Source organism: Propionimicrobium sp. PCR01-08-3 (assembly GCF_030286045.1).
GTDB lineage: Bacteria > Actinomycetota > Actinomycetes > Propionibacteriales > Propionibacteriaceae > Brooklawnia.
This window is the reverse complement of sequence record NZ_CP127390.1, coordinates 1321081-1376645: the sequence shown is the minus strand read 5'-3', so window position 1 is coordinate 1376645 and position 55565 is coordinate 1321081. Positions and strand designations below refer to the sequence as shown.

At 64.8% G+C, this 55565-nt stretch carries 56 protein-coding genes, 1 tRNA gene and 2 pseudogenes (2 of these 59 only partly in view); 20 read left to right on the top strand and 39 right to left on the bottom strand.

Annotation, left to right across the window (positions count from 1 at the left end; all coding sequences use genetic code 11):
• A protein-coding gene (locus QQ658_RS06320; RefSeq protein ID WP_286026803.1) for a TetR/AcrR family transcriptional regulator crosses the window boundary here: on the bottom strand, nt 1-449 show its 5' portion. Its footprint begins 118 nt before the window's first position; only the first 449 of its 567 coding nucleotides appear in the window; the start codon lies at nt 447-449; its stop codon lies beyond the left edge, outside the window.
• 168 nt (nt 450-617) lie between these two features.
• Here QQ658_RS06320 and QQ658_RS06315 point away from each other — a divergent pair, with 168 nt between their 5' ends.
• Entirely contained in the window at nt 618-1061 is a 444-nt protein-coding gene (locus QQ658_RS06315) for a DUF6069 family protein (protein ID WP_286026802.1), read from the top strand.
• 61 nt (nt 1062-1122) lie between these two features.
• Here QQ658_RS06315 and QQ658_RS06310 read toward each other — a convergent pair whose 3' ends face one another.
• The gene (locus tag QQ658_RS06310) at nt 1123-1668 is read right to left on the bottom strand and encodes a hypothetical protein (protein WP_286026801.1); all 546 of its coding nucleotides are present in this window, start codon (nt 1666-1668) and stop codon (nt 1123-1125) included.
• Nucleotides 1669-1699: 31 nt separating this feature from the next.
• On the bottom strand, nt 1700-2224 hold the full coding sequence (locus QQ658_RS06305; RefSeq protein ID WP_286026800.1) for a dihydrofolate reductase family protein: 525 nt from the start codon (nt 2222-2224) through the stop codon (nt 1700-1702).
• Between the two features lie 274 nt (nt 2225-2498).
• Here QQ658_RS06305 and QQ658_RS06300 point away from each other — a divergent pair, with 274 nt between their 5' ends.
• Together QQ658_RS06300 and QQ658_RS06295 are read left to right on the top strand one after the other, a co-directional pair.
• A complete protein-coding gene (locus QQ658_RS06300; RefSeq protein ID WP_286026799.1) occupies nt 2499-3215 on the top strand; it encodes a DUF1345 domain-containing protein in 717 nt (238 codons plus the stop codon).
• 369 nt (nt 3216-3584) lie between these two features.
• Nucleotides 3585-3857: pseudogene (locus QQ658_RS06295) on the top strand (transposase); the annotation flags it as partial.
• 39 nt (nt 3858-3896) lie between these two features.
• Here the strand turns inward: QQ658_RS06295 and QQ658_RS06290 are convergent.
• A complete protein-coding gene (locus QQ658_RS06290; protein ID WP_286024996.1) occupies nt 3897-4943 on the bottom strand; it encodes an IS110 family RNA-guided transposase in 1047 nt (348 codons plus the stop codon).
• A 251-nt stretch (nt 4944-5194) separates the two neighbouring features.
• Here QQ658_RS06290 and QQ658_RS06285 point away from each other — a divergent pair.
• Nucleotides 5195-6103 (top strand): annotated as a pseudogene (locus QQ658_RS06285) (IS3 family transposase); the annotation flags it as partial.
• Here the strand turns inward: QQ658_RS06285 and QQ658_RS06280 are convergent.
• Nucleotides 6100-6462 carry a hypothetical protein gene (locus tag QQ658_RS06280; protein WP_286026798.1) on the bottom strand — a complete coding sequence of 121 codons (363 nt, stop codon included), beginning with the start codon at nt 6460-6462 and terminating at the stop codon, nt 6100-6102. The pseudogene QQ658_RS06285 and the gene QQ658_RS06280 sit on opposite strands and share 4 nt — an antisense overlap.
• Before the next feature lie 202 nt (nt 6463-6664).
• The gene (locus QQ658_RS06275) at nt 6665-7921 is read right to left on the bottom strand and encodes a site-specific integrase (RefSeq protein ID WP_286026797.1); all 1257 of its coding nucleotides are present in this window, start codon (nt 7919-7921) and stop codon (nt 6665-6667) included.
• A 347-nt stretch (nt 7922-8268) separates the two neighbouring features.
• Between QQ658_RS06275 and QQ658_RS06270 the strand changes: the two genes are divergently transcribed.
• From QQ658_RS06270 to QQ658_RS06245, 6 genes are all read left to right on the top strand, one after another.
• Entirely contained in the window at nt 8269-8496 is a 228-nt protein-coding gene (locus tag QQ658_RS06270; protein WP_286026796.1) for a helix-turn-helix domain-containing protein, read from the top strand.
• The gene (locus QQ658_RS06265) at nt 8493-10067 is read left to right on the top strand and encodes a DNA primase family protein (RefSeq protein ID WP_286026795.1); all 1575 of its coding nucleotides are present in this window, start codon (nt 8493-8495) and stop codon (nt 10065-10067) included. Before QQ658_RS06270 ends, QQ658_RS06265 begins: the two co-directional genes overlap by 4 nt.
• Before the next feature lie 11 nt (nt 10068-10078).
• Nucleotides 10079-10291, top strand: coding sequence for a hypothetical protein (locus QQ658_RS06260; RefSeq protein WP_286026794.1), 213 nt, complete (start codon nt 10079-10081; stop codon nt 10289-10291).
• Between the two features lie 19 nt (nt 10292-10310).
• Nucleotides 10311-10673, top strand: coding sequence for a hypothetical protein (locus QQ658_RS06255; protein ID WP_286026793.1), 363 nt, complete (start codon nt 10311-10313; stop codon nt 10671-10673).
• 245 nt (nt 10674-10918) lie between these two features.
• A complete protein-coding gene (locus QQ658_RS06250) occupies nt 10919-11329 on the top strand; it encodes a MobC family plasmid mobilization relaxosome protein (protein ID WP_286026792.1) in 411 nt (136 codons plus the stop codon).
• Nucleotides 11326-12942 carry a relaxase/mobilization nuclease domain-containing protein gene (locus tag QQ658_RS06245; protein WP_286026791.1) on the top strand — a complete coding sequence of 539 codons (1617 nt, stop codon included), beginning with the start codon at nt 11326-11328 and terminating at the stop codon, nt 12940-12942. Before QQ658_RS06250 ends, QQ658_RS06245 begins: the two co-directional genes overlap by 4 nt.
• A gap of 44 nt (nt 12943-12986) precedes the next feature.
• Here QQ658_RS06245 and QQ658_RS06240 read toward each other — a convergent pair whose 3' ends face one another.
• Both QQ658_RS06240 and QQ658_RS06235 read right to left on the bottom strand, forming a co-directional pair.
• On the bottom strand, nt 12987-13544 hold the full coding sequence (locus QQ658_RS06240) for an antirestriction protein ArdA (RefSeq protein ID WP_286026790.1): 558 nt from the start codon (nt 13542-13544) through the stop codon (nt 12987-12989).
• Complete coding sequence (locus tag QQ658_RS06235; protein ID WP_286026789.1) at nt 13541-13867, bottom strand: hypothetical protein; 327 nt, start codon at nt 13865-13867, stop codon at nt 13541-13543. The genes QQ658_RS06240 and QQ658_RS06235 overlap by 4 nt, the downstream gene beginning before the upstream one ends.
• A gap of 188 nt (nt 13868-14055) precedes the next feature.
• On the opposite strand from QQ658_RS06235, the gene QQ658_RS06230 reads away from it, so the two are divergent.
• On the top strand, nt 14056-14283 hold the full coding sequence (locus QQ658_RS06230) for a DUF2188 domain-containing protein (RefSeq protein ID WP_286026788.1): 228 nt from the start codon (nt 14056-14058) through the stop codon (nt 14281-14283).
• A 135-nt stretch (nt 14284-14418) separates the two neighbouring features.
• On the opposite strand, the gene QQ658_RS06225 is transcribed toward QQ658_RS06230, so the two are convergent.
• The 6 genes from QQ658_RS06225 to QQ658_RS06200 all read right to left on the bottom strand — a co-directional run bounded on the left by QQ658_RS06225 (nt 14419) and on the right by QQ658_RS06200 (nt 19463).
• Complete coding sequence (locus QQ658_RS06225) at nt 14419-15597, bottom strand: HNH endonuclease family protein (protein ID WP_286026787.1); 1179 nt, start codon at nt 15595-15597, stop codon at nt 14419-14421.
• 3 nt (nt 15598-15600) lie between these two features.
• Nucleotides 15601-16797: an adenine-specific methyltransferase EcoRI family protein gene (locus QQ658_RS06220; RefSeq protein WP_286026786.1), complete on the bottom strand. Its 1197-nt coding sequence runs from the start codon at nt 16795-16797 to the stop codon at nt 15601-15603.
• A gap of 71 nt (nt 16798-16868) precedes the next feature.
• Nucleotides 16869-17171, bottom strand: coding sequence for a hypothetical protein (locus QQ658_RS06215; protein ID WP_286026785.1), 303 nt, complete (start codon nt 17169-17171; stop codon nt 16869-16871).
• On the bottom strand, nt 17171-18151 hold the full coding sequence (locus tag QQ658_RS06210) for a caspase family protein (protein WP_286026784.1): 981 nt from the start codon (nt 18149-18151) through the stop codon (nt 17171-17173). Before QQ658_RS06210 ends, QQ658_RS06215 begins: the two co-directional genes overlap by 1 nt.
• Before the next feature lie 8 nt (nt 18152-18159).
• Nucleotides 18160-18573 (bottom strand): TIR domain-containing protein, encoded by a 414-nt coding sequence (locus tag QQ658_RS06205; protein ID WP_286026783.1) that lies wholly within the window; start codon nt 18571-18573, stop codon nt 18160-18162.
• Nucleotides 18574-19389: 816 nt separating this feature from the next.
• Nucleotides 19390-19463, bottom strand: a tRNA-Pro gene (locus tag QQ658_RS06200).
• A 157-nt stretch (nt 19464-19620) separates the two neighbouring features.
• Here QQ658_RS06200 and QQ658_RS06195 point away from each other — a divergent pair.
• On the top strand, nt 19621-19953 hold the full coding sequence (locus tag QQ658_RS06195; RefSeq protein ID WP_286026782.1) for a PadR family transcriptional regulator: 333 nt from the start codon (nt 19621-19623) through the stop codon (nt 19951-19953).
• On the top strand, nt 19950-20771 hold the full coding sequence (locus QQ658_RS06190) for a DUF5808 domain-containing protein (RefSeq protein WP_286026781.1): 822 nt from the start codon (nt 19950-19952) through the stop codon (nt 20769-20771). The genes QQ658_RS06195 and QQ658_RS06190 overlap by 4 nt, the downstream gene beginning before the upstream one ends.
• Nucleotides 20772-20925: 154 nt before the next feature.
• On the opposite strand, the gene QQ658_RS06185 is transcribed toward QQ658_RS06190, so the two are convergent.
• The 9 genes from QQ658_RS06185 to prcB form a co-directional block, all read right to left on the bottom strand.
• On the bottom strand, nt 20926-21882 hold the full coding sequence (locus tag QQ658_RS06185; protein ID WP_286026780.1) for an NUDIX hydrolase: 957 nt from the start codon (nt 21880-21882) through the stop codon (nt 20926-20928).
• Nucleotides 21883-22332: 450 nt separating this feature from the next.
• Nucleotides 22333-22758 carry an OsmC family peroxiredoxin gene (locus QQ658_RS06180; protein WP_286026779.1) on the bottom strand — a complete coding sequence of 142 codons (426 nt, stop codon included), beginning with the start codon at nt 22756-22758 and terminating at the stop codon, nt 22333-22335.
• A gap of 141 nt (nt 22759-22899) precedes the next feature.
• On the bottom strand, nt 22900-23502 hold the full coding sequence (locus QQ658_RS06175) for a hypothetical protein (protein ID WP_286026778.1): 603 nt from the start codon (nt 23500-23502) through the stop codon (nt 22900-22902).
• A gap of 35 nt (nt 23503-23537) precedes the next feature.
• A complete protein-coding gene (gene helR, locus QQ658_RS06170) occupies nt 23538-25784 on the bottom strand; it encodes an RNA polymerase recycling motor ATPase HelR (RefSeq protein ID WP_286026777.1) in 2247 nt (748 codons plus the stop codon).
• A gap of 254 nt (nt 25785-26038) precedes the next feature.
• Nucleotides 26039-27388, bottom strand: coding sequence for a ribosome biogenesis GTPase Der (gene der / locus QQ658_RS06165; RefSeq protein ID WP_286026776.1), 1350 nt, complete (start codon nt 27386-27388; stop codon nt 26039-26041).
• Nucleotides 27389-27637: 249 nt separating this feature from the next.
• Nucleotides 27638-28342: a (d)CMP kinase gene (gene cmk, locus QQ658_RS06160; RefSeq protein ID WP_502928939.1), complete on the bottom strand. Its 705-nt coding sequence runs from the start codon at nt 28340-28342 to the stop codon at nt 27638-27640.
• Between the two features lie 311 nt (nt 28343-28653).
• The gene (locus tag QQ658_RS06155) at nt 28654-29757 is read right to left on the bottom strand and encodes a prephenate dehydrogenase (protein WP_286026775.1); all 1104 of its coding nucleotides are present in this window, start codon (nt 29755-29757) and stop codon (nt 28654-28656) included.
• The gene (prcA, locus tag QQ658_RS06150) at nt 29723-30394 is read right to left on the bottom strand and encodes a proteasome subunit alpha (RefSeq protein WP_286026774.1); all 672 of its coding nucleotides are present in this window, start codon (nt 30392-30394) and stop codon (nt 29723-29725) included. Before prcA ends, QQ658_RS06155 begins: the two co-directional genes overlap by 35 nt.
• On the bottom strand, nt 30391-31155 hold the full coding sequence (gene prcB, locus QQ658_RS06145) for a proteasome subunit beta (RefSeq protein ID WP_286026773.1): 765 nt from the start codon (nt 31153-31155) through the stop codon (nt 30391-30393). Before prcB ends, prcA begins: the two co-directional genes overlap by 4 nt.
• Before the next feature lie 171 nt (nt 31156-31326).
• Between prcB and QQ658_RS06140 the strand changes: the two genes are divergently transcribed.
• Nucleotides 31327-32259, top strand: coding sequence for an SMP-30/gluconolactonase/LRE family protein (locus tag QQ658_RS06140; protein ID WP_286026772.1), 933 nt, complete (start codon nt 31327-31329; stop codon nt 32257-32259).
• Between the two features lie 53 nt (nt 32260-32312).
• Here the strand turns inward: QQ658_RS06140 and QQ658_RS06135 are convergent, their stop codons facing one another.
• The 3 genes from QQ658_RS06135 to metH are packed head-to-tail and all read right to left on the bottom strand — an operon-like array spanning nt 32313 to nt 37492.
• Nucleotides 32313-33263, bottom strand: coding sequence for a tRNA (adenine-N1)-methyltransferase (locus QQ658_RS06135; RefSeq protein ID WP_286026771.1), 951 nt, complete (start codon nt 33261-33263; stop codon nt 32313-32315).
• Nucleotides 33256-34005 (bottom strand): HAD family hydrolase, encoded by a 750-nt coding sequence (locus QQ658_RS06130; protein WP_286026770.1) that lies wholly within the window; start codon nt 34003-34005, stop codon nt 33256-33258. Before QQ658_RS06130 ends, QQ658_RS06135 begins: the two co-directional genes overlap by 8 nt.
• Before the next feature lie 4 nt (nt 34006-34009).
• Entirely contained in the window at nt 34010-37492 is a 3483-nt protein-coding gene (gene metH / locus QQ658_RS06125; RefSeq protein WP_286026769.1) for a methionine synthase, read from the bottom strand.
• Between the two features lie 101 nt (nt 37493-37593).
• On the opposite strand from metH, the gene QQ658_RS06120 reads away from it, so the two are divergent.
• Nucleotides 37594-38439: a PAC2 family protein gene (locus QQ658_RS06120; RefSeq protein WP_286026768.1), complete on the top strand. Its 846-nt coding sequence runs from the start codon at nt 37594-37596 to the stop codon at nt 38437-38439.
• Here QQ658_RS06120 and QQ658_RS06115 read toward each other — a convergent pair.
• Nucleotides 38420-38941, bottom strand: a complete 522-nt coding sequence (locus QQ658_RS06115) for a hypothetical protein (protein ID WP_286026767.1) — start codon at nt 38939-38941, stop codon at nt 38420-38422. The two genes, QQ658_RS06120 and QQ658_RS06115, sit on opposite strands and share 20 nt — an antisense overlap.
• Nucleotides 38942-38993: 52 nt before the next feature.
• On the opposite strand from QQ658_RS06115, the gene QQ658_RS06110 reads away from it, so the two are divergent.
• The 4 genes from QQ658_RS06110 to QQ658_RS06095 all read left to right on the top strand — a co-directional run bounded on the left by QQ658_RS06110 (nt 38994) and on the right by QQ658_RS06095 (nt 42030).
• Nucleotides 38994-39845, top strand: a complete 852-nt coding sequence (locus QQ658_RS06110) for an LssY C-terminal domain-containing protein (protein ID WP_286026766.1) — start codon at nt 38994-38996, stop codon at nt 39843-39845.
• Nucleotides 39842-40387, top strand: a complete 546-nt coding sequence (locus QQ658_RS06105) for a hypothetical protein (protein WP_286026765.1) — start codon at nt 39842-39844, stop codon at nt 40385-40387. Before QQ658_RS06110 ends, QQ658_RS06105 begins: the two co-directional genes overlap by 4 nt.
• Nucleotides 40388-40654: 267 nt before the next feature.
• Entirely contained in the window at nt 40655-40795 is a 141-nt protein-coding gene (locus tag QQ658_RS06100; RefSeq protein WP_286026764.1) for a hypothetical protein, read from the top strand.
• Nucleotides 40796-40797: 2 nt separating this feature from the next.
• Nucleotides 40798-42030: a hypothetical protein gene (locus QQ658_RS06095; protein WP_286026763.1), complete on the top strand. Its 1233-nt coding sequence runs from the start codon at nt 40798-40800 to the stop codon at nt 42028-42030.
• A gap of 185 nt (nt 42031-42215) precedes the next feature.
• On the opposite strand, the gene QQ658_RS06090 is transcribed toward QQ658_RS06095, so the two are convergent.
• Nucleotides 42216-43106, bottom strand: a complete 891-nt coding sequence (locus tag QQ658_RS06090; protein WP_286026762.1) for a hypothetical protein — start codon at nt 43104-43106, stop codon at nt 42216-42218.
• A 75-nt stretch (nt 43107-43181) separates the two neighbouring features.
• The gene (rpe, locus tag QQ658_RS06085; protein WP_286026761.1) at nt 43182-43847 is read right to left on the bottom strand and encodes a ribulose-phosphate 3-epimerase; all 666 of its coding nucleotides are present in this window, start codon (nt 43845-43847) and stop codon (nt 43182-43184) included.
• 195 nt (nt 43848-44042) lie between these two features.
• On the opposite strand from rpe, the gene QQ658_RS06080 reads away from it, so the two are divergent.
• Nucleotides 44043-46358 (top strand): heavy metal translocating P-type ATPase, encoded by a 2316-nt coding sequence (locus QQ658_RS06080; RefSeq protein WP_286026760.1) that lies wholly within the window; start codon nt 44043-44045, stop codon nt 46356-46358.
• A 52-nt stretch (nt 46359-46410) separates the two neighbouring features.
• On the opposite strand, the gene QQ658_RS06075 is transcribed toward QQ658_RS06080, so the two are convergent.
• From QQ658_RS06075 to QQ658_RS06030, 10 genes are all read right to left on the bottom strand, one after another.
• Complete coding sequence (locus tag QQ658_RS06075; protein WP_286026759.1) at nt 46411-47766, bottom strand: RsmB/NOP family class I SAM-dependent RNA methyltransferase; 1356 nt, start codon at nt 47764-47766, stop codon at nt 46411-46413.
• The gene (gene fmt, locus QQ658_RS06070; protein ID WP_286026758.1) at nt 47759-48688 is read right to left on the bottom strand and encodes a methionyl-tRNA formyltransferase; all 930 of its coding nucleotides are present in this window, start codon (nt 48686-48688) and stop codon (nt 47759-47761) included. The genes QQ658_RS06075 and fmt overlap by 8 nt, the downstream gene beginning before the upstream one ends.
• A 263-nt stretch (nt 48689-48951) precedes the next feature.
• Entirely contained in the window at nt 48952-50928 is a 1977-nt protein-coding gene (locus tag QQ658_RS06065; RefSeq protein WP_286026757.1) for a primosomal protein N', read from the bottom strand.
• Between the two features lie 314 nt (nt 50929-51242).
• Nucleotides 51243-51986, bottom strand: coding sequence for a M50 family metallopeptidase (locus tag QQ658_RS06060; RefSeq protein WP_286026756.1), 744 nt, complete (start codon nt 51984-51986; stop codon nt 51243-51245).
• Nucleotides 51987-52144: 158 nt separating this feature from the next.
• A complete protein-coding gene (gene metK, locus QQ658_RS06055; RefSeq protein ID WP_286026755.1) occupies nt 52145-53338 on the bottom strand; it encodes a methionine adenosyltransferase in 1194 nt (397 codons plus the stop codon).
• A 3-nt stretch (nt 53339-53341) separates the two neighbouring features.
• Nucleotides 53342-53683 (bottom strand): DNA-directed RNA polymerase subunit omega, encoded by a 342-nt coding sequence (rpoZ, locus tag QQ658_RS06050; RefSeq protein ID WP_286026754.1) that lies wholly within the window; start codon nt 53681-53683, stop codon nt 53342-53344.
• Nucleotides 53684-53714: 31 nt separating this feature from the next.
• Entirely contained in the window at nt 53715-54272 is a 558-nt protein-coding gene (gene gmk / locus QQ658_RS06045; RefSeq protein WP_286026753.1) for a guanylate kinase, read from the bottom strand.
• 4 nt (nt 54273-54276) lie between these two features.
• On the bottom strand, nt 54277-54639 hold the full coding sequence (gene mihF, locus QQ658_RS06040; RefSeq protein ID WP_286026752.1) for an integration host factor, actinobacterial type: 363 nt from the start codon (nt 54637-54639) through the stop codon (nt 54277-54279).
• Between the two features lie 37 nt (nt 54640-54676).
• Nucleotides 54677-55498, bottom strand: a complete 822-nt coding sequence (gene pyrF, locus QQ658_RS06035; RefSeq protein WP_286026751.1) for an orotidine-5'-phosphate decarboxylase — start codon at nt 55496-55498, stop codon at nt 54677-54679.
• Nucleotides 55495-55565: the 3' end of a quinone-dependent dihydroorotate dehydrogenase gene (locus QQ658_RS06030; RefSeq protein WP_286026750.1), read on the bottom strand. The gene runs 1030 nt beyond the window's last position; the window shows 71 of its 1101 coding nt (coding positions 1031-1101); its start codon lies off the right edge, out of view; it ends in the stop codon at nt 55495-55497. The genes pyrF and QQ658_RS06030 overlap by 4 nt, the downstream gene beginning before the upstream one ends.

The following is a 55565-nucleotide window of genomic DNA, read 5'->3' as shown; positions in this document are numbered from 1 at the left end:
ATGAAGTCGACGGCTCGCCGATCGGGCTCAGGAACACCCAACGAAGTCAGCATCCGCTCGGTCTCGGTGAGCAATTTCGTCCGCACCGGCGAGTCGGTCGTGAGTAGCCGGTGCAACTCGTCGTCCTGTAAATAGTCGATTGACAAGGCCATCCGCGCACGGGTGTCGACGCCACGCTCAATGGTCGCGTCCAGCGCCGGCACCAATTGATCAACCGCCTCGGCCACCGTGGTCGGTAACGCGCGCTGGTCACCACCGCGGATGTCGGCCAGAGCTGCGATCTCGTCAACCACCATGCGCACCAGCGCCCGCCGGGTCTTGGCGTAGTTGGACGTCGTCCCTTGCGGCAGGCCGAGTCGGCGGTCAATCTTGCGGTGAGTCAGGGCGTGGCTTCCGCCCTCGGCCACCAGCTCTATCGCTGCCGAGGCAATGTCTTGCCGCCTGCTCATTCGTCACCATCCATGTCTGCATCCTGCAATTCACGACCATCGTAGTTGTTCTCGCGGTTTCACCGCGACGCACGCAAAGGCTTGGGTAGCCACTCGAGGACACTTAATACTACGACCGTCGTGATAGCCTACTACGTAAGTAGTGGTTACGTGAGATTGGAGGATGTCATGACTAGCGCAGCAAATTTGTCCCACCCGCGACTAACGGTGAGTCCGCCATTGTGGATCGATCTGGTGATCGTAGGTGCCGCTACCATCTGTGCCTTGGTCGCCTGGCTGACGACACGGCTGTCCGGCGTGGATCTCACCGTCCAAGTCGGTGGGGGCTTACAACACGTCACGGGCCTTTCTGTAGCGATTACCGCCATCGTGGCTTCCGCCCTCGGCCTCGTGACTTTGCGAATAATGGAACGCCTGATGCAGCGGCCTCTGAAATGGTGGACGATCCTAGTCGTCGCGGTAACGCTGGTGTCGGCCATGGGCCCGCTCGGAGCCACGAATCTGGCAGCCATGGGTGCGCTTATCGGTCTGCACGCCGTGGTCGCAGCGGTCGTCCTCGTGGCAGCCTGGCGGTCACACCGAGCATGGACGCCAAAGGCTCGCGCCCAGTGATTCCTGACTTGAACAGCTGCAGTGATCGGTACGGTTATCCGCTTTGTGGACGAGAATCGTTTCAGAGCGGATAACCGTACCGGCTCACGAGGATAACCCCGGACACGAGGGCGAAGAGAAGAAATGTGATGGCAACCCACGGGCATGCCCATCGACTGGTCGCATATTCGCCTCGTCGCAGTGACGGGAACATCGTCATCAGGACTGCCACCTGCACTGCCGTGAGCGCAAGGTAGGACCAGTCGCCGAATACCCACGCCAGTGGAATGAAGTGCAAGGCGACGCATAATCCGATCCACCAGCCGAACCAGCGCGATTGGCCGCGTCGCGCGAGCACGATACAACCCACGGCAATGAGGATGGCCTCAGCGACGACGATCATGCCGAATACCCAGTAGCGGCCGTCGAGCGCTGTCGGAGTCTGCCAGTTGCGCCACACGAGCATCCCGAAGCCGAGTGAGAGCATGATCCCGAGAACAGATCCGGCTCCCAGCAGACCGCGAAGTCTCGGCTTGGGGTCTTCCTGCGCCCATCCGAACCACGCGGACGCCATCAGGGCAAGCCACGCAACGGCAAACGCCTGATCGCGCAAGAAGTCAGTGAGCATGATTCTCCTGAGGCTCGGCCCTCGACGCCGTTCAGAGCAGTAGGAACGACAAGATCCTCACGTATTTCCTTGACCGTACCAGGACGAGGCGGATGAGTTGCCGAGGACGCGGTACTGCAGATGCGTGGCGATCGGGGGTGACGTGTGCGCCGGTTCGTTCCAGCGGAATCGCCGCGTCCAGAGTTCCGAAGAGCGGAGTTCCACCGCCGAGGAGAATCGGCATGACGTGCAGGTGAAGCTCGTCAACGAGGCCGAACCGAAGCGCCTGCTGCATGACAGTGGCGCCGAACAGATGGACGTCCCTGCCCTTCGCAGCCTGCTGGGCTCGTTGAATGGCGTCGGCCACCCCTTCAGAGACGAAGCTGAACACGTCAGGGTAAGGCTGCGTCGGCGGACGATGCGTGAGAACGAACACGGGGATATCGCCCATCGGGCCGGCGTCGCCCCACCCACCGTCGCCTTCGTTCTTATCGAACGACCTGCGCCCCATGACAATCGCGCCAACGCTGCCGATCACCGCGTCCAACACCGCGCGGTCACCGTCGAGCCGAGCCATGCGTGCAGGCCTTCGGCACCATCGCCGAACGGGTTCTCTCGGCTGTCGTTGCGGCCGGTGACATACCCATCGAGCGAAACGGACATATCGCAGATTGTGAGTCTCATGATGCCCCTCGTCAGCGCACGGATTCTGGTCCTGCAGATTCAGACTACGGCGTGACCGGATGCGTTTGGCGTGTGTGCTCGGCGCGAACTCCGACCTATTTTGAAGACGGCAACGACCTCGCAGCAGAGCATCGGCCTTCGCCTGCAGACTGTGTAGCCTGGTTCACATGTCAAGCCGCCCCTCGCGCTCAGTTCCACTGCAGTACGACGACGGCTTCCGCGGCTTGATCGCCCTGGTGATATCCGTACCGCCGTTACTGCTCGGTGTGTTTGAGGCCTGGCCGCGCACAGAGTCGGACGATCCCGACCTGTCTTCCCTATTCATCGCATTGTGCGGCTCATTTATTCTCTTCTTCCTCGTCTACCTGGTTTGGACGCAACGTCTGTTCTCGAGAACGCCGCCGCGCGAAATGCTGCGGGTCGCCGAGGCACAGCACAGGCGGGGTTCGAGCATGCTCTCGTGGATCATCGGTCTGCGTTCGGCCGCAGATTGGGGCGTCTCGGCTGCCGTAATCGCTCTTGGCGTATCGGGGGCGGCGGCCGTGCTCGGAACCGGTGCCGGCAGTCTGTGGCTGCCATTCGTCGTGCTGCTCACCGTCTCCTTCGCGTGGGCCTCAATCGTCTACGCCTTCGCATTGCGCTACCTTCGCCTTCATGCCGCAGGCGAAACCATTTCCTTCGACATCGATGACGAGCCGGAGTTCTCGGAGTTCCTGTCGATGTCGGTGATGGTCTCGTCGGTCGCAGCAATGTCTGCCGGCACTCCCCGTACTCGTGCGGGACTCACGGCTGTGCGTACGCACACGCTCGTCTCCTTCACATTCAATACGCTCGTGCTCGCGTTGACGGTCGCGCTCATCGCTGGCGTTATCGCTTCGTCCTGAACGATTTCGTCCCTGCAGTAGCAGGGTGGCATCGCCGCTCCTATGGGCTCAGACGGGCAGGATCCTTGACAAAACCAAACCGCATTGAGGTCCGAGTTCCCTGACCGGCCCCCCAAGCAGTCGCAACACTGAGCGTGCGAGACACTACGCCGAAACAAAACGAAAGCGTGAAGTCCGCCAAATGCGGGTTCACCCTATTCCGATGTGCCGCGACGTCACATGGTCGGGCTGACAGTGTCTGGTTGCAGGACATCGTTCATTGGTGTCCCGTGTCATCGTTCACTTAGTGTTTCAGGACATGGGTCTGATGCAGGAACAGGTGACATTGAACATGGCTAGTCAAGAGCGCTGGCCTGGAAGGATGTCATCATGCCCAAGCCGTTCCCCAAGGAGTTCCGTGACGACGTGGTCCGTGTCGCGGAGAATCGTGATCCAGAAGTCACTCTCGCGCAGATCGCGAAAGACTTCGGCGTCCATGTCGGCACTCTCGACAAGTGGATGCGACAAGCCCGCATCGAGGCCGGTGATCAGCCGGGCGAGACGAAGCAGGAGTCCGTGGAGGTACGTGAGCTGCGTAAGCGAAACCGGCTCCTCGAGCAGGAGAACGAGGTGCTGCGTCGCGCGGCCGCGTATTTCGCGCAGGCGCATCTGCCGGGAAAAGGACGCTTCTATGCCTCCGTGTCAAGCCATCCGAGTCCGAAGTTCTCGGAACAGAGACCTGCAGACGTATCGCTTGAGGCACCGTCGAATCTCGCGCTTGGAGAGCCCTTCGGCACGCCGGCGCTCAACGTATTCGCAGGTGACGGGGTCGTAGCTCATCCGCGTGCGGACGACGACATCGACGGCACGGTTGAGTTGCCGGTCGCCCGAGCGGGAGAGTCGGTGGCGACTGGTGTTGCCCGAGGAGGCCGGCAATGGAGCTATACCGCCGAGAGCGGCGAAAGCCGCTTCAGAGCGCACCCGCCCGTGATGCGAGTACGAGGCCACCAGGATCGCTCCTGTGACCGCGCCGACCCCCGGGATGCTCTGGAGGCCCGGGGCAAGAGTCTCGGTCAGCACGGACAGCGCCTGGTGGTTCTGCTGAAGTGACCTGGTCTGCTCGATGATCGACTTGGCCAGCCTTCTTCCCTCTTCCCGGAAGACTCGTTTCGATGGCTGATCTCGCCCGGTTCGCCAGGTCGCGATGGTGGCGATTTGCGCGTCTGTGAGCGGTTTGCGCGCATCTATTCCGACGTCGGTGGTGCGCAGGAGTGCTGTGAGCGCGTTCTTGTTGGCCGTGCGCTGCTGATCGATCAGTGACCGGCTCGCCAGCAGCACGCGGAGCGCCGCGCGGTCACCGAAGCGACGTGGCTGAGCAAGTTTCTCGACGTCCGTGGAAAGCGCCGTTCGAGCGGCTGCTTCTGCATCCAGCGGGTCCGACTTGCCTGTTTGTGCTCGGGAACGGCGGTAGAGAGGTCGGATCTCGGCCACCTCGATCCCCTCTGTCAGAAGGGCGGTGGTGATGCCGGCACCGTACGAGGAAGTACCCTCCACGGCGGCGAGCACCGGCTTCCCGTGAGTCCTTCGTCGGATCCAGGTGACTGCACGCTGCATCCCGGGGGCAGTAGTCGGGAACGATCTCGTATCGACCACCGCTCCCGTCCGGGATTCGATGATGCAATACGTGTGAGTACGCGCGTGGGTATCGATCCCTACGACGTGCTCGTAGCGTTCAGTAACGGTGGTCATGGTGAGTTCCTCCAGTCGTCAGCACATCAGCGGACTGGCCCGGGTCGCTCAGAGTCACATCTGTAATGAGTCACGCCCCTGGGGACGGACAGGCTTCTGATCAAGGCATCTGCGCGGAGAGACCGAGCCGTAGCTCAGCCGAGGACACGTCCTTTTGAAGACATCGCGAACTATTCACGAGTCGGTTCTACCCGGAGTCACTCGGCCGAGCTACGGCTCAGCATCCCAGCCGGCCGCGGGCCCGCCAGAGGCCATTACAGCTCTACCCGCTCGTGAGTGAGCTCGCCGTGGACGGGATCCCCGTCGTGGTGTCGTGCCGGGTCTTGAAGCTTGCTCGCCAGCCCTACTACCGCTGGTTGCGTCGTCCCGTCTCCCGGCGGGAGCTGGACGAGGTGTATCGCGCGAACGCGTTGTTCGACGCGCATCGCGATGACCCGGAGTTCGGGTATCGGCTCCTCGCCGACGAAGCCCGCCAGGAGGGCGAGTCGATGTCGGATCGAACGGCGTGGCGGATCACGTTGTCGAATGGGTGGTGGAGCGTGTTCGGGAAGAAGCGTGGCAAGAACGGCAAGAAGCCCGGCCCTGCCGTTCACGACGACCGCTGCGTCGTCATCGACGAGGACGGGCGTGAGCGTCACCAGTTCAGTGCCTCTCGGGTGAATGAACTGTGGCTGACCGATATCACCGAGCACAAGACCGCCGAGGGCAAGCTGTATCTCTGCGCCGTCAAAGACGCATTCAGCGGCCGGATCGTGGGCTACTCCATCGACTCGAGAATGAAAGCGTCACTCGCGGTCCGCGCCGTCCGAAACGCCGTCCGGATGCGCGGCAACGTTGCGGGCTGCATCGTCCATTCGGACCGAGGATCCCAATTCCGAAGCCGGAAGCTGCGCCGTGAACTCGCTGCGCACAAACTTGTCGGTTCGATGGGCAGAGTCGCGTCCTGCGGTGACAACGCGGCGATGGAATCGTTCTTCAGCCTGTTGCAGAAGAACGTGCTGAACCGGCGCTCCTGGGCCACGCGTGAGGAGCTTCGCATCGCGATTGTCACGTGGATCGAGCGAACCTATCATCGCCGTCGCCGGCAGGCCCGCCTGGGTCGTTTGACGCCGATCGAATTCGAGACCATCATGAACGAAGAACTGGCCCTCGCGGCCTAACCAGAACTGTCACCTGTTCCTGCATCAGACCCGTCTGGCGAGTCCGCTACGACCTCGTCGACAAAGGAGGAACCATCACCATCCGATACGCCGGAAAACTCCGACACCTCGCCATCGGCAGACCCCACGCCAACACGCGAGTCCTCCTCCTCACACACGGCCCCCACACCATGACCATCAACCGCGCCACCGGCGAAATCATCGCCGAACACACCATCGACCCAACCCGCAACTACCAAAAGAAAAAATGAACGATGACCCGACACACCAAGTGAACGATGACCCGCAACACCCACCCCAAACCATGCACGATGACCCGCAACATACCCGCGCCAAAAACACGAAAAATCCCGCAACATCACTGAACGATGTCGCGGGACTTCACATGGTCGGGCTGACAGGATTTGAACCTGCGACCCCTTGACTCTCCTGTCACAATCTAGGGATTGAGCGGGGATTACCGGGTTTTACGCGTTCTGACTGGGCATTTCGTCACCGCTAGGATCCCTGTGGTTCCCGATAGTACCCCCGAAATCCTTGATCTAGCGGTCACTCTTGCGGTCACTTTTCCGGGTCGCCGCGGAGGACCGCGGCAGCCTGCACGACGCTCTTGGTGTCGGTCACGGCGGTGTAGAACTGGCGGTTGACCGCCTCGGTGTGGCCGAGCAGCCGGATGCGTGCCGCCTCCGGGATGCGGTCGAACAACAGGGTGTTGAGGGTGGCCCTCCAAACGTGGCCGCGCTCGTACTCCAGGAGGGGGATCTCCAGTTCCTCGGCGAGGTGCTGGTACATCGGGGCGAGCTTGCGGTCGCGGGCGCGGGGGTCCCACGGCATCTCGGGGTTGGTGGGCGACGGGAACAGCGGATGCTCCTTGTCGCTGATGACGCCCAGGCGGGCGACTAGGCGCGCGCTGACGCGAGGGTCCAGGACCGGCACCTTGCGGCCGGAGCGCGTCTTGGTGGCCTCGGGCGAGAGGTTGAAGACCACGGTGCCGTCCTTGTCGACCTCGACGTCACCCTTGGTGCGCTGGCACAGCTCGGAGGTGCGCATGCCGGTGGTCGCCTGGGTGAGGATCACGTCGATGACCTGGCCGCGCTGGCGCACGAGCTGCTCGACGGTCCAGCGACCTTGCCGAGCCTTGGTGATCGCGGTGGGGTCGGCCGCCAGCAGGTGGTCGATGACGCGGCGGTACTCATCCATGGTGAGGGCGTGGCCTCCCCGGTCCACGGTGGGCCGCTTCGCGTCGGAGAGGTCGAGGTCGAGGTCGATCAGCGGGTTGTACTCGATGATCTCGTCGATCTTCAGCGGGGCGGCAAGATAGCGCTTGGCAACGGTCTTGGCGTGTTTGGCGTTGACCCGGCCGTGGAGCTGGGCGATCTCTTCTAGGCAGGCCTTGAGGTTGCGCGAGCGCATGGCGTCGTGGAGCGAGAGGCCGGCCAGGGAGTGCTTGTGCTTGCACTTGGAGGTCCTACACTCCCCGCGCAGTAGCCGCAGCGCCAGCGCGTAGCGGCGGGTGGTGCTGTCGGAGAGCCGGTCGGTCTGGATCGCAGGCGCGGTGACCTTCTCCATGTAGTCGAGCACCGGGCTGGTGGGCGACCAGGCGGTGTTGCCGGGCGCGGCGAGCAGCTTTGCGGCCGTCGCCTTGGCCCGGCTGCGCACGGCGCCCTTGGTGGGCCCCTGGGTGAGCTTCTCGACGAGCTTGCCGCTGGGCAGGCGCAGCCGCCACTTCAGGGCCCAGCCGTCGCGGTAGGCGAACGGGGTGGCACGGTCGATGGAGTGCTGGCCGGGTTCGAGGCGGGTGGTGGCTGCGCGTGCCATGGTCAGGTCACTTTCTCGCGGGTTCAAGTCGGGTCGACCATACGGTCACTTTCTCGCAGGTGCAAGAACGGTCAGGATAGGGCCGAGCAGGGTGGGTTTGATCGGGATTGACAGGGCTGCTAGGCTCGTGAGCAATACCAATGACGAGCCCGAGAGGATGTTGTTGGGCCGCCCCGTGGCCGACTGGGCGGTAACCACTGTGGTCTGTCCCCCCGTTCGGCGAGAGGGGGCTGGGGTGTCGCATCGACCCCCCACGTCGCGCTTCCGAAGGTGCGGCGCATGAGCTGTCTTGGATCGGCATTCGGTGAGGCCGACGGTCACCCGTCGTTTCTCCCGAAGGACCACAGATGTCTGTCACCCATATTGCCGCCGACAGCGGCCACTCTCCGGCCCCCGCGGCACTCACCCTCGACGAGGCCAGCCGCTACATCGGCATCAACCGGAAGACCCTCGCCAACTGGAGGACCTTGGGCCGGGGTCCGGCCTACGTGAAGTCCGGTGGCGTCGTCGTCTACCGGATCGTCGACCTGGACGCCTGGCTCGCCGCGAACAGTGTGGGTGGTGGTGCGCGATGACGGCACGAGAAAGCCGCCCCACCCTGGTGGATGAAGCGGCTTCCGAAGCGTTTGGCGGCGCTGACATCAAGGATACCACCGGGGCTCTCGGTGCTGAAGACCTCGACGCCGCCGTCGAGCGGCTCCGCCGAGACGAAGCGGTGCACCGCAAGCACATCCGGGTGGCGCACGCCTTCGCGGCCGGGCAGATCCGCAAGTTCATCCACGTGACCGGCCTCGGCTGGTTCCGTTGGGACGGACGCCGCTGGGCGGAGGACCTCGGGGACAAGAGGGCGTCGGCCGCGGTGATGGATGTGATCCGTGAGATGTGGCTGAAGGGTGGCGCCCGTGACCTCAGCTCCGACCTGGGGACCTGCTCGACGGCTTCGGGCGTGAAGGGCGTGCTCGCCCTCGCGGCTGCGCTGCCGGGCATCACGGTGGCTCCCGACGAGATGGATGCCGACCCCTACCTGCTGAACGTGGCGAACGGGACGCTGGACCTGCACACCCTGCAGCTGCGCCCGCACGACCCGCGTGACCGGATCTCGAAGGTGGCGCGGGCGTCCTACAACCCCGGTGCCACGTCGGAGGTGTGGACGGCGTTCCTGGAGCGTGTGCTCCCCGACGAGGAGGTCCGCGACTACCTGGGCCGGTTCTTCGGCCTGGGGTTGGTTGGCAAGACGCTGGAACACATCTTCACGATCGCGACGGGCTCGGGCCGCAACGGCAAGGGTGTCTGTTACGGCGCGGTGATGCACGCCCTGGGCGACTACGCCGGGGTGGCAGATCCGGCGCTGATGGAGGTCGTGAAGTCCAACCCGAACTCGCCGAGCCCGGCGTTCTTCGACCTGCGCGGCCGTCGCCTGGTGGTGCTGTCGGAGACCGACACGAAGATCCGGCTGTCGGCCTCGGTGCTGAAGCGTCTGACCGGCGGTGACGCGATCAAGGCGAGGGCGCTGCACAAGGACCCGATCCAGTTCAACCCCAGCCACCAGTTCCTGATGGTGACCAACCACCTGCCCGAGCTGCCGAGCAAGGAGGCCGACCCGGCGGTGTGGGCGAGGATCAGGGTGGTCCCGTTCGATGAGGTGATCCCCAAGCACGAGCAGGACCCGAGGCTGCCGGAGAAGCTGGAGCTGGCCGCCGACGCAATCCTGACGTGGATGGTCGCCGGTCTGGGTGACTACTGGGAGCAGGGCCTGAATGAGCCGGATGCCGTCTCGTCGCGTACCGACGAGTACGCCCAGGCCCAGGACGACGTGCGCCGCTGGGTCGAGGAGGAGTGCACCGAGGTCGACGACTACGGTCTCGGCGACACGACCAAGAGGCTGCACGACGCCTACCAGGAGTGGTGCGCGGCCGAGGGCATGTACAAGCGCGACATCCTGGGGCGCGGCATGTTCGGCCAGGCCCTCGACGCCATGGGATTTGAGGCGACCAAGCAGCGCCGTGGCATGGTCCGGCTCCTGGCCCTTCAGGTCGAGGGTGCTCCTCCTCCTGGACAGATGGACGAGGCTGCCGCGAAGGTCATTTCTCAGGAGCCTGTCGCGGCTGCAGCCGCCGAGGCCTCGAACCCCGGGATCGTGCTGTGAGGGGCCCGGAGATGAGCGGCGTGGACGCCTACCCTGTCGAGGAGCTGAGCGCTGCGAGGCGGGCGCTCGTGGACGCCACGGAGGGCCGCATCGCGGCCATCCGGGCGGCACGGGCCGACGGGGTGACGTGTCGCAAGATCGCGGCCGCCCTGGGCATTACCGAGCGGGCCACGATCAAGCTGATCCGGACCCGTGACATCGACAAGACCGACGACGAGAACTGAACGAGAACGGAGCAAGTACATGAGCAACTGGAACGAGAAGGTCAAGAAGATGGAGGTCGAGCTGGCCAAGAAGCGCGCAGAGCTGCGCAAGGCCAGGGCCGAGGCCAGGAAGGAGGCGGCGCAGGCTGCTGCCGAGGCCCGCGAGGCCGCGAGGTCGGCCATCGCCGACGCGGTCGTCGCCCGTCTCGGCGACACGACTCTCGCCAACGTGGACCTCGTCGTCGAGCTGATCGGCGGACCCGAGTTCGACCAGGTCGACCGCCGGTTCGCCGTCGCCACGGCGACCGACGACGGCACCATGGGCGAGCTGCCCGACGATGACGACGAGGAGGACCAGGAGGACGAGTCTGTCTCGTCGGCGGGGATCGGCTACGGCCAGTAGGCGGCCGATTCTGGCACAGGGACGGAGGGTCCGGCGCGGATGCGCCGGACCCTTTGCCGTGCCCCAGCGGGGTTGGGGGTCCAGGGGGAGGGGCGCAGCCCCACCCCCTGGCGAGCAGCACGCGGAGGACCAGGAGCGGAGCGAGTGTTGTCCGACAGCGTGCCTGCTTGCCGCGCACGTATGGACGGGTCTCCGGAGGGGTAGACTGGTCACAGTTCCACCCCGACGAGATGGGAGCCCCGTCCATGCGTGATACGGCCCGGCAGCAGGCACCGCGCCCGCTTCGCCACCGGATCGACACGCGGTTCCTCGAAGAGGAAGTGCGTCGTATCCGGAAGGTGGCGAAGTGGCGCGGCATCGCGCCGTCGACATTCGTCCGCGCAGCGGCGATGGCGGCGGTTCATGCTGCGGAGGGCCACCCCGTCGAGGACTCGGTGACGGTGCCGTCTGCGGCGGCGTCGTCCTCGACGTCGAGTGCCGCGCTGCGGCACGAGGACCGCGTCGCGCTGGGTCGGATCGGCACCAACCTGAACCAGCTGACGCGGCTCGCCAACCGGGGCGAGATCGACCTGGAGGAGTTGGCCCCGGTGATCGAGGAGCTGCGCTCGCAGTTGGCTGAGGCGGTCACGCTGCTGGGTGGGTCGGGTAGCCCGTGAGCACCACCCACATCGCGCCGGTCTACGACCTCGGGACGCGGGCCGACTACCTCGAAATGGGGGTCGGTGCCAAGAAGAGGGATCATGCGAAGGCGGGCACGAATCGCATCGCCCCGGGGTTCCACTGTGACGCCGGTTCCATCGACGAGTTCATCGAGCTGGGCAACCGGCTCGCGGCAGGCCACAAGCGCCGGGTCAAGGCCCACGGGATGTTGGTCAACTTCCACCCCGACGAGTTGGATGTGCGCAACCCCGACGACCTCCAGCGAGGTGGTGACCTGGCCCTGGAACTGGCCCGGCGGGCGTTCCCGAACTCACCGACGATGGTCGTGGTACACGACGACGCCGATGGTGGTCACGTCCACGCCCATGTGGTCATTTTGAACCATGACCTGGTCTCGGGCCTCGCGCCGAAGAAGAACAGGACGCACGCTGCGATCAAGCGGCTCAACGACACGCTCATGCGCGAGGAAGGTATGCGCGTCGTCGACGATCAGTACGTCGCCGCGCGCGAGAAGTGGACCGACCGGCGTGCCGATCTCCAGGCCTTCGAGCAGTCGATCGGTGACCGGGTGGCCGAGGCGAAGGAGGTCGCTCTCAAGGGTGATCTCGCTGCGTTCAACGAGGTCTTCGAGGCCGAGTGCAAGACCCGTGGTGTGGACGTGGTCCGCACCGAGCACGTCGTGGATACCGATGCCCGCGAGGGTCGCCGGAAGGGCGACGTCGAGGTTGGGATCACGTACGTGGCACGTGACGAGGTGACCCCTGGGAAGAGGCCTCGTCGTCGTCGCAAGGCGGCCTCGAAGCTGAGCTCGGAGTTCACCGATGCGGGTCTCCAGCAGGCCGTCGAGGCTGAGCGCCAGCGCCGTGCGGCCGAGGCCCAGCGGCAGGCTGCCGAGGTGCAGCGCCAGCAGCGGGTGGCTGCGACGGCGGCAGCGCCGCCCAGGTCGCGTGAGGAGCTCCGCGCCGAGTTCCTGAAGCGGACCCGTGATGACGAGGTGGAGGCCGACACCGGGCCGCTCGCTCCGCTCTCGCCAGCGGAGGAACAGGGCGAGCCGCAGGACGACGCCGTCGAGGCTGAGGTCGAGCCGCTCGCTCCGCTCCCGGCGGACCCGGCGGCAGTCGCTCCGCTCCCGCCGACGGACGAGGCGGTGGAGGAGACCGAGACCCCAGCGCTCGCTACCGCTCGTGCCGGGCACGTCGGGGCACTCGCTCCGCTCACGCCCGCGACGAACGAGCGGTACCGCTCCCCCATCCGTGACCAGCAGCCCAAGCGTGACCGGGACCAGGCCTACCTCGACAGGATTGCTGCTGTGGACGAGCACGTGGTGGAGCGCACGGAGGCCCGGAAGCTGATCGACGCCGCGGTGCTGAAGAACGTCGGGCGGCGTGACATCAGCTCGTTCCGCGCTGTGATGCACGCTGCCACGGTGGAGACGCTGGAGGCCCGCGAGACGATGAAGGCGGCCGCCAGCCGCGCCTACGAGGAGGGGAACCTCGCCAGGGTGAAGGCGTTGCGCACGGCGATGGCCGAGGGTCGGTTCTACGTTGTCGAGCGCGAGGACGAGGAGCCTGTGGTGCAGCCCGGTGGGGAGCGGCAGTACGGCGACTGAAAGGGAAGACCCCGCCACCCTGATCGGGCAGCGGGGTCATCGCGTCAGAGGTTTCGGAAGATGAAGACGCCATAGCCCTGGTCGGCCGGTGCGTCCACCACGGTGTAGTCGTAGGCCAGGTCTGACGTCCACGAGTCCCAGTTGAAGTAACGGACCGCCTCCTCGGGCCAGCCCTGCTGCAGGCCGGTGGACTCGGCGAGGTCCTCGGCGTACTCGCGGAAGCTGTCCCAGTGCCCGGCGAACCTCTCCTCGAAGTCGGAGACCGACGGGATGTCGCCTGTCCCCTCGACGACGTGCATGCCGCTGGAGACCCAGGCGCACAGCGCCGGCCACTGGTCGGGGCCGACCTCCTCGTGGACCCGGTCCCACTCAGCGGCCTCCAGGAGGCCCATCTCGCCGCTCTGGGGGATGTTCTCGTGGTCGAGGCACCAGAGCTCCTCACAGGCCGCTGAGAGGCTCCCAGAGCCCTCGTGGACGGCCGCGAGGTCGACGTCTCCGGCCCCGGCGGCGTCGAACCACTCGCCCACCAGGCGGCCGCTGTTGTAGCAGTGCAGGCAGCCCACCCAGACCCTCGGGGTGCAGTCGGTCGCCACGGCGCTCATCGGACGGCTCCGACCGGTTCCAGGACTCGCACGCGGTAGGCACGAGACCGGAAGGGGCCGACCTCGACGTGCTCGACGGGGACCACGATCCCGGCGGTCACCAGGGCGTCGGTGAGCCCGAAGTGCTCTGACCAGTCCTTGATGAAGGCTTCGCCGGGCCACGGGAGGTAGCCGTAGACCATGAGGTCGGTGCTCAGGACCTCGGTCTCGCCGTCGGGGTAGGCGATCTGCAGGCGCTGGGCGCGGTGGTCGTAGGTGAGCGTGCCGGTGAGTTCGACGTCGGCCCGGCGCAGCCGGACAGACGGGTAGGTGGTCGTTGACATGGGAGAGCCCTCCTGACGGGTGCAGTGATCTGTCAGGAGGGCTCCCGGCACCGCGCCAGCGGTGCTCTGCGACACGTCGGGCTCAACGGTCACGGGACCACAGTGATCGAATGTCTGTTCGATAGAATCGGGGCGCCGGAGAGTGGCCATTCCACGCCGGTCAGACGAACCGAGAGGAGGTGAAATCCATGGCAGGTAAGCGTGTGCACACCGTCCCGATGCCTGGTGGCGGCTGGGGCAACAAGTCCGAGGGCGCCTCGCGCGTGCCGAAGGTGTTCGACACCAAGGCGGAGGCCCAGGCGGCTGGGCGCGAGACCGCGATGCGTCGCGGCACCGAGCACATCATCCACAACAAGGGTGGTGAGATCGGTGGCTCGAACTCCTACGGGAACGACCCGTATCCGCCCAAGGGATGAGTCAGCTCCTCGGTATCCGAACTACCGAGGAGCCGCTGACGGTGATTGGGGTCCTTCCCTGACGCCGTGAGTGTCATCCTAAGACGAAGAACCCCGTGGTCGCAGGACCACGGGGTTCTTCGGTGTCGGGCCCGCTCAGCGGTTGCCCTTCGAGCGGTTGTGAGTCACGCAGAGCATCTCGCAGTTCTCCAGCGTCGACTCCCCGCCCTTGGACCAGGCGGCGACGTGGTCGGCCTCCATCTCCTTGAGCGTGTAGATCTTGGTCTTGTTGGCGTTCGAGCCGTGGGCGCACAGCGGGCAGTTCGAGACCCCGGCGGCCTTGGCGGCGTCGGTCTGGCGCTTGTAGGCGGCCTTCTTGACCGGCGCGTCGAACAGGCGCACGTTGAGCAGGCGGGTGTCCGCCTTGCCGCCCAGCAGGTACTCGTAGACGCCCTTGGAGTCGTGGACGGCCGGGTCGTCGAGCAGGTCGGCCAGCTCGGCGTTCAGCTCGTCGATCTTGTAGCTCGTGGCGTGGAACCGCTCGTAGAGGTCGCCCCACTCCAGCCCGCGCATGGACGGGTGGACGGTGGTGAAGGTGGCGTCGATCCAGTCGATGACGGTGTTGAAGTAGGTCTCCAGCTCGGCGGCGCTGGCGTCCGTGCGGTGCGCGGCCATGTAGCCGTCGATGCTCTTGCCCTGGGGCTCCGAGACCCAGTCGAGCGCGACTTCGAGGACCTCCTGGCGCTTGGGGTCGCCCTTGACGAAGTGCGACCACTTCTGCTGGCGGGCGTCCTGGCTGTTGGAGAAGATCTGCTTGGCTGCGGTCACGAAGGGGCCGGAGTAGATCGCGTTGCGCAGCTCCTGCTTGTTCAGCGGGACGCCTGCGATGTTGATGGTCTGGAACCACTCCTTGATCTCGGACTCGGTGCCGCTGCACTCGTAGACCAGGAGGGTCGCCTCGGTGATCCGGTCCTGCAGGTCGGGGTCGAGCGAGCTGAAGGTCTGCTCGGAGCCGCTAGGGTCGATGATGGCGAACTTGCCGGTCACGAAGCGGCCCACGCTCGTGATGCGCTGCTGGCCGTCGAGGACCTCCAGGTGCGGGCCCGACGGCGCGCCGGTGTCGACGAAGTAGATCAGGCCCAGCGGGTAGCCCTTCAGCAGGGAGTCGATGACCGCCACGTCGCGCTTGCCGTCGCCGTAGATGTAGTGCCGCTGGAACTCCGGCTGGATGACCAGGTCGCCATCAAGGCCGAACAGGCCCTTGCCTTCGAGCTCGTTGTAGACGAAGCCCTTGACGACCTCGGCGACCGTGTACTGCTTGAGGTTGGTCTCCATGGGTCAGCCCTTCTTCGGCTCGGGGTTGCGGTGGCGGATGAGGATGCGCTTGTAGGCCGTGTGGTACGTCGGCTTGGTGAGTCCGAGCCGCCGGTGCCCCGGGCTGTTCCCGCCGGTTCCGCCTTGCGCGTAGTAGGTGTTGACGAACTCCTGACCTAGGGTGTCGACGCCCAGCAGACGCAGCGCCTCCATGTCGTCACCGTGGGCGAGGATCTCAAACTGATCCGGGTTGTACTTGTCCAAGAAGGTGATGGGAACTCCCATGACTCCCTCGTGGTCGGACGGGATGGCATCGACGAAGGGCACTTCGATCGCCTCCTGAAAGTTGTAGTACCTCTCGTAGCCGACGCCCTTGATCTCCCTGTGCTTGGAGAACTTGATGTTGTCGGCCATCGAGAGCATCGTCAGCGGCTCGTGACGTCGGCCATGCTCGATGTTGGTGAACCAGCAGGAGTTCCCCAGCCGGGTGAAGTCGTGCTCGTCGGTTGAGGGGTAACCCAGGCGTTGGGCCTTGAGACGATCGGCCTCCTTGAGCGGCGTTCCCTTGGGGACGGCGAACACCATGTCAGTCGCATTGGCCGTCGCACCCTTCCAGACCTTGTTCTCGCGGATGAGGGGAAAGATCTCGACGTAGGTCGTTGCGTTGCTGTTGCCGACGACGGAGAACCTGACATCACCCTCCATGAGCCATCCGACGAACATCCGGAAAAGGCTGAACGGAGGGTTGGTGATGACGAAGTCGGCCTCGTCGCGCAGCGCGGTCACCTCCGCGCTGCGGAAGTCCCCGTCGCCGTCGAGGTATTCCCAGTGCAGGTCGTCGATGTTGACCCGGCCGTCGCCGGAGACGTCGGCACCGGTGAGGGTAAAGACCCGGCCACGCTCAAGCGACTTGTCAGGGTCATAACCGGGGCCCTCGGTCTCGAAGAGCGTAGGGGTGTAGAAGGCCGCCCCCGCGTTGCTGTTGGGAGCGAAGCTCGTGGATATGAGCTTTTTCAGCCCGAAGTCCGCGAAGTGCAGGGCGAAGAACTTGGTGAAGTTGCTCCACTCGGGATCGTCGCAGGGCAGCAGAACCGTCTTTCCCCGGAAAACGTCAGGATCGAACTCCAAATAGGCGTTGATCTCGCGCTCAATATCGGCCCAGACGGTGTAGTACTCATCGAACTTCGCCGCCTTGGCCGAGTTCAGATTCTTGTTCGCCACTGCCGCCCTCTTCTGTTCGTCTTCCCGACGATTCTACCGAGGGGTCCGACACTGGAGGGCACAGAGCCGCCTCAGGCGGTCTGGGTGTCTCTGGTGCCTCCGATCGCTTCGATCACCACGGGCAGGTACTTCATGACCTGTTCCTGATCGCTGCGCTGCTCCTCGGCGGACAGATCCGCGTAGGGGGTGTCGATCTGCTCCTCCCAGTGGCGCACGAGGTCCGCCGGGATCACGAGGGAGCCGTCGTCGCGCTGCTCGCACTGGTCGTGGAGGTAGCGCTGCCAGTGCGCCCATCGCTCGTGCTCGACCGTGGCGAGGCGGTCCAGCACCTCGGGGCTCTCCAGCGCCTCGCGGGCGCGTTCTGCGTTCGGCATCAGATCAGCTCCTCGTCCACGAGCCGCCAGTAGTGCTGGCCGAGCACCGTCAGCTCGCACGCCTTCGACCCCATGGCTGCGTGCCACATGTGCTCCGCCCCGACGGGGCGCACGAGGTTCACCCTGGCGAGCTTCTGCAGGACGGCGAAGTCGGCGTTCCTGGCCGGGTCCGGTGGCGGGACGGAGTCGTCCTCGTTCCCGGCGCGCTCGGGCTCGTAGGAGGGGTCGAGCGCGAGCTCCGTGGCCGGGTGGGAGAACAGCTCCGTGATCCGCTTGAGGTCCGTGAGCTCCACGGATGCGTCCGCAGTCCTCAGCGAGACGAAGGTCTTCACGTTGGTCTTGAACACCGGCCGCTGCGCCCAGGGGCCGAGTGACTGGTCGATGTGGGCGTAGACGCTGCCCGGGGTGATCTGACCGACGAGGTTGGCCGCGGCACCGTTGAGCGCGTCGACGAGGAGGGTGGTGAACACCCCCGAGCCGTCGTTCTCCATCGAGTACTGCTCGGCCGTCGACGCGGTGAGGATCGTGACACCCTCCTTGATCTCGGCGATCGGCCTGATGTGGGCGCTGGCTCCAGCGATGCCGCTATGGCAGCTGTCGAGGATGATGACCTTGTTCTTGGCCGGGGATGCGTTGGCGAAGGTCATGACGTCGCTGAGGGCCAGGCCGTCGTGTCCCTCCGCGCAGTCGCTGGCGCAGAGGAACCCGCCGGTGCTATCCACGTAGCCGTGGCCGGCGAAGTAGAGCAGCGCGACGTCGGAGTCGTCGCGGAACAGCTCTTCGACGGCCTCGCGCAGCTGGCTGCGCGTCACTGCGGAGTCCGGTCCGGTCCCGGCAAGCAGCTTGGGCTGGGAGAAGTTGAGCGTCCCGTCGGAGTGGCGCTCCAGGACGGCCTTGACGCTGTAGGCGTCGTTGACCGCACCGTGCAGCCCGCCGATCCGCTCGTAGTAGTCGATCCCGACGATCAGCGCCTTGTGCATGCCGGACCTCACAGGGAGTCGATGAATCCGGCGATGTTCGCGTCGGTCCAGGCGACGGTGCGCACGCCCGTGAGGGTGGTGCGGTCGTCGCGGTAGGCCCAGATGCCGAGGATCGGCTTGCCCTCCTCCTGCGCGCACTGGATCTCCCACTTCTGCCCCGAGGAGTTGAGGGAGTTCTTGCTGACGAGGACGATGACCCCGTGCGAGCGGCGGATTCGCGTGCGGACGCGGTCCTTCCACTCGGAGTCGTAGGGGGTCTTCACCGACATGTCGATGAACTCGTAGGGCGCGCGGGCGCTGAGGGACTGCCCCTTGAGGAAGTCGCGCTGGCGCTCGTCCTCGATCGCGAAGGCGATGAAGACGGTCTTCTTGTCGGCCATGGTGGCCTCCGATCTGCTCGAAGTCGTGGTCGATCTGACCACTTGTTCATGCTATCCGGCATCACCGACAATCCTTGGTCACCTGAGCGTCGCTGAAGGCAGTGGAGGCCCCGCGCAGAAGCGAGGAGCCCGCGCCAGCAGACACCCACCACGCAGGTAGGCATCCGCTCGCTCAGACAAAGGACGGCGGGCGGGTTGAGCGGGTGATGGACAAGGGTGCCGGGGTGGTTGCCGTGGTGCCTGAGACCTGCTCCTGAGTGGTGCCACCGGTGGCGCCGGTGCAGTTTGTGCAGTTTGCCACCCTATTTTTCCTACGCGCGGGCGCGAGGACATAGGGGTACCTGACTGCACAACTGCACAACCCCTGGTCAGAGGCATATTGCAGTATCCGGATGCTGCGGGACCAGGCGGCCCGTGGCTGCCTGATCAGCTGCAGATGGCTCGCATCCATCCCACCCGCCCTATGGCACCTCCCTGCGCGGAGGGGTCCTCCTGGAGGGGTTGTCGGCCGCCGGACCAGCAGCGAGCCAGGCAGCCTCGGGCTACCAGTCCAGCTCCAGATGGCTTGCACCCACTTCACCCGCCCACGGCTCTCTCCTTGTGTGGAGGGGTTCTCCTGGAAGGGGCATTCCCACCTGGTGGTCGCCGGGGCTGCCGCCAGGTTGCGTCGCTGCGCACCCACACGTCCTACGGGATTTGCCGGTGAAGGCGGGTCTTCCCGGAAGAGGACGGCCCACCACGAGGCTGGCCACGGGTGTTGGCGCGGGAAAGTTCAACTCTAGCGGTCACTTTAGCGGTCACATTGACCTCAGAAACAACGATGCCCTAGCGAGAAAGTAGTTCTCACTAGGGCATTCGTCGGGCTGACAGGATTTGAACCTGCGACCCCTTGACCCCCAGTCAAGTGCGCTACCAAACTGCGCTACAGCCCGCCGGATCCTTGCGAAGTTCTCCTTCGCTTGACCCGCCAAGAAACCATACCCGAACTCCGTTGGAAGTGCGAACTGCGTCTCTGCCCGGTCGTGACCGAGCGTGGTCAGCAAACGCTTCTATCTTGTATCGCCAGCTAGCTGGCATTATCATCTAACCATGACAGATGTGCCGACGCAGCTACGTAAGGGGGCGTTGGAATTGGCTGTCCTCGCCTTGCTCGCGCAGCATGCCCGCTACGGCGTTGAGATTGTTGAAGAACTCGGCCAGCGGCGCGGGTTGGAGGCCACCAGCGGAACCATCTATCCCCTGCTGACTAGGCTGAAAAGCTCCGGACTTGTCGACACTACCTGGCAAGAGTCGCCCGCCGGCCCGCCACGCAAGTACTACACGTTGAGCCGTGCCGGCGTCCGCCGCTTTGATGCGCAACGAGACGCCTGGCTGCAACTGTCCACTTCACTCATCACGCTGCTCAAGGAGGTTCAGTCATGAACGACTCGCCGATGGGAGACTACATTGCACAAGTCGACCGCCACTTGATACTGCGCAGCCGCGCCCGCCAACAGGCGCTCGATGACCTACGGGACGCCCTGAGTGAGGCAGCCGAAGCGATTGACGAGGCGATCGCGCTGACCGGCGACCCGCAGGACTATGCGTCCGCCCTCAATGAGCAGTTCGCGGATTCAAATCAGGAGCAGCCGCGCACTATTTTTGGCATGCCGAACTCGTTCACCCGCGGTATCGGGGATCGCATCGCGGGCACCTTTGACCCGTCGGACGAACGTCTCATCATTCCGCGAGTCTTCGGCCTTGGCTGGACCATCAACATGGGCGCTGTCGCCGTGCGCCTGGGGCTGCTCAATGCGGATGACGTCGACGACGAGATCCTCGCCGATGCGGCCGAACGACTGACGCCGGCGCAGATCACGACGATAGCCGCCATCGCCGCATCAGGGGTTGCGGCAGGGGCGTTTTTCCGCCACCGCTCGGCAGCAAAGAAGATCACCGGCAAATCACAGACCGGCAATCTGATAGCAGCAGCACTGCTGCCCCTGATCAGTGCCGCGTTGCTGGCAGCCTCCACCGATCCCGGTACGCCACCGAATCGGCGCCTCACTCTGCCGTCGGTCGCGGCATCGTTGGCTTTGGTCGCTACCGGTGCCAGCCTGCAATCGGCGATTCGCCCCGGCCGCCAGTCGATCGTGGTGGTAACCACGTTGACGTCGCTGCCACTCGAATTCCTCCTCAGCTATTGGCCGGTGCGCATCGCACTGAAACACAGTCAATCCACAGGCGTACCGACTCCATGAGCCGTGCGAGATCAATCTTGACGTCACACATGCAAACGCGACAGGACTGATTTGGGTGCCTGCAAAGGATCGCCCCCGAACGTTGTCCGCTTAGCCAAGCACCTCTTCATCGGTAGCTCGTCTATTACCTTGCCACCTGGGCAGCGACGGGTCCTCAGCTTCGTGCCTGGCTCAACAAGTCGAGAAGCCAGCTCACCCGGCGAGAGCCCGACCCGGCCTCTTGGACTCGCGAGGTCAATTCGCGATCACTCGAGGCCACCGTCACTGTCTTGCTCAGCTTGGCAAGCCGCGATGCCTCTGCCACGATCGCATCATCTCCCAAGCCGGACGCCGAGACCACGCGCAGGTAGGGCGTCCGTGCTTCCTCGACGGCGCGACTCAAACCGGCAGCGCCTCGAGACCCCAACGCCGCCCGGGCGTCCCCTTCGAGTACCACAACAAATTCCGGGAACCAGTGATCAAGCGGCAGATCAAGCGATTGCGCAGCAACTCCGGTCTCGGCAAGCGCAGCGATCTTGCTGATCAGCTGCGCCGCGGCACCGGCACGGTCATGCCACCAGCCGTTCGGAGTCGAACCGACGACGTTCGCCGCATCGACGACGACGACCGGCTGGGTATCCAGGACCGCCTTCAAAGTGCTCCAAGACGCGGCGAATCCGGGGTGTAGCGGGTAGGTCGTGACATCCTCGACCGGTACCCACGCAAGGCCGGCGCTTTCGGCGTCCGAAATCACGGGTTCGAACGGGGTGGTCACGTCGGCGACGACCGTGGTGTAGCTCCACACCTTGCGATCAAGCACGTTGGTTGCACGGATCGTGAGGGCCTCGCGAGGCACACCTGCCTCCTCATTGGACTCGCGCAGCGCGCCATCAATGGCCGATTCGCCCTCATGCCGCGCTCCGCCAGGCAATCCCCAGGTGCCACCGTGATGGCTCCACTCGGCGCGATGCTGCAGAAGCACACGTCCCTCCGGGTCAAAAGCCAGCAATCCCGCGGCACCGAATCGTCCCCAATAGCGCTCTCCTGTCGGCGTCTCTACCCAGGCATCGCCGGGATCTCGCGGATGGGTCGGCTGCGGCGCTTGTTTGGCGTTGGAAAGTGCTGTGGTCACGAGTTCCAGACTGCCACGTGGGGATTACGGTCCGATGAAGTTGCCTCCGCTATCGGCGAACGCGCTCGCAGAGTGTCTCGGCTTGCCAGTCGGCCAGAGAGCTCCGAGTAATCAGTTTCGAGGAATCAGGGTCGGCCATGGTTGTGACGATGGGCCTGCCGGACTGTTTGAGATCACCGGATGTCGTAATGCCCGAGTCGAAACGGTCGTCACGATTCTGCTCCTCATTTGAGAGCGAAAACCCGCCCTGCTTAGGTAGGTTATGAGCCCCCAGCTTGAAATGGCAGACCCATTTCATGGAAGTTGGAAGAGTTCAACGGACTCGACGCAGATAGGCCCGGCCTCGTAACAGGCCGGGCCTATTCATGCAACTTCTTTTGACGCTTCGGAAAACTGTCGCTTCGCAGCGCCAGACCATCGCCCGCGTCCTGGCGAAGGCGCTGAACGCCGTCAGTGGACTTCGAGCTCCTTCGGAACTGCCTTGAGCGCCTGGGAGATCGGGCAGTTGTCCTTCGCCCACTCGGCCTTTGCCTTGAAGCCCTCGGCGTCCAATCCGGGTACGTCGCCGGAGACGGTGATCTTGATGCCTGTCACGCCCTGACCGGCGACGAACGTCACATCCACCTGGGTATCGATGCTGGAGGGATCGTGACCCTCCCCCGCGAGCTCATTGCTCAACGCCATCGAGTAACAAGTGGCCAGGGACGCGGCGAGCAATTCCTCGGGATTCGTGGTGCCCTGACCGGCCGCTTCGCGCTTGCCCCAGTTGACATCAAAGGTTGCCACGCCGGAGGTTGCGAGGCTGGTCTGCCCCTTGCCCTGGAAGAGATTGCCTTCCCAATGGGTCTTCGCAGAGCTGGTTGATGGATTCGGCATATTCTGCTCCTTTCGTTGGAGAGTCCGTCCCCACCAACCTACTGCGGCGCGGCTGTCTTCGTGAGGCTTCGAGGTTGCACCGATAGATTCGGTTGTCGCAGCCAGTCGAGATCCTCTTAAACGGCCCGAGCAGGTCGTGGTCTATTTGCCCCACGACTCAGGGCCCCGAAACTGACGAGGCTCAGGCCCTCGGAATGTCTGGGTCGGGGGACCGAATTTAAAGGCCGATCCCGGCCCCCTTCCCGAGGCTTCGTTCAGGTCGGCGATCGCCATGGTCAGCCACCAAATGGCCGTACCCACGGCCAGCACGAAAGCGACCAGCGCAATTCCGCCAGACAGATCGGCATTCACTCCCAGTTGTTCCAGGATCGATGGGCTTTCGCTGTCAGAACTGTCACCCACGTCCGAGACCGACAGCGCAACCACGACCATTGACGCCAGATACCCGAGCAGTGGCCAACCGGTGCGTCGTCCGAGCTGAAAACGGTGCACCCGGCCAACTCTGATCACCGTCAGAACCAGAATCACGCACTGCACGAGAAACGAGATCGGCGTGACAGAGAACAGGTAAATGGTGGTGAGCCAGCCGCCCTTGTCCTGCATCCAATGCACGGCAGGAGTCAGTATCGGCAGCGCCAGCATCGGGATCTGAACGCACATGAGAACGGTCAGCCAGACGCTTGCAGGTTCGCTCGGTTGCGGAGAATTCGGCTGCTGAGGTGGACGATAGGCGAACTGGCTCATGGCGTGATTCAAGCACAAGGGGTGCAGTCAGTTGCTCAGCTGCCGGCCTCCGAGAGAACCACCAGTTTCTGAGTGGCTCGGGTCATCGCCACGTAGCGGTCCACAACGTGCGCGATGTCGGTGGCAAACTCCCTTGTGTCGACGAGTTCATCTGGCTCGACGAGGACGACGAGATCGAACTCGAGCCCTTTCGCTGTGTCCGCGGTCAGCCATTGGACGCGTCCGTTCTGCCGATATATCGATTCCGTCGAGTTCAGTTGGCTCTCACGCTCCGTTTCATGGAGGTCAGTGGCCAAACTCGTCGTATCAGCCTGGTCAGCCATGTCGATGACGCAGGCCGTCCCCTCCGGGTGACTCGTCAGCCAGCGTTCGAGGATCGCGTCCAGCTCGCTGTCGTTGCCGTGGTGCACCGGGATGCCGCTGCTGCGTACCGAGGTCGGCACATCGGCATCCGGGAGCACCGTGCGGATCAGCGCTTCGGCCTCGTCCATGATCTCGATCGGCGTCCGGTAGTTGACGGTCAGTTTCGCTGTTCGCACGTCATGCATGCCCAGCGCATTCAGCCTGTCCTCCCAGCTTTCACCGAAGCCGGCACGAGATTGTGCCCGGTCGCCGACGATGGTGAAGCTACGCGAGGGACACCGCGCCAGCAGCATCTGCCACTCGGCGTCGGTGAGGTCTTGGGCCTCGTCCACGATGATGTGTGCGAACGGTCCCTCGAGCGCGTCTCGCCCGCGCATTGATACCGCGCCCTCGTCGAGCAGACTGGTGCGCAGGTCGTCGCCACGCAGCATCTGCAAGGTGCTGTCGGGATTGTCGTCGGTGTCGAGAATGTAGTCGACCACCTCATCCATATAGGCCCGCTGCTCGGCAAGCGTGCGGCGGCGCTCTTCCGCCTGCCGGGATGCGAGAGGATCGCCGAGCAGCCGCCGTGCCGCGTCCAGCAGCGGCAGATCGGCGATCGTCCAGGCGTGTGCATCTGCCCGCTGCAACCGCGCGATCTCGTCCCGACCAAGCCAGGGTGCGCAGTGGTGTAGGAAGGCCGGCACGCTCCACAGATCACCCACCAGATCGCCGGGCTCAAGGATCGGCCAGGCCCGCCCGAATTCGCGCCTCAGATCGTCGTTGGTGATCAACGATTGGTACAGCAGATCGGTGGGGATATCGTCCTCGTTCTTGTCCATCATGATGTCGAGCAGCGCGAACCAGATGTCGTCGCGCGCCTCATTGTGCGGCAGCGCCGGGTCTCGGGCATCGAACGCCTCCTGCCAATCGGAGGCGTCCACTTCGAGCTCATTCCACTGCGTCTCCACCGTGAACGCTTTCGTGGGAACCTCCTCGTAGAAGGCCACGGCGTGCTCCACCATCTCGGCTACTCGTTGGGACGATTTGAGCCGGGCGATCTTTGGGTCGGGTTCCTTGGTTGCAGATGCGCCTTCGGGGACGAAGTCGCGGAGCGTGCAGGTCGCCACACCGTCTTCTCCCAGGCTCGGCAGCGCGTCGGCGATGTAATTCAGATAAGGCCGGTGGGGTCCGACGACCAGCACCTGGCCCTGGCGTCCGTCGAGCCGGGGATCGGAATAGAGCAGATAGGCCGCCCGGTGCAGCGCGACGATGGTCTTGCCGGTTCCCGGACCGCCTTCGACGACCAGCGGGCCTTTGGAGCTCGCACGGATGATGGCGTCTTGGTCGGACTGGATGGTGCTCAACACGTCGCGCATTCTCGGTGAGCGGGCTGCGCCCAGGCTTGCGATGAAGGCGGACTGATCGTCCAGGGCGGCGTTGTCTTCGAGTCCTTCCGGGGTGAAGACTTCGTCCCAGTAGTCGCGGATTCGTCCGTCTTGCCACCGGTATCTGCGGCGGGACGCCAGCCCCATCGGTTCGGCACCGGTGGCGGCGAAGAATGGTTCGGCGGCGGGCGTCCGCCAATCGATGAGCAGCTGATCATCATCGTCGTCGGTGAGCCCGATGCGTCCGATAAAGACCGGATGCGCGGGATCATCGGCGAAAATCATGCGTCCCAAACAGATGTCGAGGCCGAATCGTTCGAGGACGCGCAGTTGGGTCGTGGCATGACGGATCTGCGAGTCGCGCTCGGTAGCCTCGCGGCCTTTGCCGCCGGGAAGCCTGCGGAGCTCGTCGAGCTGGGATTTCAGATTCGCGATGCGCCGCTCGAGGCAGGCCTGGGTGGCGAGGAAATGATCGCGGTCGGGTCCGATCAGCCGAGGGTCGGTCTTGGCGGGGTTCGAGAGATTGAAGATGTCAGTCGTGTCCGGGTTCATGGCTCACTTCCACTGATTCGTGATGGCGCCCAGAAGGGCGAAGAGCCATTATCTGCCCTAGTGGGGGCCTTGCGGCAAGGCCCCCGCTCTGCTATAACCTGGAAATACAAGGAACAAATGTGGCGATGAGAATCTCGGTTAACGTTGGTGCATGAACCTGTCAGTCGGACGTCGATCTGAGCAGGGCTTCTCCTGGTACACCCTCGAAGATCCGTAGGGCAATCAGTTCTGCATCGCGCCATCCGAGTGAGAGATCAGCGATCCTTGCGCTTGGCCCTGGCACGGATCTCGATATTCACCGGGCTGCCCTCGAAGCCGAAATCCTCACGCAACCGCCGTTCGATGAACCGCACATATTGGGCGTCCATCTGGCCGGAGGTGAACAGCGCGAAGGTCGGCGGTGCGGTGCGTGCCTGCGTCCCGAACAGAATTCGGGGCTGTTTTCCGCCGCGCACCGGGTGCGGGTGGGCCGCGACCACTCGTCCGAGGAACGAGTTGAGCTGACCGGTGGTGACGCGAGTCTCCCAACCTGCCAGCGCCAACTCGACCGCCTTGGACAGCTTGTCGACATTGCGGCCGGTGAGTGCCGAAATATTCACTGACGGCGCCCAGGCCCAGGCATGCAGATCGCGTTCGATCTCGCGCTTCAGGTAGCGTCGGCGCTCCTCGTCGGTGAGATCCCACTTGTTATAGGCGATCACCATCGATTTGCCGGCCTGCTCGACCTGCGACAAGATCTTCAAATCTTGATCGGAGACGGGCTCAAAGGCGTCCAGCACCACGACACAGCATTCGGCCCGTTCGATCGCAGCCTGAGTGCGCAGCCACGCATAATATTCGGAGCCGCTCGCCTCCTTGACCCGCTTTCGGATGCCTGCGGTGTCGATCAACCGGTAGTCGATGCCGGCAATGGTGACCAGCTCGTCGACCGGGTCGACGGTGGTGCCCGACACATCGGAGACGACCGACCGGTTGGCTCCGGCCACCTTGTTCAGCAGCGACGACTTACCGACATTCGGTTTACCGACGATGGCAACCCGGCGCGGTCCGCCGACTTCGACCGGATGCAACGCGTCGCTGCTGGGCAACACCGCCAGCAGGGCGTCCAGCATGTCGCCGGAGCCGCGTCCGTGCAGGGCCGAAATCGGCCACGGCTCCCCCAGCCCCAAATTCCACATGCTTGCCGCATCGGCTTCGCCGCGCTGATCGTCCACCTTGTTGGCCGCCAGCACGACGGGTTTGCGGCTGCGCCGTAGCACCTGGACGACGGCCTCGTCCTCATCGGTGGTACCGACCGTCGAGTCGACCACGAAGATCACGGCATCGGCGAGTTGGATGGCGATCTCGGCCTGCTCGGCGATCTGCCCGGCCATGCCGGTGGCATCGGACGCCCAGCCTCCCGTGTCGACGAGGACGAATTCGCGGCCCGCCCATTCGGCGTCGTAGCTGACCCGGTCGCGGGTGACTCCTGGCGTGTCCTGGACGACTGCCTCGCGCCTGCCCAGGATGCGATTGACGAGAGTGGATTTCCCCACATTCGGACGACCGACGACCGCGACTACGGGACGCTCGGCTGATTCTTCACTCACTGCGGGTTCACTCACCCGCCCAACGCTACCCGACTACCGGAAGTACGAATCTGTCTTGCATCGTCGTCTCATCGTGCCGACGATGTCGTGGGCGTGCGTGGTCTTCTCATAGCTGCCGGTACCGCCTTATAACCTCACGGTGACCGGTTCTGCGGTGACCGGCGGCTTGCTGGCTACCGATCGTCGAGAGCTTGCCCGGCTTCGAGAGCAGGCGCCCCTTCATCTGACCTGCTTCGTCGCGAGCAGGTGCCTTGACCCTTGGAATCAGTGCTCCTCGGGCCAGCGCAGTTGCTCGGGAACCAGGTCGATGACCTTCTCAACGACCTCCTCGAGGGTCAGCTCGGTCGAATCGATCAACACCACACCCGGCGCGGGTGTCTCGAATTGGCTGGACGCGGCGTCTTTGGCGTCTCGCCCGACCACCTGCTCGGTGACGGTCGTGGTGTCGGCAGCGCCATTCAACTCGGCCTCGCGGCGCGCGATACGCCGGGCGGCGTCGGCCTGTAGCAAAATCCGCAGATCGGCGTCCGGGGCGACGACAGTGGTGATATCGCGCCCCTCGGCGACGATGCGCCCGGCCTGGGCGATGATCTCGCGCATCTTCTCGTTCAGGGCGTTGCGCGCGTCGCGAATACCGGCATAGCCGGAGACCATCCCGGAAACTTCGGGAAGATGCAGACGCGCGGTCACGTCCGCACCGTCCAGCGCAATGGCAAAATCCGTGGATGACGGCGAGACCGTCATCGGCAGATCACGGGCAGCGTCGATGACCGCTTGCGCATCCGCCGCGTCGATGCCCCGATCGGAGCACCACACCGCTAGCGCCCGGTACATCGAGCCGGTGTCGAGATAGGCGCATCCGAGCCGCTCGGCGACCAGATGCGAAGTGGACGATTTGCCGGCACCACTCGGGCCGTCGATCGCAATGACCAGCTTCGGTTCTCGTGCCGTGCTCACCATAGTCCCCATCTTCCCAAGCTGAATTTGCCAGAAAATGATCTTAGCGAGAACGGTCGATCTGCATCACGTCGAAGCCATCATTCGACGATTGCCAGACCGCTGCATCCTGACAACGAGAAGGGTGAGCCAAGAAGGAGGCTTGCTGCCATTTTCGAGGCCAACAATGCTGCTGCGCGACATTGCTGTACCGGCAAATGGGATTCTCGCGAATCATTCGTGCCAGACCCAGCGCGCTCCTGAGGACGTCGGGCTCCCTTGGTGAGCTGCCCGCACGTGGGTCTGCCATATTCACATCACGGTCTGGGGCCGCCGAGAATTCCCTATGACCGCAGGCCCCAACCATGGTCGCGGATGAGTTGCCGCAACGCATCGGCACGCTCGGGTGCGACGTCGATCGACAGATAGCCGGCCGAACGCTCCGGGTCGTGCTCGATGGACAGGTCTTCGATGTTCACGCCGTTGTCGGTCATGCTCGCGAAAAGCTGTGCCAGCGCACCGGGCGCGTCCGGGATCTCCACCACTACTGAGACGTTCTCATTGCGCAGCTTGCCGCGTTTGCTCGGCAGCGCGCGCACCCCGTCGTTGCCGCGGCGCAGCAGATCGACCACTGTTCGCGGATCGTCCAACGACGAGATCAGCCGGTCGAGGTCGGCGCGCATCGCCACCAGCTGCTCGCGGATCAGCGGAGTGTTCGCGGCGACGATCTGCCGCCACATCTTCACATCGGACGCGGCGATCCGGGTCACGTCGCGCAGGCCCTGCCCGGCCAGCCGAAGGTCGTCTTGGGGCACCTGGGCGAGCCTGGCCGCGGTCAGGCTGCTGACCAGCTGAGGAAAATGACTGACCTCGGCGACGGCACGGTCGTGTTCCGCTGCGTCCAATTCGCGGATTCGGGCGCCGCAGGTGGTGGCCAGGGTACGCACCCGCTCCACCACCCATTCGGGGTTCTCGGGCCTGGGCGTGATCACCCAGGTGCGATCGACGAACAGTTCGGGTGCGGCCGTCAGCGGTCCCGACTGGTGCGAGCCCGCCATCGGATGTCCGCCGACATAGCGGGCGAAGTTGATGCGGCGCGCTGCCAGGTCATCGGCGATGCGAGCCTTCACCGAGCCCACGTCGGTGATGGCCGCATTCGGGTACTGCTCCAAGCTCGCGGTGATCACCTCGGCGATCACGGCAGGCGGGGTTGCCACGATGACCAGCTTGACATCGGCCCGATCGGGCTCCTCCAGGCGCCCGGCTCCTCGTCCGGCCGCGACAATCGTGTGCGAACGCTCACGGTCCTTGAGGTGGACGACCACACCGGCTTCGGTCAGCGCACAGCCGATCGAGGCTCCGACGAGCCCCGCCCCGATGACCAGTGTCGGTGATATCTGCTCGATGCCCATCTCAGCCCCGGCCTTTGAGCCGGTCGAGCTCGGCATTGCCGAGCCTGCGGAACGTGCGCGGCCGCGTCCGGGTGCGGTCGAGCACCGCCACCTCGAGGCCGGTGCCGTCCGAGAAGCCCGCCGATGCGATCTCAACGGCATCGGCGAGTTCTGCATCGGCCACGAAGTTGCGTGCGAGGGCGGTGCGCAAGGTCTCCGCTGCTCCGCCGATCACCGTGTATCCGGGTTCGTCACTGATGGTGCCGTCGAATCCGATCCTGAATATTTGGTCGCCGCTCGCCTGGTAGCCGAGTTCGGCGACGATCAGTTCGACCTCGAAGGGTTTATCGACACCGGAGCTGAAGGTGGTGCCGAGTTGCTGGGCGTATTGGTTGGCGAGGCCGCGTCCCGTGACGTCGCGCCGGTCATAGGAGTAACCGCGCAGGTCGGCATATTGGATACCGGCGATGCGCAGATTCTCGAATTCGTTATATCTGCCAACGGCGGCGAAGCCGATGCGGTCATAGATCTCGGACACTTTGTGCAGGGTGCGGCTGGGGTTCTCGGCGACGAAGGCGATGCCGTCGCGATACTGCAAGACCACCACGGAGCGTCCGCGGGCGATCCCCTTGCGGGCGAATTCTGCACGATCTTTCATCTGCTGCTCGGGAGCAACATAGAACGGCATGCTCACAGCATCTCCAGAACTCTCGTGGTGATTTCCGAAACGTCGTCCGTGCTGAGTTGGCGAACGCCGGTGGCGGTTGCGCTCATCACCACCGGAAAGATATTGCGCGCCAGGTCGGGTCCTCCGGTGGCCGAGTCGTCGTCCGCGGCGTCGTACAAGGAGCGGATGGCGGCAGCGATTGCGGCGTCCTCGTCCAGATCCGGACGATGGGTCTTCTTCAGAGAGCCGCGCGCGAACGCCGCGCCGGAGCCGATCGCATGGAAGCCGGTCTCCTCATACCTGCCGCCGGTCGCGTCATAGCTGAAGATGCGGCCCTGGGCTCGCTCGATATCCCAGCCGGCCAGCATCGGGATCACGGCCAGGCCGTTCATGGCCTGTTGAAGGTTGCCGCGCACCAGCGCACCGAGCCTGTTGGCCTTGCCGTCCAGACTCAGCGGGATTCCTTCGACCTTCTCGTAGTGCTGCAACTCGACCTGGAACAGGCGAACCAACTCGATCGCCAGCCCGGCGACACCGGCGATGCCGATGATGCTGAATTCGTCGGCCCCGAAGACCTTCTCGATGTCGCGTTGCGCGATCAGGTTGCCCATCGTGGCACGCCTATCGCCGGCCATCACCACACCTGCATCGAAGGTGGCAGCGACAATCGTCGTGCCGTGTGGCGCCAGCTCGCCCGGATAAGCACCGCTCACAGGCAATGATTCCGGAGCGACTCGCGCCGCATAATGCGCGAATGAACTGGCCAGCTCGTTGGTCCCCGTCTCCATGATTGACAAAGCCTACCCCGCCCGACCGGTCTCGCTGCGTCAGCGCCGATCCCGGATATAGGATGCGGGTCAACAGACGAATTCATCGCGATGCGCCGCTGCCGACATCGGCGCCGACGGATCCGCAAGAGATGCACAACGAAAGTGCGCAAGTGAATGAAGGTGGAACTCATGAGTTTCGTCGACGACACCGGGCTGCTGCTGGGCAACGAGCTGGAACTCCTCGGTGATGGGTCGATACGAGCGCAGTGGGCGGAGGGGCCGGTATGGCTGCCCGATCAGAAGGCGCTCCGCTTCAGCGACATTCCGGGAAACCGTATCCTGCAATGGAGTTCGGTCACGGGGCTGGTGAGCGTCTTCCGCGACGAGGTCGAATTCACCAACGGACGCACCACCGGTCTCGATGGAGAGGTCATTCAGTGCTCGCACGGCAATCGTTGGGTCGAGGTCGAACGCGACGGCGAGGCCGCTCCGCTGGTCACCGATTGGCATGGCCACAAGTTCAATTCGCCGAATGATGTCATCGTGAAATCCGATGGCACGATCTGGTTCTCCGATCCGTCCTACGGCATCTTCCGGGGGCGCGAGGGACATCCCGGCGAGCTCGAATACCGCGATCACTGGGTATTTCGGCTCGACCCGGTGACCTGCCACTGTGAACCGGTGATCATGGATGTCGAGATGCCCAACGGGCTCGCGTTCTCCCCCGACGAGTCGCTGTTGTATTCGTCCGACAACTCGATCGACCAGCCTGACGAGACCCCGAACCCTGACGGCACCCACGCCATCCGCGTCTACAAGGTGATCGACGGCCGGCTGTGCAAGGGTGGACGCGACTTCGTCACCATCACCGACGGCATCGCCGACGGCATCAGGGTGGACGAACTGGGCAATGTCTGGAGCGCGGAGTTCAGCGGCGTCCATATCTACAACCCGGACGGGGAACAGATCGGCTTTATCCCGAGCGCGGAGCAGCACGTCGGCAATCTCTGCTTCGGCGGCGAGGACGGCACCGACCTGTTCATACTTTGCAGTACCCAGGCTTACCGCGTCCGCACGAAGGTGCGCGACGCGGCGCAGGTGTTGCGCGCCAAGAGGGGCTGAGCGCCGGCCCGCAGCCAGCGGCTAGCTGCCATCAACCTGATGGCCGGGTATACCTAACCCAACTCCTCGGCCCTGGCCTTGTTGGCGGCCAAGTGCTCGGGACGCACATTGCGCGGGATCGGGCCCTGATAGTCGGGGCCGTAGGCGCCGGGCGCCGGGCGGCGTTTGCGCAGCGGGGCCAGCACGCCGGGCGCCATCCGGCGGGTGGTGACCAAGAACCCGGTGTGGGCCGTGGTGGCGTGGCCAGGCCTGATCGCCAGCCCTTCGGCGTGCCAGTCGCGCACCATCACCTCGGACGCGGCAGGCTCGGTGAATCCACCGTGGGCGCGCATGGTGTCCATGATGCGTCCCATCTGGGTGGTGGTGGCCACGTAGCAGCACAAGATTCCGCCCGGCTGCAAGACGTCACCCACGGCATCCAGCTGGTCCCACGGGGCCAGCATGTCCAATACGGCCCGGTCAACCGGCTCATCCGCGATGACCTCGGCGAGATCACCCAGGGTGAGCGTCCACGCCGGATGCGGCCCGCCGACGAACTGTTCGACGTTTGCCTTCGCCACCTCCGCGAACTCGGCGCGGCGCTCATAGCTGTGCAGCCTGCCGGTCGGGCCGATGGCCCGAAGCAGCGCCAGCGTCAGGGCACCCGAGCCGACCCCCGCCTCCAGCACCCTGGCACCCGGAAAGATGTCGGAGCGCATCAGAATCTGGGCGGCGTCCTTCGGGTAGATGACCGCGGCCTCGCGGGGCATGGTCACCATGAATTCGTTGAGCAGCGGCCGGAAGACGAAGTATTGCAGCCCGCCGACGGTGGTGACCACGATGCCCTCGGGCCGGCCGATGATGTCGTCGTGCGGCAGGCCGCCCTTGGTGGTGTGGAAGGTTTTGCCTGCCACCAGCAGCAGCGATTTGCGGTGCCCCTTGGTGTCGGTCAGTGAGACCCATTCCCCTTCGCGCAATGGCCCGGTCTGGATGCCGGAATACGCGGCCGGGTCGGTCTCACTCATAAACAACCTCTTTCGTCTCATGCCAGATTTCGCGCAGCCTGCCCAGATCGACACCGGCGAGGCTGGGGATGACGATCTGGCCCGGGTAATTGCCGAGCTCCTGCATGCAGGGCACCGCGATGACGGCGGCACCGGCCGCGCGTCCGGCCTCTGTGCCGTAGATCGAGTCCTCGACCACGATGCAGTCGCCGGCCCGGACGCTCAGGCGTTCGGCGGCGAGCAGATAGCTGTCGGGTGCCGGTTTGCTCTTGGGCATCTCGTTGCCGGCGATCACCACCTCGAAGATTCCGTGCGGCATCTTGGCCAGTGCTGCGTCGATCATCCGGCGTTCGCTCGCCGAAACAAGCGCCATCGGTACGCCTTCGTGCCCGAGTTCGTCCAGCAGTTCCTTGGCGCCCGGACGCCACGGTAGCGGCTCCTGGTTGAGCCGCCGGATGACCCCGTCGAGCACCTGGCCCCACAGTTCGTCCCCGCTGAATTGCGGCCGCTCGCCTCGCTGCTGCTCGTAAGCGTCGAAAAGCGACTGAATCGACACCTCGGACGACACCCCGCACAGCGCGGCCGCCTGCTGATAGCTGTAGCTGACCTGGTAGGAGGCCATTACCTCGATCTGGGATGCAATCCACAGCGGCTCGGTGTCCGCCACGGTTCCGTCGAAATCCCACAGCACGGCCGCCGGTCGGTTCTGGGTAAGCACCGCACCATTGTCGCAGTCCGCACCGAAACGGGCCAATTGCGTCACACTCCTACCGGACGCCGAAGTACTTGGCTTCGGGATGATGGACGATCATCGCGTCGGTGGACTGCTCCGGGTTGAGCTGGTACTCCTCCGAGAGCTCCACACCGATGCGGTCGGGTTCGAGCAGCCGGGCGAGCGGCGCACGCAACGCCAGATCGGGGCAGGCCGGGTAGCCGAAGCTAAAACGGCTGCCCCGGTAGTCCTGATCGTCGATCTGGTCGGCGATCTTCCCGTCCTCGGACGCGAACCCGAGCTCGCCGCGCACTCGCTGATGCCATAGCTCGGCCAGGGCTTCGGCGAGCTGCACCGACAGGCCGTGTAGTTCGAGGTACTCGCGGTAGGAGTTGTTCTCGAACAGCTGCTGGGTGCTCTGGGAGATGCGCTGACCCATGGTGACCAGTTGCAGGGCCAGGGTGTCGGGGCCGAGCGCGGCTGCCTCGTCCTGGTCGCGGAAGAAGTCGGCGATGCACAGCCTGCGATCCCTGGGCTGCCGGGGGAAGACGAACCGTTCCCTGACCTGGGAGTGGTCGTCCGGGTCGAGCACGATCAGCTCGTTGCCCTGGGAGTAGCAGGGGAAGTACCCGTAGCTGACGGCGAATTCGCCGAGGCCCTCGGCCTGGATCTTGTCCAGCAGTGCGCGCAGCCTGGGCCGCCCCTCTGCTTCGATCAGCTGCGCGACAGTCGCGCCACCACGTACCGCGTGTAGTCCCCAGCGTCCGACGAACAGCGCCTTCTCATCCAGAAAATCGGTGACGTCACCGAGCTGAATGCCCTTGACGACACGGGTTCCCCAAAATGGCGGGGCCGGCACGTCAATCCGCCGGGCCACATCCGAGCGGGTCGAATCGTCGTCCAGATCGGGTAGGTCGAGCTTGCGTGGCTTGACCCGCCGCTCACGCACCGGCGGCAGTTCGGCACCGGGATCGCCGTGTTTGATGGCCATCAGCCTGTTCATCAGGTCGAGGCCCTCGAAGGCGTCCTTCGCGTAACGGACGGTGCCGTCGTAGAGCTGGGCGAGATCCTGGTCGACGAACGGCCTGGTCAGCGCGGCACCGCCGAGGATCACCGGGAACTGCTTCGAGATGCCTCGATCGTTCAGTTCGAGCAGATTGTCCTTCATCACCAGCGTCGACTTCACCAGCAGCCCGGACATGCCGATCACATCGGCGTGGTGTTGCTCGGCGGCCTCCACGATCGCCGAGACCGGTTGCTTGATGCCGAGGTTGACCACCGTGTAGCCGTTGTTCGAGACGATGATGTCGACCAGGTTCTTGCCGATGTCGTGCACATCGCCCTTCACGGTGGCCAGCACCAGGGTGCCCTTGCCCGCGCCCGCCTCGGAGGCGTCCATGTGCGGCTCCAAGTAGGCAACCGCCTTCTTCATGGTTTCGGCACTCTGCAGCACGAACGGCAATTGCATCTGCCCCGACCCGAAAAGCTCTCCGACCGTTTTCATGCCGGCCAGCAGGTCGTCATTGATGATCTCCAGCGCCGGCTTGGCTTCGAGTGCCTCGTCGAGGTCATGATCGAGGCCCTTGTCGTTGCCGTCGACGATGCGCCGGGCCAGCCTTTCGGCGAGCGGCAGCGAGGTCAGCTCGGCTTCGCGCTGCTCACGAAGGGACGCCGCGGTCACGCCTTCGAACAACCCCAGGAATTTGGCCAGCGGGTCGTAGTCGCCGGACCGTCGATCGTAGACCAGATCGAGGGCGGTCTGATACTGCTCCTCGGGGATTCTTTCGGTCGGCATGATTTTCGCAACCGACACGATCGCCGAATCCAGGCCGGCCTTCACACACTCATCCAGGAAAACGCTGTTCAGCACCACCCGTGCTGCCGGGTTGAGACCGAAGCTGACATTCGACACGCCGAGCGTGGTGAGTACCCGCGGGTGTGCATGCTTCAGCTGCCGGATGGCTTCGATCGTTGCCAGCCCGTCACGCCGGGTCTCCTCCTGGCCGGTGGCGATCGGGAAGGTCAGGCAGTCGACGAGGATGTCGCCTTCGTCCATGCCCCAATCATTCGTGAGTTGTTTGATCAGTCGTTCGGCGACGCGCACCTTCCATTCGGTGGTGCGGGCCTGGCCCTCCTCGTCGATGGTGAGCGCCACGACGGCAGCGCCATGCTCCTTGACCAGCGGCATCACCCGGTTGAACCGGGAGGTGGGGCCGTCACCGTCCTCGAAATTGACCGAGTTGATGATGGCCCTGCCGGGTATGTGGTTAAGCCCGGCTTCGATCACGGCGGGCTCGGTGGAGTCGAGCACCAGCGGCAAGGTGACCGCGCCGGCGAACTTGGACGCAAGAGTCACCATATCGTCGGCACCATCGCGCCCCACGTAGTCGACGCACAGATCGAGCACGTGCGCGCCGGACTTCGATTGGTCGCGGGCGATCTGGACGCATTCGTCCCAATTGCCGGCCAGCATCGCCTCCCGGAATGCCTTGGATCCGTTCGCGTTGGTGCGCTCGCCGATCGCCAGGTAGCTGATGTCCTGCTTCAGTGGGACCTCGGAGTACAAGGAAGCGATCGAGTTGACGATCTGCGGTTCGCGCTTGACGACCGGACGCTCAGATCCGATCGTCTCGACGACCCGACGAATGTGCTCCGGCGTGGTGCCGCAACAACCGCCCACCAGAGCCAGGCCGCATTCATCGATATAGCCATCCAGGGCACTCGCCAGTTCTTCGGGCTGCAGCGGGTAGCGCGCCCCGTCGGCGGTCAGCTCGGGAAGCCCGGCATTGGGCATCGCCGAGATGCCGATACCGGCATGGCGAGCCAGATAGCGCAGATGTTCGCCCATCTCGGCGGGACCGGTCGCACAGTTGAGCCCGATCATGTCGATGCCGAGCGGCGCGAGGGTGGCCAGCGCCGCGCCGATCTCGCTGCCCAGCAGCATCGAACCAGTGGTCTCCACGGTGATGGAGCAGAAGATCGGCACATCGGTGGCGCCCACCGCAGTGCGTGCCCGCTTCGCGCCGATCACGGCCGCCTTGGCCTGCTGCAGGTCCTGGCAGGTCTCCAGCTGGATCGCGTCGATGCCACCGCGGATCATCGCCTCGACCTGCGTCTGGTAGGCGTCGCGCAACGTGGTTGCTTCGATGTGTCCGAGAGTGGGCAGCTTGGTGCCCGGCCCGACGCTGCCCAACACGAATCTGGGACGCTCGGGTGTGCTGAATTCGTCGGCGACCTGCCGGGCTATCCGGGCGCCTGCCTCGGCCAGCTCCGCGATCTGGTCGACGATGCCGTATTCGGACAAAGCCGCATGGTTCGCGCCGAAGGTGTTGGTCTCCACGCAGTCGCTGCCCGCAGTGAAGTAGGCACGGTGAATGTCGGCGACCACGTCGGGGCGGGAGCGGTTCAATACCTCGTTGCAGCCCTCATAGCCCTCGAAATCGTCCAGGCCGAGATCGAATCCCTGCAGCATGGTGCCCATCGCCCCGTCGGCGACGAGAACTCGGCGGAACAGATGATCACGAATGGCAGCAGACACGTCGCCAAGGATAGCGACGCGCGCCGGTTCGTCCGGGGCGTGCCCACCGATCTTCGCGAGGGGCTGATAGCGGGTCTCACCCGCGGCGCTAGGGTGGATGCATGGCAGGACGCGGACAGTACACCCGACCGGTGGTCGTGGTGGCCTTCGAAGGCTGGAACGACGCAGCAGATGCGGCGACCTCAGTCATCGAGCACCTCGCCGACACCTTTCCCACCGACCTAGTCTTCGACATCGATTCGGATGATTACTACGACTATCAGATCGTCCGCCCGCGAGTCGCGGACGGCGCGGATGGACGCGAGATCGTCTGGCCGAAGACGAGTATGCAGGTATCTCACCTGCCCGAACGCGATCTGATCCTGGTGTCGGGGCCTGAGCCGAACCTGCATTGGCAGCGTTTTTGCAGCACCCTGATCTCCGCCTTTCGCAGTGTCGAACCCGAGATGATCATCGTCTTGGGAGCGATGCTGACCGACTCGCCGCATTCGCGTCCGCTTCCGGTGACCGGCAACACCTCGGATGTAGGGCTGGCGCATTCTCTCGGCCTGGAGCCGGCGGATTACGAAGGGCCGACCGGTATCACCGGTGTGCTGAGCGATGCCTGTCACCGCGCCGGGCTACGGGAGGTTTCGCTGTGGGCGTCGGTGCCGCACTATGTCGCCGCTCCCCCGAACCCGAAGGCGACCTTGGCCCTGCTGGCCAGACTTGAGGATCTGCTCGATGTCGCGCTCCCGCTGGACGACCTGCCCGAACTGGCGCAGGCCTGGCAGCGTGGCGTCGACGAGCTCGCCTCCGAGGACTCGGAGATCAGCGATTACATCGAAACCTTGGAGGCGCAGCAGGACGAGAACGGGCTCCCGCAGGCCACCGGGGATTCGATCGCCCGCGAGTTCGAGCGTTATCTTCGCCGCCGCGACGCCGGGCCTAGCGGCCCCACCAACTGACGGCGAGCACGACCAGCAGGCCCGCCAGCACCGATGCCGCGTTGGCGGTGAAGCCGATCAGTAAACACCAGCCGAGAGTTGCCTGGTTTGGACGCAGTTCATGACTGTGTACCGGCTTCGATCTCGGACGCGCATGCGGCGTCGCTCCACCACGGATCCGCTCTTGGGTGACGACGCGCAGCATATGCAGATTGGCGGATTCAGGCTTATCCACGTGGGTTGAGGGTTGCTCGTCTCGACAGGCCCTCAGTAGCGCCCAGTAGTACAGTGCTGCTCCCTCAACCAGGACGATCAGTGCCTCGGCCGCCAGAAGGCCCGCCCACGAGCCGGGCCCGATCAGCCACAGCAGCGGATTGGTGAATTGCAGCAGCCAAGCGACCAGCGCTGCTTTCGCGTCCGGATGCCGGCCGGGTGAGCGCCAGCCGAGACCGTGCAGCATCGCCACCACGATCGGGATCTCGACCGCACAGGTGAGCAGATATGCCGCGAACCATTGCTGCACCTGCTGATCGTAACCGACGAGGACCAGCCGGGCGTCCGGCTACCCTGATGTCATGGAAGCGGATGCCGCGCGTAAACCACGCATCTCGATCACGGCTATCGCCGACCAGTTCTTCTTCGTTTATGCGGGTCTGGCGGCCATCTGGCTGGCCTGGCTGCTGCTCACCGAGACGTTCAAACTGGGTTGGCTCGGCATCGCCTTCTTCATCGCATTCTGGGTGATGCTCGCCTATCTCGCGCTCCCCCGATTCCACCGGATCTTCACCGCCATCTACGTTCCCGACTACTTCATCGGACGCACCCGCACCAGCGATGGCCTGCTCGGAGACCCGGTCAATATCGCCGTTCTCGGTGGCGAGACCGAACTACGACAGGCGATGCACCAGGCCGGATGGGTGCTTGCCGACCCGATCACCGTCAGCTCATCGTGGCGCATCGTCACCTCGACGCTGAGTCGCCGCAGCTACGATCAGGCGCCGGTCAGCCCACTGCTTCTCTTCGGACGCATGCAGGATCTCGCCTATCAGCAGGAGGTCGAGGGCAATCCGGCCAAACGGCACCACGTCCGGTTCTGGCATACCCCGGAGGGCTGGCTGCTGCCAGGTGGCACGCGGGTCGATTGGCTGGCCGCGGGCACCTTCGACCGCGCGGTCGGTTTCTCCCTTTTCACTTTGCAGATCACCCACAAGATCGATGCCGACACCGACATCGAACGAGACCATGTGGTGAGCACCGTGCTGGAGGCAAATCCGGACGCCGGCGTCCATATTCTGGCCGACTTCTCCACCGGGTATCACTCCCGCAACGGAGGCGGCGACTCCATCCGAACCGACGGCGACCTGCCCGTGGTCGATCTGCGCCGGATGCTCATTGCCGGCGAGCATCGTGGCGAGGTGACCCGATGACCGGCGATCTCGAGAAGCGTCCCGCCACCGAACCGGCCCTTGCGCTCATCGCGGACGACACCGACGATCGGGGCCCGGCGGAGCGTCCGGGCGCGATAACCCGCGGCGCGGTGCTTGGTGCCCTCCGGGCATTGGCCGGTGTGTTCATCGTCGTGGACATCTGGCGCGAGATGCCTGCGATCGAGGCCGAGTACCACCTCGATCACGCGGAGGCCCGGCTGCTGATGTGGCTGGGGGTCGGCACCCAGATCGTGTGGATGCTGGGTCTTCTGTTGGTGATCTGGCTGATGTGGCGCGGCCACAACGGCGCCCGGCTGCTCGTCATGATCCTGGCATTCCTGAGCACCACCAGCGTGGCCGTCGACTACTTTGCCGCCGGAGCCGGCATCACTCTCGACGCCAGTTTTCTCACGCTTGGTCTCGACATCTTGACCATGCTCGCTCTGTCGGACCATGACGCGAGCGCCTGGACGAGAACCCAGACGCGCCTGCGCAGAGCTTCTGCTCTTGAACTGAAGGCGCGCCGTCAGCACCGGCAATGACGAGAAGCCGAAACGCGTTTGGGCCGAGCCAGTATCGGAATCGAAGGCGCGCTGTCAGCACCTGCAGCGACGAGAAGCCCGGACACATTTTGCGCCGAGCCAGTACCTGCATCGAAGGCGCGCTGTCAGCACCGGCAATGGGAAGCCCGAATGCTGTCGTCACCGGTGAGGCGGAATCGGTTGCAGTGGCATGAAGGGACCAGGTGTCTCGCCGGCCTGACGATCATCACCGATGACGGCACGCCCCTTCGCCTCTAGGCTTGGCGCATGTTGCCTCTCGACATTGCCCCGTATCCGGCTCCCCCGGACCAAGGTTCGATGATCCTGATCTTGGTAGTTGCCCTGGTCATCGCGGTTTTGCTGGTCATCGCCCTAGTCGCCTACTACCGCAAGCGCTCGCGTCGCTGACTGTGCACGAAGAGACTCGGCCGATCGCGGTGCCCGCCGCCTGGTTGCTGGCGCCGGCGCTGCTGCTGGCAATTCTGGTCATCGCCCAGCCGTTCGCCGTCAATGTCATCGGCGTGATGGTGCTCGGCGCGGCGCATGTGCTCTGCGCGCTTCGCTACCTGGCCGGACGCGTCAGCCTCGCGGCGGGCGCTCAGCTCGGCCGGCAGTTGGCCATCTTTGTCATGGTGATGGCGCTGGTGCGAGCGGTCACGACCCTGGATGCCGGGCTTGGACATCATCTCGAATTGCTCGGCAGCATGGCGGTCATCGGTTTTGCCTGCTGGCTCGGCCTGCACGGCCGGTTGCGCTATCTCGCTGTCGGGTTGGTGGCGGCGGCGACAGCATTGTCGCTGATCGAACTGCCCTGGTATTGGCACCTGCTCGCCCACGGGCACAACCTCGTCCCGCTGATCTTCTTGTGGGATTGGGCGCGCCGCCGCGATCGGAGCCTGGAGTCGAACCAACCTCAGCCCAGATCCGCCGACGGGTGGGGTGGAGCCGGCCGAGAGCAACCTGGCAGCCTGATCAGCGCGGGGGACGCAGCCCGCGTGTTCCTCACTTGGTTCGTCAACAACCTCAGTCGCCTCGGACGAACAAGCAAGCTTGTTTGTCTCCCCGCTCGGTCGTCTGCACCTCGCAGGCTGCGTGCAGATACCGCGCAGGCTCATCCCCGAACCAGCCTCGGCCCCGGTTTGAAATTCGCCCTCGTCAACCTGATCTGGGCGCTTGGCATTCCGGTGCTGATTCTTGCCGGAGTCGCCGACCGGTTCATCAACGAGGTCTCCCCCGACTTCGTGACCAGGCTCGCCGATCCGGCATATGTGCTGGCCAGCACGGCCCAACCGCATTCCAGCCCCGAAATGGCCGTGCGGTTCCTGGTTGTCTTCACCTATTTGCAGACCATGCACTATGTGGTGTGGATGGTCTTCTTCCAGGTAGTCGGACGTCGCGAGATCGGCGATCTGGGGCAGCGCTTGCCGGTCGTTCAAGGTTGGCGCTTCTGGGCTCTGGCACTGGCCGTCTCGGTGCTCGTCTGGCTGGTTTATGCGTCCAACTACTACTTAGGACGCCAGGTCTACGGCATCCTGGGAGCGTTCAATGTCTACCTCGAGCAGCCGGTCGCGGTTTGGCTGCTGCTCACCATGCTGCCCTCGCACTGGACGACGGACCTGGTCGGCAGACTCGGGCGGAGCTGAGGTCCCGCGCCCGCCCGGATGCAGCTCGCGTTATGGACGCAGCCCGCGTCCTGGCTCGCGTTATGGACACAGCCCGCGTCCTGGCTCGCGCTATAGATCCTGGCTCGCGTTACACCACGAGCAAACGCCACAACGCGAGCCAAGTAACTGTCGGCTTCGGAAGCTGCGGGGGCGGTCGCTGCTGTCTACACGCCAATAGTCTCGTGTAGGTACTTCATGAAAACTTGCCCATCTCGCAGCTGGCGCCAACCCCAGCGGTGCACCCAGTAGCCCAGCCGACGGAATCGGTTCTCCCGCTCTTTCTCTGCCATCACAACGTCGGCGGCTGTTCTACCGGCCGGTACTAGTTGGTCATACTTGATGCGCCCGTCAAACTCCCCGATGAGTCGCTGTTGCTCCCAGCCGAAGTCAGCGCGCCCGACTAGTGCACCTGAATAGTCGCGAACCTCGAACTGTAGTTCGGGCATCGGGATGCCTGAACGGATCATCCAATACCGGCTGATGGACTCCCCGGGGCTCTCGGCACGTCGGTCAGCATGCGCAAGTGCCCATTTCGCGATGCTCACTCCATGTCTCCTCGACGCCTGCCCAACGTGCGTGCTCACTTCCTCGAGGCCGCCGGTTCGCCGCCATGCCGCATCCATGATCGCGAGGGCCTCCGGATGGCTGCATATCCTGCATAGATCGGCGACAGTTCGGGCGAGGGTCGTGATAGGCACATCATGGCCGTGGTCGATGTCCTCCGGCGCCAGAGGAAGTCTGTAATTGTGCATCCATGAGCTGATTTGCCCGTTGCCCGATGGGCGAATCACATGCACCTTGTCGAGTAATCGCGAAGGCGCAGGCAGTTCCCAGACCACCGCGGCGGAGGCATGGCTCAATACCGTGTCCGCCCCGAGCAATGGCACCGTCGTCCGGATCAGGGCCCGGTGCCGATCGTTTAGCCCCAGCTCTTCCTCACCGCGCAGGTATCCGCCACGGCGAACGGCCTGAATCTCGCCGGACCGAATCATCCGGCGCACATCACTTTGGGAGCTTCCCTGGCTCAACAAACCCGCGTAAGTCTCAGCAATCACGGGCCAATGATCGTCAAACGGACACCGAACCGTTCAAATTCATAGGTTGCTGTGGATAACTAGCGAGATTCGAGATCAGTGACCACAGGCTGACACCGCGAGATCCCGGAGCTTGGTTACCATGGCATCCGGATCGTCCGAGCGGTAGACGGCGGTGCCTGCCACGAAGACGTCCGCGCCCGCCTCGGCCGCGCGTCCGATCGTGTCGACGGAGACTCCCCCATCCACCTGGATCCAGATCTGTTTGCCGGTGTCCTGGATCAGTCCGCGGGTGCGGCGGATCTTCGGCAGCACCGAATCCAGGAAGCTCTGGCCACCGAATCCCGGCTCCACGGTCATCAGCAAGATCATGTCGAACTCACCGATCACTTCGGCGTATGGCTCGATCGAGGTGGTCGGCTTCAACGCCAGGGACGCGCGCGACCCGAGCTTGCGGATCTCGCGCGCCAGCCGGATCGGCGCTTTCGTGGCCTCGGCATGAAAGGTGACGGACTCGCAGCCGAGATCGGCGTACTGCGGCGCCCAGGTATCGGCGTCCTCGATCATCAGATGCGCATCGATCGGGGTTGTCGTGTGCCTGAGCAGGGACTCGACCACCGGCAACCCCAAAGTGAGATTGGGGACGAAATGGTTGTCCATCACGTCGAAGTGGATCATGTCCGAACTGGGGACTCTGGCGACCTCGGCGGCGATATCGGCAAGGTCGGCGTTCAAGATGCTCGGAGCAATTCTCATCGTCACCTGGGTGAGTTTACCGAAGGCACCTGCGATCCGCCGCTTCTGCGCTTTCGCGTCCGCGACCTGTCAGGGAGGTACTGCCGCGCCACGCCTCGATTCACCAGCTGAGCGATGCCGGTCTGGTCGCCATCGGCCTGATGCCTGAATTCCTTCTGTATATACCCCATGGGGGTATATCCTCGTGAGTGAGGAGGAAACATGCAACTGCCTACTGAGCAGTCCGTTACAGATCCGGTCTGCGGCATGAAGATCGACCCCGCGGATGCTGCCGCCAGTGCGGAGTGGGGTGGTCAAACGTATTATTTCTGTTCGCATGGTTGTCGCGCGAAGTTCGTCGCCGACCCCGAGAAGTACATCCCGACGGACGGCGAACATGATGTTCCCGTTACCCGGGCGGATTCCGGACCGGTCATGTACACCTGTCCCATGCACCCGGAGGTGCGCCAGGATCATCCCGGTTCATGCCCGAAATGCGGTATGGCTCTGGAACCAGAACGTGCCACGACCTCCGACGCCCCCAACCCTGAACTTGCGGATATGACGCGCCGCTTCTGGATCTCCGCCGGATTAGCTCTACCCATTCTTATCCTTGGCATGGTCGTGCCCATGGTGCCTGCGCTCAACGACCTCGTCCCGATGGGCGTTTCTCAGTGGATCCAATTCGTGCTGGCAACTCCGGTCGTGTTGTGGGGTGCGTGGCCGTTCTTCCAGCGCGGCTGGGCGTCATTGCGTAACCGCTCGCTGAACATGTTCACCTTGATCTCCATGGGCGTGGGCGCGGCCTACCTCTACAGCGTGGTGGCACTGCTGGCTCCCGGCATCTTTCCCGGCACCATGCGCATGCACGGGCGCGTGGAAGTGTACTTCGAGGCGTCGTCGGTAATCGTTGCGCTCGTCGCCCTAGGGCAGGTGTTGGAGTTACGTGCCCGTGAGACCACGTCCGGCGCCATCCGCGCACTCATGGACCTCGCCCCGGCCACAGCCAGGCGCATCAACGCCCAGGGCAACGAGGAGGAAGTCCCCCTAGAGGACTTGCAGGTCGGTGACCTGGTCCGGGTGCGCCCGGGCGAGAAGGTGGCGGTGGACGGCACCGTGGTCAACGGCAGCTGCACCGTGGACGAGTCCATGGTCACCGGCGAATCCCTGCCCGTGCGCAAAGGGGTCGATGACCAGGTCGTTGGCGGCACAGTAGCCAGCTCCGGATCTCTGGTGGTGCGCGCGGAAAAGCTGGGCGCGGATTCGATGCTTTCGCGCATTGTGGACATGGTGGCCGCGGCACAACGTTCGCGGGCTCCGATCCAATCACTGGTGGACAAGGTATCCGCGATATTCGTGCCAGTCGTCATCGCCATCGCCGTGATCGCCTTCATCGTCTGGCTGCTGGTGGGGCCGGATCCGCGGCTGGCGCACGCGCTGGTCGTAGCCGTGAGTGTGCTGATCGTGGCCTGCCCCTGCGCGCTCGGTCTCGCCACCCCCATGTCCATCATGGTCGGCGTGGGGCGAGGTGCCAGGGAGGGCGTGCTAATCCGCGACGCCCAGGCTCTGGAGGCCATGGAGAAGATCGACACGGTGGTGGTGGACAAGACCGGCACTCTGACCGAGGGCCATCCCGCGGTCACGTCCGTCGAAGTGCTCGGGGACCTGAGCGAGGAGCAGGTGCTGGGGCTGGCCGGCGCCGTCGAGACCTCGTCCGAGCACCCATTGGGCCAAGCAGTGGTGACCCGGGCACATGATGCGGGGCTGAAAATCGCCGATGTCTCCGATTTTGCATCCGAGGCCGGCGGCGGCGTTCGCGGCATTGTGGACCAGAGGGAGATACGGGTCGGCAATGCAGGCTTTGTCGGCGTGGCATCCGGCCAGGCGAAAGCCCGGGAACGGGCCGATGCGCTCCGCGCCGACGGAGCCACCGCCATCTATGTCTCGGTGGACGGGTCAGTTGAGGCCATTCTCGCCATTGCTGACCCGATCAAGGAAACCACCCCTGACGCACTGGCACAGCTGCACGAGCAGGGCCTGCAGGTGGTCATGCTCACCGGCGACAATCTGACGACAGCCAAGGCAGTCGCCGGCAAGCTGGGGATCGATGAGGTACGTGCCGAAGTGCAGCCGGAGGACAAGAGCGCCGCGGTTCAGGAGTTGACACAACAAGGGCGGACGGTCGCAATGGCCGGTGATGGCGTCAACGATGCCCCGGCTCTGGCCGCCGCACGGGTCGGCCTGGCCATGGGCACCGGCACCGATGTGGCCATGGAAAGCGCCGGGATTACGCTGCTGTCCGGAGACCTGAACGGGATCGCGCGGGCGCGGCGCCTGTCTCACGCCACGATGCGCAATATTCGTCAGAACCTGGTGTTCGCGTTCATCTACAATGCGATCGGCATCCCGATCGCCGCCGGCGTGCTCTACCCGGTCATGGGACTGCTGCTCTCGCCCATGTTGGCCGCATTGGCCATGGCACTGTCAAGCGTCAGCGTCATCACCAACGCGTCCCGGCTACGTGTGACACGATTGTGAACCAGCGGTGGCTGCGCGGTCACCCGATCATCCGAATCCAATCGCCCACAGATCAGGTTCTGCACAGCAGGGCGCAGAACATGGCGTCCGTGCCGTGGATGTGCGGCCACAGCTGGATGAACCGGTCGTCCAGCCGGCTGGCTGCTTCGGGCACCTCGGGGATCATCGAGGGCGCATCAAGTATCTCGACCCCTTGTGCGCCCGCCACCACGTCGATGGTTTCGGCCCGATGCGGTGAGCAGGTCACGTAGGCCACCAGCCCGCCCGGCATGGTCGATGCGATCGCCTGGTCGAGCAGCTCGCGTTGTAACTCGGCGAGCTCGGCCACCTGCGACTGGTCGCGGCGCCAGCGAGACTCCGGACGCCTGCGCAGCGCCCCGAGCCCGGTACACGGCACGTCCGCCAGCGTCAACGCCATGGACGCCGGCGCCCAGGCCGGGTGGCGTCCATCGGCAACCACCACCTGATAGCCGCCGGGGTAGGCACGCAAGGCATGCGCCACCAATTCGGCGCGATGCGGTTGCGGCTCCGCAGCGATCAGAACCGAAGGGCACAACCCCCTCAGCAGGGCCGACTTCCCGCCCGGACCGGCACACAGATCGAGCCACGGTCCCTTCAATCGCGGCGTCACCGCCGTCGCGGCCTGGACGACCAGCTGGCTGCCCTCATCCTGCACGCCCGCCCGGCCCTGCCGGATAGCGGGGAGCTCCGAAGGATTGCCCGGACGCTCCACACCCCACGGCGACCACGGCGTACGTCTGGCACCCTCGGTCATCAATTCCGGACGCCTCGCCAGTCCCGGACGAACCACCAGCATCGGGATCGGTGGCTCATTGTCGGCGTCCAGCAACGCCGCCAGCTCATCGTCGTCGCTTTGCAGTGCGTCGGCCAGCGCATCGACGATCCATCTCGGATGCGCGAACCGCAAAGCCATATCGGCTAGATCACCGAAGCCGGCACCGATCTCGTCGCACCACTCGTCGAAGTCCTTGCGCGACAGCTTGCGGACGATGGCGTTCACCAGCCCGGTCACCCGCTCCGAGATGGCCACCCCGGCCAGGTCGACACTGGACGCGACCGCCGCGTGAGTCGGAACCCTCATTCGGAAGAGCTGGTGGCAGGCGAGTCTGAGAACCTCGAGCACCGCGGCCTGCAGATCAGAAAGCGGGCGGCCCGAGGCGTGTTCGATGATGCGGTCATAGCTGCCTTGCATGCGGCAGGTGCCGTGCACCAGCTCGATGACGAAACCGGCGTCACGGTGCTGCAGACCATGAGTCATCTCGGCGGTCACCAGGTTGGCGTATCCCCCACCAGAATTGATGGCCCGCAGCGCGTCGAAGGCGATCAGTCGGGGTTGATCGATGTGGCGCCTGGGACGCTGCGCCGTCCGCTGGTCTGGCTCAGGCATCGAACCGCACCTGATCGAGGCCATCGTGTTGGCCTCGGGCCCAGTCGGCACCCGGCATCGGTTTGCGTCCGGCCGCTTTCACCTGGAGCAACTCCAGGTCGCCTTCGGCCGTACCCGCCCACAGATGCTTGCGGTCAGCCGCCAATCGCCCGGGTGATAGCGATTGCTCTCCCCGGTCGACCGGACGCACCTTCAAGACCTGGAAGCGTTCGCCGTGCAGCATCGTCCACGCCCCGGGAGTGGGATTCGCGGCGCGCACCAGCCGCTCGATCTCGGCGGCCGGGCGGGCCCAGTCGATGCGTACATCCTCGGGCCGGATCTTGGCCGCCGTGGTGACGCCATCGTCCGGCTGCTCGGTGGGCTGCACCCCCGAGACCGCATCGCTCAACGCGGACGCCAATATGGGCGCCCCCACCTCGGCGAGCCTAACGAGCAGCTCCCCGCTCGATTCACCCGGTTCGATAGGGACCTCCAGCCGACGGAAAACTGGGCCGGCGTCCAGCTTCTTGACGATTCGGAATGCGGTCACGCCACTGATTTGGTCCCCGGCCCAGATCGCTCGTTGCACAGGTGCAGCACCGCGCCAGCGCGGCAGCAGCGAAAAATGCAGGTTGACCCAGCCTGCCGGCACCGCGTCCAGGAGAGCCTGGGGCAGCAGCATGCCGAACGCCACGACAGCGGCCACGTCGGCCTTCAGTCTCTTGATCTGCCGGATGAACTCGTCGTCGGCCTTAGCGGGCTTCAGCACCGGGATTCCCAGTTCAGCGGCGAGCTCGGCCACCGGGGATGGCGTGAGTTTCTTGCCGCGACCGGCAGGCGCGTCCGGGCGGGTGAGCACCGCGACGATGTCGTGGCCCTGATCGGCGAGCAGGCGCAGACTGGGCAAGGCGGTGTCAGGGGTTCCGGCAAAGATGATTCTCACCCGCCCAAGTCTAGGGGTTGACCGGATGGGTCAAATCGCGACAGCAATTCGCCGACAGAGCCAGGCCAGGCCACGCCTCGATCCACCGATGGGCGAGACATCGGATAGCGCGATCACCCGACGGACGATGTCACGCGACCCGCGACTGCAGGGCGGTTGAAACGTGCGGCATGGGCCATCCCCATGCTCTGGTGACCGCTGGCTTAGGAACTGACAGAGAATTAATGCGTCGCGGTACGCAGCAGTAATTCTCTGGAAGGACCTTATAGCTCCACCGGATCAACCCGCACTCTCAGCGCTCCCGCCATCTTGCGCGCCGTGCGACCCGCCAGCGCCGCCTTCACCTTGGCCGTCAGCTCGGCTCCTTCACGCAGCGGCACCCGCAGCGACAGCCTCCAGGCCGGTTCGGTTTGGCCCAGCGCCAGGGTGCCCCCCAATTCGACCGGGCCCAGCAGATCCGCTGCCGGCTCGGGGCCCAGCAGCTGGACGAACTCGTCGATCGCCGCGGCCGGGCCCTCGACGGTGATGAAGCGGACGGCTGGCGGGTAGCCGGCCTCGACCCGGTCGGCAAGCTCCATCTCGGCGTGCTGGGCGGCATCCAATCTGACCAGTGCCTGTACCGCTCGCACCCCGGACGGCCCGACGATGCACACGGTGCCGTCCTCGGCCGCCGGACGCACCAGCGCCACGGCATTCATCCAACGCCGGACGGCCTCCTCGCCTGCCCGCAGATCCGGACGCTCCAGCAATCTGGTCGCATCCAGCAGCACGGCTGCGGCGTAACCCTGTTCGGCGGGAGGCTCGGCTCCGGGAGTCGAGATCACCAGCGCCGGCTGCACCCCCACCTCATCGATCACCCGATCACCGGAACTCTCTCGCACCAGGACTCCGGGAAACGCGCGCCCAAGTTCCTCGGCGGTTCGCCCGGAGCCGATGACCGGGGCACGCAACTCCGCCGAACCGCAGACCGGGCAACGCCAGTCGGTGATGATGCGTCCGCACCAGGTGCAGTCCAACTGCCGGCCGGTCGCGCTGTGCCGCAGCCGAACCGGCCCTTGGCAAGCCGGGCAACGCACCGGGGTACGGCAGCTCTGGCAGGCCAGCACCGGCAGATATCCGGCCCTGGGCACCTGGACGAGCACAGGCCCGGTAACCAGCCCGCGCCGAATGGTCTCGAAAGCGAGCCTGGGCAGCCTGCTCCGGGAGCCCTGGGGGTCGCGCTCGACCGCAAGATCGGAGTCCGCCGCGGCGTGTACCGCCGCGCTGGCCCGGCGCAACTGGCCGGCAGGCATCTCCACGGCATGCAGCCATCCGCGCCGGCACCAGTTCTGTATCTCTGCACTGCGTCCATGCCCGGCGAACAACAACGCGGTTTGCTCGCTGCCGGCCCGCAATGCGGCGACATCCCGGGCGTGAGGATACGGGGCATGCGGCTCGGCATGCAGGTCATCGCCGTCGTCCCACAAACAGATCAGGCCGAGATTCGCGACCGGCGCGTAGACGGCCGGGCGAGTACCGACCACAACCTTGGCCTGGCCCCGCAATATCGCCAGGTAGTTGCGGTAACGCGCAGCCGTGCCGAGTTCGGAGTGCAATTCCGCGATCGCGCCCAACCCGATCACCTCACCGAGCGCATCGCGCACATGCACCAGGTCGCGATGATCGGGCACCACGATGATCACTCCTCGTCCCGCCCGCAAGGTGTGTACGGCGGCCTGGATGAAGCCGCGAGTCCAGTCGTCGCGACCGGCGGCGTCCGTGGCGAAGCGGGGCGCGACCTGCCAGTAAGCGCGCACCGGCTGCCGGTTCTCGAGTGCCTGCAGGAAGGTCTCTGCGTCGGGATAGCCGAGCATTCCCGCACCCGGAACCTCGTCCGTCTTGGGCACCGGCCATTCGCGCTGCTCGGCGTTCTCGGTGGCCGCGTGCCTGGGTGGCACCGCCAGCCGCACCACATCGGCGAAGCATCCGGCGTAATGATCGGCCGCCGCGCGGATCAGCGTGATCTGTTCGGTGGTCAGTACCGGCGTGGCGGACACCACTTTCGACAGCGCCGCCAGCTTGCCGGTCACCTCGCTGTGCTCGGTGAGTTCGACCACGTATCCGTCACGTAGCTTTCCGGCAAATCGGACGCGCACCCGCACCCCCGGCGCCACATCGTCGGCCAGCGCGTCCGGGATCGAATAGTCGAAGAGGCGGTCGAGGTGCGCGAGCGGAATGTCCACCGCAACCCTGGCGATCATCCGTCCCCTCCCTTCCGCACTGGCGCCCCACACCCCTATCCTCGGCGATCCGTTCATGACTGATGCCACGACATCTGCCACGTCCGAATTCCTGTTCAGGCTACCCACGGGGTATGACAAATTCTGCGATTCCCTGATGCCCCGATTCGCCGACGCATTCGGGATCGGCCACACGTGACGCGATCGAGTGGCGATTCCTCATCCTTGCGGCCGATGTCCGTCATGGGCGGAACGCCAGGCAGAAGGAAGACGAGAACAAGGCCAGGAACCCGGTCCCGAAAGCAAACGCGACGATGATTCGCCGTGAGGCCTACTCAGCGCAGTATCGCCGACAGCGCAGGGCCGACCACCAGGACGAGTGTCCGGATGGCCCACCAAGTGGGTGCGGCGATGAGCGCCGCCATCAGCAACGACCAGATCGCTGCCGGCACCGGGGTGATCCGTGCCAGCGCCCCCGGATCGTCCGAGCGGTCACCGTGCCCGAGCACCGCAGCGAACTGGCGCCACGAGCCGACCAGCAGGACGACCCCGGCAGCCGCGACCACCGTCGAGGTCCAGGCCACGTCTCCCGTCCACCACAGGACGCCCACGCCCACCAGCAGCCCGACCAGGACGCCGACGGTGAAGATCGAACGCGAGCGCACCAGTGCGATCAGCAGCAGGATCAGGGCCACCAGCAGCACGACGTCTCCGCGCCCGGACATCGCGGTGGCGATCACCCCGGCTCCCACCAGCGCGGGCATCGGATAACCGGCGATGGTGGTGAGGACCAGGCCTATCCCCCGTGGGCGCCCGGACGTCACGGTGTGCCCGGACATGTCCGCGCTGACCACGAATCCGGTGAATCGGCGTCCACACAAGATCCCCACGATGGCGTGCCCCAACTCGTGGACGACCGTGACCAGTGGACGCAACACCACCCACAGGGGCGGGACCACCACGATCACCGCGGCCACAGCCACGGCGGTGACCAGCCAGGCACCCGTCGGCACCGGCTGCGCGGCCACTGACGCGCTCAGCCGGTCGAGAAGATGGTCCCTCAGCGTGTACCAGTCCATGGCGTCAGTCTGCCCAAGAAAGCTGAGCACCAGACACAGCATGAGCCTGCGCCCGTCGACGCACGCGCGTTGCGAAGACCACCAGCTGAACATCAATGGATTGCAGACGGGCACCGGTCCACCGGAGCCCGACCAGAATTCGCGGGTTTTCGCGCAAGCTAGCCGCGAACCTTACGAGCCAATTCGTCGGCCCGATCGGTCCGCTCCCAGGTGATATCGGGCAGCTCGCGCCCGAAGTGACCGTAGCAGGAAACCTCTTTGTAGATCGGACGCCGCAGATCCAAGGTCTGCACAATGGCCGCCGGACGCAGATCGAAGACCTCGCGCACCGCCGCAGCGATCTGCCGATCGGGCACTTCGCCGGTGCCGAAGGTGTCGATGTACAAGCTGGTCGGGTTGGCCGTGCCGATCGCGTAACTGACCTGAGCCTCGCACCGCGCCGCCAGACCGGCCGCCACGATGTTCTTCGCGACCCAGCGCATGGCATAGCTCGCCGAACGATCGACCTTGCTCGGGTCCTTGCCGCTGAATGCGCCGCCGCCGTGCCGGGCCATACCGCCGTAGGTGTCGACGATGATCTTGCGTCCGGTCAGACCGGCGTCGCCCGCCGGTCCGCCGATCACGAAACGCCCTGTCGGGTTGATCAACACGCGGGGTGAGCCGGTCTTGAAGCCGAACGACTCCAGCACGGGAGCGATGACCTCGCGGCGGATATCGGGGTCGAGCCGGGCGGCCACGTCGATATCGGCGCGGTGCTGAGCCGAGACCACGACGGTATCGACGCCTACCGGTTTGCCGGCATCGTCGTAGTCGATGGTGATCTGGGTCTTGCCATCGGGACGCAGATACCCGAGAGTTTCGTCGCGGCGCACCTGGGTGAGCCGCTCGGCCATCCGGTGGGCCATCTGAATGGGCAGCGGCATCAACTCGGGAGTCTCGTCGCAGGCGAAGCCGAACATCAGGCCCTGATCTCCGGCACCTTGCAGATCGAAGTCGTCGACGGCTTCGCCGTGGCGCGCCTCCCAGGAGCCGGTGACGCCCTGAGCGATGTCGGGTGACTGGTTATTCAGCGTCACCATGACACCGCAGGAGCCACCGTCGATGCCCTTCTCGGCCGAGTCGAAACCGATGGCCAGCAGCCGCTCGCGGGCGAGCTTCTGAATATCGACGTATGACTCGGTCGTGGCCTCACCGGTGACGATGACGACGCCGTTGGCGACCAGGGTCTCTACCGCAGTATGCGAGCCCGGATCGTCGGCCAGCATGGCGTCGAGAACGGAATCAGAGATCGCGTCGGCGACCTTGTCGGGGTGCCCTTCGGTGACCGATTCGGAAGTGAACTGCCGCCCCATGAATCAGGCCGGGTCGATGTCGCCGAACGGATCGGACAAGGAGAAGTCCGGATCGTTCAATGCCTCGGCGCGGGCAGCGGCCTCGGCCTCGGGATCAATCTCGGTGTACTGCAGCTGGCCGGCCTGCACCTCGCGCAGCGCGATCGACAAAGGCTTCTCCTGCGGAAGCGTCTCGACCAGCGGCCCGACGGACTCGAGCAGACCCTCGCCGAGCTGAGCGTAGTAGGCGTTGATCTGCCGTGCCCGCTTCGCGGCGAAAAGCACCAACCGGTACTTCGAGTCAACCGATTCGAGCAGGTCGTCGACCGGCGGATTGGTGATGCCCTCGGGAATATGTGTGCTCAAGATACGTCCTCGCAAAAGCTGATGATAGAAATCACAGACCTATGAACTTTACCAACTCGTCCACGGTTTTTTCCACTGTGACGTTGGCAATGATGCAATCGAACTCGCCCTCGGCGGCCAACTCCTGACGCGCCGTGGCCAAACGCCGGGACATCTCCTCCTCGGTCTCGGTGCCGCGGAAATGCAGTCTGCGCACCAACTCGGCCCAATCGGGCGGGGCGATGAAGATCTGCCGGGCGTCCGGCAGCGACGTGCGTACCTGCCGGGCCCCTTGAAGATCGATCTCCAAAATGGTCGGGATTCCGGCAGCAAGTTTTTCCTGGACGGCCTGCCTCGGCGTGCCATAACGGTGCACGCCATGGACGACCGCCCACTCGAGCAGGCCGTCCGCGGCGATCAGATGGTCAAAGGTGGGGTCGTCCACAAAGAAGTAATGCACCCCATCGATCTCGCCGGAACGAGGCGGGCGCGTGGTCACGGAGACCGAAACGTACACCTGCGGATATCGCTTCTTCAGGGCCGCGACAACGGTTCCCTTGCCCACCGCAGTGGGTCCGCTGATGACATACGCGCCCGCCGCATCGTCCATGACGTCAGTTGAACTCCGACTTGAGACCGGCGACTTGGTGACGTCCGAGACCGCGGACGCGCCGATTGGCCGCGATGTCGTACTTCTCCATGATCTCGGACGCGCGCTTCTCGCCGATTCGCGGTACGGCCTTCAGCAGGTCAGCCACCCGAATATGTGCAAGCACGTCGTCGCCGGCGCACTCGTCCAGGGCCTGGCCCAAGGTCTTCGAACCATCGCGCACCGCGTTCTTCAGCGCAGCGCGTGCCCTGCGGGATTCGGTAGCCGCGGCCCTGGCAGCCTGCAGCTGCTCGGGAGACAGTGTTGGAATTGCCACGTCGAATTTCTCCGTTTCATCTCTTGTCCGCCGACGCCGAGCATCTGGCATACTCAAGCTGCCGACACACGTGGACAATATAGAATATTTAGCGGGAGTTTGGGTACCCGCCGAGCCGTTCGGTCACCGATCGTAACGCTTCACGATCGGGTCCCGCTTTCATCACTTCCCGGGATGCACTTGGCAGCACATGGGCTGCGGCTACGCCGAATAGCGAATCCAGAGATTCGATCGTACCCCCCTGAGCGCCGATACCGGGAACCAGGATCGATCCGGAAAACCGATCGAGGTCAAGATCAACTTCACCCAGCGTGGCACCCACCACCAGCCCAACGGCATCGTCGCCGGACGCCTGATTCACGCTCTCGGCGGCATCCACGATCTGCTGGGCCACGCTGCGCCCGGCAGTGCTGGCCTGCTGAACCTGCTCCCCCTCCGGGTTGCTGGTCCGGCACAAAACATAGACCCCTCGTCCGGTTTGCACGGCAAGGTCTATGGCCGGAGTCAGTGATCCGAAGCCCAAGAACGGGCTCACGGTGATGGCATCGGCGCTCAGATCGGTGTCGCCCGACAGATAGGCCCTCGCGTACGCACCCATCGTCGACCCGATGTCGCCTCGTTTCACATCGAGAATCGACAAGGCGCCCACTTCGGCAATGTCGGCCAGCACGCGCGCCAGCACGCCGAGCCCTGGGGCTCCGAAGCATTCGAAGAAGGCCGCCTGAGGCTTGAAGACCGCCACCTGATCACCGATCGCCTCGATCAACCCGCGGGAGACCCGCTCGAGCCCGTCCAGGTCATAGTCGTATCCCCAGGCGGCCACCAGCGGTTCGTGCGGGTCGACTCCCACGCAGAGGTTCCCGCGGCGGGCGACGATCTCGGCCAGCCGGGTGCGGTAAGGAACGCTCATAGCAGTGTCCTTTCCGGAGCGGTCAAGGTGTTGATGCCCCGGATCAGCGCCGGGCCGTTGAAAATGA

What these genes read in the sequence shown, in the direction of transcription:
- QQ658_RS06315 (WP_286026802.1), top strand. Translation starts at nt 618, where the DNA reads ATGACTAGCGCAGCAAATTTGTCCCACCCGCGACTAACGGTGAGTCCG.
- QQ658_RS06310 (WP_286026801.1), bottom strand. Translation starts at nt 1,668, where the DNA reads ATGCTCACTGACTTCTTGCGCGATCAGGCGTTTGCCGTTGCGTGGCTT.
- QQ658_RS06305 (WP_286026800.1), bottom strand. Translation starts at nt 2,224, where the DNA reads ATGGCTCGGCTCGACGGTGACCGCGCGGTGTTGGACGCGGTGATCGGC.
- QQ658_RS06300 (WP_286026799.1), top strand. Translation starts at nt 2,499, where the DNA reads ATGTCAAGCCGCCCCTCGCGCTCAGTTCCACTGCAGTACGACGACGGC.
- QQ658_RS06290 (WP_286024996.1), bottom strand. Translation starts at nt 4,943, where the DNA reads ATGACCACCGTTACTGAACGCTACGAGCACGTCGTAGGGATCGATACC.
- QQ658_RS06280 (WP_286026798.1), bottom strand. Translation starts at nt 6,462, where the DNA reads ATGTTGCGGGATTTTTCGTGTTTTTGGCGCGGGTATGTTGCGGGTCAT.
- QQ658_RS06275 (WP_286026797.1), bottom strand. Translation starts at nt 7,921, where the DNA reads ATGGCACGCGCAGCCACCACCCGCCTCGAACCCGGCCAGCACTCCATC.
- QQ658_RS06270 (WP_286026796.1), top strand. Translation starts at nt 8,269, where the DNA reads ATGTCTGTCACCCATATTGCCGCCGACAGCGGCCACTCTCCGGCCCCC.
- QQ658_RS06265 (WP_286026795.1), top strand. Translation starts at nt 8,493, where the DNA reads ATGACGGCACGAGAAAGCCGCCCCACCCTGGTGGATGAAGCGGCTTCC.
- QQ658_RS06260 (WP_286026794.1), top strand. Translation starts at nt 10,079, where the DNA reads ATGAGCGGCGTGGACGCCTACCCTGTCGAGGAGCTGAGCGCTGCGAGG.
- QQ658_RS06255 (WP_286026793.1), top strand. Translation starts at nt 10,311, where the DNA reads ATGAGCAACTGGAACGAGAAGGTCAAGAAGATGGAGGTCGAGCTGGCC.
- QQ658_RS06250 (WP_286026792.1), top strand. Translation starts at nt 10,919, where the DNA reads ATGCGTGATACGGCCCGGCAGCAGGCACCGCGCCCGCTTCGCCACCGG.
- QQ658_RS06240 (WP_286026790.1), bottom strand. Translation starts at nt 13,544, where the DNA reads ATGAGCGCCGTGGCGACCGACTGCACCCCGAGGGTCTGGGTGGGCTGC.
- QQ658_RS06235 (WP_286026789.1), bottom strand. Translation starts at nt 13,867, where the DNA reads ATGTCAACGACCACCTACCCGTCTGTCCGGCTGCGCCGGGCCGACGTC.
- QQ658_RS06230 (WP_286026788.1), top strand. Translation starts at nt 14,056, where the DNA reads ATGGCAGGTAAGCGTGTGCACACCGTCCCGATGCCTGGTGGCGGCTGG.
- QQ658_RS06225 (WP_286026787.1), bottom strand. Translation starts at nt 15,597, where the DNA reads ATGGAGACCAACCTCAAGCAGTACACGGTCGCCGAGGTCGTCAAGGGC.
- QQ658_RS06215 (WP_286026785.1), bottom strand. Translation starts at nt 17,171, where the DNA reads ATGCCGAACGCAGAACGCGCCCGCGAGGCGCTGGAGAGCCCCGAGGTG.
- QQ658_RS06210 (WP_286026784.1), bottom strand. Translation starts at nt 18,151, where the DNA reads ATGCACAAGGCGCTGATCGTCGGGATCGACTACTACGAGCGGATCGGC.
- QQ658_RS06195 (WP_286026782.1), top strand. Translation starts at nt 19,621, where the DNA reads ATGACAGATGTGCCGACGCAGCTACGTAAGGGGGCGTTGGAATTGGCT.
- QQ658_RS06190 (WP_286026781.1), top strand. Translation starts at nt 19,950, where the DNA reads ATGAACGACTCGCCGATGGGAGACTACATTGCACAAGTCGACCGCCAC.
- QQ658_RS06180 (WP_286026779.1), bottom strand. Translation starts at nt 22,758, where the DNA reads ATGCCGAATCCATCAACCAGCTCTGCGAAGACCCATTGGGAAGGCAAT.
- QQ658_RS06175 (WP_286026778.1), bottom strand. Translation starts at nt 23,502, where the DNA reads ATGAGCCAGTTCGCCTATCGTCCACCTCAGCAGCCGAATTCTCCGCAA.
- helR (WP_286026777.1), bottom strand. Translation starts at nt 25,784, where the DNA reads ATGAACCCGGACACGACTGACATCTTCAATCTCTCGAACCCCGCCAAG.
- cmk (WP_502928939.1), bottom strand. Translation starts at nt 28,342, where the DNA reads ATGGGGACTATGGTGAGCACGGCACGAGAACCGAAGCTGGTCATTGCG.
- QQ658_RS06155 (WP_286026775.1), bottom strand. Translation starts at nt 29,757, where the DNA reads ATGCCGAGCTCGACCGGCTCAAAGGCCGGGGCTGAGATGGGCATCGAG.
- prcB (WP_286026773.1), bottom strand. Translation starts at nt 31,155, where the DNA reads ATGGAGACGGGGACCAACGAGCTGGCCAGTTCATTCGCGCATTATGCG.
- QQ658_RS06140 (WP_286026772.1), top strand. Translation starts at nt 31,327, where the DNA reads ATGAGTTTCGTCGACGACACCGGGCTGCTGCTGGGCAACGAGCTGGAA.
- QQ658_RS06135 (WP_286026771.1), bottom strand. Translation starts at nt 33,263, where the DNA reads ATGAGTGAGACCGACCCGGCCGCGTATTCCGGCATCCAGACCGGGCCA.
- QQ658_RS06120 (WP_286026768.1), top strand. Translation starts at nt 37,594, where the DNA reads ATGGCAGGACGCGGACAGTACACCCGACCGGTGGTCGTGGTGGCCTTC.
- QQ658_RS06110 (WP_286026766.1), top strand. Translation starts at nt 38,994, where the DNA reads ATGGAAGCGGATGCCGCGCGTAAACCACGCATCTCGATCACGGCTATC.
- QQ658_RS06105 (WP_286026765.1), top strand. Translation starts at nt 39,842, where the DNA reads ATGACCGGCGATCTCGAGAAGCGTCCCGCCACCGAACCGGCCCTTGCG.
- QQ658_RS06100 (WP_286026764.1), top strand. Translation starts at nt 40,655, where the DNA reads ATGTTGCCTCTCGACATTGCCCCGTATCCGGCTCCCCCGGACCAAGGT.
- QQ658_RS06080 (WP_286026760.1), top strand. Translation starts at nt 44,043, where the DNA reads ATGCAACTGCCTACTGAGCAGTCCGTTACAGATCCGGTCTGCGGCATG.
- QQ658_RS06075 (WP_286026759.1), bottom strand. Translation starts at nt 47,766, where the DNA reads ATGCCTGAGCCAGACCAGCGGACGGCGCAGCGTCCCAGGCGCCACATC.
- QQ658_RS06065 (WP_286026757.1), bottom strand. Translation starts at nt 50,928, where the DNA reads ATGATCGCCAGGGTTGCGGTGGACATTCCGCTCGCGCACCTCGACCGC.
- QQ658_RS06060 (WP_286026756.1), bottom strand. Translation starts at nt 51,986, where the DNA reads ATGGACTGGTACACGCTGAGGGACCATCTTCTCGACCGGCTGAGCGCG.
- metK (WP_286026755.1), bottom strand. Translation starts at nt 53,338, where the DNA reads ATGGGGCGGCAGTTCACTTCCGAATCGGTCACCGAAGGGCACCCCGAC.
- gmk (WP_286026753.1), bottom strand. Translation starts at nt 54,272, where the DNA reads ATGGACGATGCGGCGGGCGCGTATGTCATCAGCGGACCCACTGCGGTG.
- mihF (WP_286026752.1), bottom strand. Translation starts at nt 54,639, where the DNA reads ATGCCAGATGCTCGGCGTCGGCGGACAAGAGATGAAACGGAGAAATTC.
- pyrF (WP_286026751.1), bottom strand. Translation starts at nt 55,498, where the DNA reads ATGAGCGTTCCTTACCGCACCCGGCTGGCCGAGATCGTCGCCCGCCGC.